Here is a 56262-nt window from a genome sequence, read left to right on the forward strand (position 1 = left end):
GCTGCGCGCACTTCGTGTCGTTTCGCCCATCCCCTCGCCGGGGGCAATGCCAGCGGCCCGGCAAAGCCGGTTCCGCGGCATTTCACGATCAGATGGAGACGAATTCATGCGTTCGGAGCGATGGAAAAACAGAAGGTGACCTGTAAGCAGGTATTGGGCCCCAAGGGGCGCGCCGCAGATTTTGGCACGGCTGTTGCTAGCGGGTTTTTACCAACATATTAATCCAATTTATCCGCTTAAATTCGCCGCGATCGCTGGCGTCCCTTTTCCTTACTTCCCACCACGACCGGAGAACTCATGCAACGCAGACAACTTCTTCAGCTGGCCGCCTTGTCGGCTGCCCCCGCCTCGCTGCTCGCGGGCCGCGCCGCCTTCGCACAATCGGCCGAGGCGATCCGCTTCGGCTGCCCGGTCCCGATGTCGGGCGCCTTCGCGGCCAACGGCAAGTTCGCCGACCTGGGCATGAAGCTGGCCATCGAGCAGTACGGCAGCGTGCTGAAGCGCCCGCTGGCCTACACGGTGCTCGACACCGAGGGCAAGCCGGCCACGGCCGTGCGCAAGGTGCAGGAAGCCTCGCAGCAGCAGGGCGCGAAGTTCTTCGCGGGCGGCATCCTGTCGTCGGAAGCGCTGGCCATGGGCAAGGAGGCCGAGAAGGCCGGCGGCCTCTTCATCACCACCGCCGGCGCGGACGAGATCACCGGCAAGGACTGCAACCCCGCCACCTTCCGCTGGTCGGTGCCCACCTTCGGCGCGATCGAACAGACGGTGCGCCCGCTGATCGCCTCCATGCCGAAGGCCAAGCGCTGGTACACCATCACGCCGCAGTACGTGTTCGGCGACGGCCTGCTGAGTGCCGCCAAGAACATCTTCCAGGAGAAGGGCATCGAGCACGTGGGCAACAGCTACCACTCGCTCACCGAGAAGGAGTTCAGCGGCTACCTCACCAACGCCATGGCCGCCAAGCCCGACGTGCTGCTGCTGCTGAACTTCGGCGCGCAGTCGTCGGCCGCGCTGCGCCAGGCCGTGAGCTTCGGCATGCACAAGAACATGACGATCCTGATGGCGTGGGCTTCGGGGCTCGAGCAGTTCGACGAACTGGGCGCCGACCTGTGCGACGGCGTCTACTTCGGCGCGCAGTACTGGCACACCGCCGACACGCCGCTCAACAAGGACCTGGTGAAGCGCACCGCCGACAAGCTCAAGATCGTGCCCAACTACAGCCTTGCCGGCTCGTACATCTGCACCAAGATCCTGATCGACGGCATCGTGAAGGCCGGCTCGGTCGACCAGAAGGCGGTCATCGCCGCGCTCGAGGGCATGAAGTTCGACGGGCTCACCGGCAGCGAGGAAATCCGCAAGGCCGACCATCAGGTGGTGAAGGACTACTACCTGCTCAAGGGCAAGGCCAAGTCGAAGATGAAGGACGCGGCGGACTACGTCGACGTGGTCAGTTCGGGCAAGTCCTTCCTCCCGGTAGACAAGACCGGCTGCAAGCTGGCCTGACGCCGCCCGGACCGATGCCTTCGCCCGCACCCGCTCGGTGTGCGGCGGGGCCCCGGTCCGCCCGCACGTACCTGCGCGTACCTCTCGACTCCCATGTCCGTCTACCTGCTACAGACCATCAACGGAATCGGCATCGGCATGCTGTATTTCCTGCTGGCGGTCGGCCTGTCCATCGTGTTCGGCCTGCTGCGCTTCGTGAACTTCGCGCACGGGGCCTTCTACCTGCTGGGCGCCTATCTCTGCTTCCAGGCCCTTCAATGGGGCATGAACTTCTGGCTCGCGCTGGTGCTGGTGCCGCTCTTCGTGGGCGCGCTGGGCTGGCTGGCCGAGAAGCTGCTGCTGCGCCGCGTGTACGCCAAGGCGCATGAGTTCCACATCCTCGTCACGGTGGGCCTCGCGCTCGCGGTGCAGGAGATCGTGATCGTGTTCTGGGGCCCGCTGGGCAACAGCGTCGCCACGCCCGACCTGCTGCAGGGCGTGGTCATGTGGGGCTCGTTCGTCTATCCCAAGTACCGGCTCTTCGTGATCGGCTTCACCGCCGTGCTCGCGGTGCTGCTGTGGTGGGTGCTCGAGGGCACGCGCCTGGGCAGCGCGGTGCGCGCGGGCAGCGAGTCGACCGAGATGGTGTCGCTGCTCGGCATCAACGTGTTCCGCGTGTTCAGCCTGGTGTTCGCGCTCGGCGCGGCCACGGCGGCGCTGGCCGGCGTGCTGGCCGCGCCCATCCGCGGCGCCGAGCCCTTCATGGGCGTGGAAGCGCTGGCCGTGGCCTTCGTGGTCGTGGTGATCGGCGGGCTCGGCAGCTTCGGCGGCGCGCTCGTGGGCGGACTGCTGATCGGCATCGTGCAAAGCCTCATGAGCACCATCTGGCCGCCGGGTGCGAGCCTGATGGTCTACATCGCGATGGCGGCAGTGCTGCTGTTGCGCCCGCATGGCCTGCTCGGCCGAAAAGCATGAACGGACAAGCCATGCCGAGAAAAATCACTTTCCTTCTGGCGCTCATCGCCGCGCTGGGCCTGCCGCTGGTGCTGAGCTCGGGCTCGCTCGCGAGCGAGGTGCTGATCTACGCGCTGGCCGCGCTGGGCTGCAACCTGCTGCTGGGCTACACCGGGCTGCTGTCTTTCGGGCAGGGCATCTTCTTCGGGCTGGGCAGCTACACCATCGCGATCCTGCTCACGCGCCTGCACCTGCCCATGCCGCTCGCACTGCTCGCGGCCATGGCCATGGGTGCGATTGGCGCGGCGGTGGTCGGCTGGGTCGCCATCCGCCAGCGCGGCACCTACTTCGTGATGCTCACGCTGGCCTTCGCGCAGATGTTCTATTTCATCGCCTACACCGCGACCGACCTCACGGGCGGCGACAACGGCCTGCTCGACGTGCCACGCCCCGGCTTCATGGACACGCCGTGGAAGTACTACGCCTTCGTCGCGGTGATCTTCCTGATCGCCTTCGGCCTGCTGCTGCGCGTGACCGACTCGATCTTCGGGCGCACGCTGCTCGCCATCCGCGACAACGAGGATCGGGCCGCCGCCGTGGGCTACGACCTCAAGCGCTTCAAGCTGCTGGCCTTCGTGATTTCGGGCGCCGTCACCGGCCTCGCGGGCGGGCTGCACGCCATGATGACCGGCATCGCGCCGCTGTCGAACGCCGAGTACCACACGAGCGAGATGATCCTGGTCATCACCGTGATCGGCGGCACCGGCAATCTGTTCGCCTCGGTGCTGGGCTCGGCCTTCTACGTACTGCTGGCCGACTGGCTCTCCACGCTGTGGCCGCGCTGGCTGCTGCTGCTGGGGCTGCTGCTGATCGGCGTGAGCATCGGCATGCAGCGCGGGCTCTGGGGGCTGGGCGAGGGCGCCTGGAAACGCATCTTCCGCAAGACGCCGGCGGCTCCGGCCGCGCCTGTTGCTCCTGTCTCGCCTGCCGCGCAAGGAGAAAAAGCATGAGCGACGTTCTCATCGAAGCCGTCGGCGTCACCAAGCACTACGGCAAGTTCGCCGCGCTCGGCGGGGTCGACCTGAAGATCCGGCGCAACACCGTGCACTCGGTGATCGGCCCCAACGGCGCAGGCAAGACCACGCTGTTCCACATGCTCACCGGCACCGGCATGACCACCGGCGGGCGCATTTTGTTCGACGGCCACGACGTCACGCGCGAGCCCGATCACAAGCGCGTGCAGCGTGGCATGGCGCGCTCGTTCCAGGTCACGGCGCTGTTCGCGAGCCTGCCGGTGCGCGAGAACCTGCGCGTGGCGGCGCAGGGCATTTCGCCGCGCCAGGCCATGAACTGCTGGCGGGCGCCGGTCGGCGAGCTGGCCCGCACGCAGGTCGTGGACGAGGTGCTGCAGCGCATCGGGCTGGAACGCCTGGCCAACACGCCGGCCGGCGAGCTCTCGCACGGCCAGCAGCGCCGCCTCGAAGTGGGCATGGCGCTGGCCGCAAGGCCGAAGGCGATCTTCCTCGACGAGCCGACCTCGGGCATGGGCATCGACGACCTCGACGACATGAAGCAGCTGATCCGCGGCCTGCGCGACGCGCACACCGTGGTTCTCATCGAGCACAACATGAACATCGTGATGGACATCTCCGACACCGTGACCGTGATGCAGCTGGGCCGCGTGCTCGCCGAGGGGCTTCCGGGCGACATCCGTGCCGATGCGCGCGTGCGCACCGCCTACCTGGGCAACATGATCACCGGAGGCAAGGCATGAACAACATCCTTGAAGTCGAGGGCCTGCACGCGCACTACGGCAAGAGCCACGTGCTGCAGGGCGTGTCGATGACCGTGGGCGAGGCCGAGCTGGTCACGCTGCTGGGGCGCAACGGCGCGGGCAAGTCGACCACGCTCAAGAGCATCGCTGGCGCGGTCGCGCCCACCAGCGGGCGCGTGCGCTTTCAGGGCGCCGACATCGCGGGCATGCCGGCGCACCGCATCGCCACGCGCGGCGTGTGCCTGGTGCCGGAGCATCGGGGCATCTTCAAGCTGCTGACGGTGGAAGAGAACCTGCTGCTCGGCCTGCGGCGCCAGTCGCCCTGGCAGCTGGCCGACATCTACCGCATCTTTCCGCGCCTGAAGGAGCGCCGGCGCAACGGCGGCGGGCAGCTCTCGGGCGGCGAGCAGCAGATGCTGGCCATCGGCCGCGCGCTCATGAACCACCCGCGCCTGCTGATCCTCGACGAGCCGGTCGAAGGCCTGGCGCCGGTGATCGTCGAGGAGATCGTGGTGCAGCTCAAGACCATCAAGGCCGCGGGCGTGGCGATCCTGCTGGTCGAGCAGAACCTCGAAGTCTGCGTGCAGCTGGCCGACCGCCACTACATCGTGGAGCAGGGCGTGATCGTGCACGAGGCCGGCAACGAAGCCTTCATGGCCGACCATGAAGTGAAAGACCGCTACCTGGGCGTGGGCCTTGCTTGAGGCTTCCCGCAGTCCCTTCCTTCTTCCTGGAAAAGCCATGAAAAACTCACACGACGAACTCCGCATCGACGGCCAGCGGCTCTGGAACTCGCTGATGGAACTGGCGCAGCTCGGCGCCACCGAGAAAGGCGGCGTCTGCCGCATCGCACTGACCGACCTCGACCGCCAGGGGCGCGACCTGTTCTCGCGCTGGGCCCGCGAGGCAGGCTGCGAGGTGCGCGTGGACGCCGTCGGCAACATCTTCGCGCGCCGCGCCGGCCGCAACAACGCGCTGCCGCCCATCACCACCGGCAGCCACATCGACACGCAGCCCACGGGAGGCAAGTTCGACGGCAACTACGGCGTGCTCGCCGGGCTCGAAGTGATCCGCACCTTGAACGACGCCAAGGTCGAGACCGAGGCGCCGCTCGAAGTGGCAGTGTGGACCAACGAGGAAGGCTCGCGCTTCGTGCCCGTGATGATGGGCTCCGGCGTGTTCGCCGGCGCCTTCACGCTCGAGCATGCGCTGTCGCAGCGCGACAACGACGGCGTGAGCGTGTCCGAGGCACTGGCCTCCATCGGCTACGCGGGAAGCACGCCGGCCTCGGCAACGGCGTCGCCCGTGGGCGCGTACTTCGAGGCGCACATCGAGCAGGGCCCCGTGCTCGAAGCCAACGAGCGCGTGATCGGCGTGGTCGAGGGCGCGCTGGGCCAGCGCTGGTACGACGTGGTGGTCCAAGGCATGGAAGCCCATGCCGGCCCCACGCCGATGGAGCTGCGCAAGGACGCGCTGCTCGCCGCCTCCGAGCTCGTGATCGAGGTCAACCGCATCGCGCTTGCCCATGCGCCGCATGGGCGCGGCACGGTCGGCTGGATCGACGCGTATCCGAACTCGCGCAACGTGATCCCGGGCCGCGTGAAGCTCAGCGTCGACCTGCGCGCGGCCGACGACGTGGTGCTCTCGGCCCTCGACGCCGCGCTGAAGGAAACCGTGCAGCGCATCGCGGCGAAGGCCAAGGTCGAGATCTCGGTGGAGCAGGTCGTGTACTTCCCGCCGCAGCCCTTCACGCCGAAGCTGGTGTCGGCCGTGCGCGATGCGGCGCAGGCGCAGGGCATGACATGGATGAACGTGATCAGCGGCGCGGGTCACGACGCTGTGTACCTCGCGCGCGTGTGCCCTGCGGCCATGATCTTCGTGCCCTGCCTCGACGGCATCAGCCACAACGAGATCGAGGACGCGCAGCCCGACCATCTCGAAGCCGGCTGCAACGTGCTGCTGCAGGCGATGCTGCAGACCGCGGGAGTCGCGTCGTGAAGGCCTGGCGTCTTGCCCTCGCGGCGCTGACCCTGGCGTGGGCCGCGGCGACGCCGGCCGCCGAGCCCATCCTCGTCGGCCAGTCCGCCGTGCTGACCGGACCGCTGGCGCCGAACAGCCTGGCGTTCATGGAAGGCCAGAAGCTGCTGTTCGACCAGCTGAACAAGGCCGGCGGCGTCGGCGGGAGGCCCGTCAAGCTGATCACCTACGACGATGTCTACGCGCCGGACAAGGCGGCGGCCAACGCCGAGAAGCTGCTCGGCACCGACCGCGTGGTCTGCCTCTTCGGCACCATGGGCACGGGCATCGGCGCGGCCATGGTGCCCGTCGCGGCGAAGTACGACAGCTTCATCTTCGGCGGGCTGACCGGCGCGGCCGTGCTGCGCGGGCCGAAGGTGCCGATCTACCACGTGCGCGAGTCGTACGCCGACGAGGTGCACCGCGTGATGAACCACCTGAAGACGGTGGGCGTGGTGCGCATCGCCGTCGTGTCGAGCGACGACGCCTACGGCAAGGGCATCGAGAAGGACGCGCTGGAGGCGCTGCAGAAGAACGGGCTGTCCCCGGTGCTGTCGCTGCGCTTCGATCCGCAGGAGAAGGAACCGGCGCGCACCGCGCAGCAGGTCATCGCCAGCGGCGCGCAGGCGGTGTACGTCATCGCGGCGGGCATGCCGGCCATCAACGTCATCCGCGCGCTGGTCGCGGCGCCGGTGCATCCGCAGATCTACACGAACTCGGTGGCCAGCTCCTTCCTGCTCTACAAGGAGTTGGGGGACAAGAGCCGCGGCATCGTGCTGTCGCAGGTGATGCCGCCGTTCTGGAAGACCCGCTTTCCCATCGTCGACGAATACCAGCGCGCGCGCAGGAGCGCGGGCAGCGAGGGCGAGGGCTCCTCCTGGGCCTGGAGGGCTACATCACGGCCAAGGCATTCGCGGAAGCGCTGCAGCGCGTGAAGGGGCCGGTGACCACCGAGTCGCTGCGGCGCAGCATCGAGACTTCGCCTCCCATGGACCTGGGCGGATACACGCTCGCCTTCAGGCCCGACAACCGCAACGGCTCCAGCTTCGGCGACATCACCATGCTGGCCAGCGGTGGAAAGTTTGCGCAATGAAAGTACTGATCGCACGTCTCAACCACGAAACCAACACCTTCTCGCCGGTGCCCACGCCGCTCGCGGCCTTCGGGCCCGACGGCCCGACCTTCGGCGAGCAGGCCTACAAGGACAACAAGGGCATGCGCACCGCGATGTCGGCCTTCATCGAACTGGCCGAGGCGGCAGGCGCTGAAGTGGTCACGCCGGTGTCGGCCTCGGCCAATCCGAGCGGGCCGGTCGATGCACGGGCCTACGACCTGTTGACGCAACGCATCGTCGACGCGGCCCCGGGCTGCGACGCCATCCTGCTCGACCTGCACGGCGCGATGGTGGCGCAGAACAGCGCCGACGGCGAAGGCGACCTGCTGCTGCGCCTGCGTGCGGCGGCGCCGGGCGTGCCCATCGGCGTGGCGCTCGACCTGCATGCCAACGTCACGCCGGCGATGGTGGAGAACGCCGATGTCATCGTCGGCTTCAAGACCTATCCGCACGTCGACATGTACGAGACCGGCGAGCACGCCGGCCGCCTGCTGCTCGACCTGCTGGCCGGCCGCAGCAAGCCTGCGATGCGCTGGCACCGGCTGCCGCTGATGGCACACACGCTGCGCAGCGCCTCCTTCACCGGCGCGATGAAGCGCGCGATCGAAGCGGCTTGCGAGGCCGAGAAGTCGGAATCGCTGGCGGTGTCGATCCTGGCCGGCTTCTCGCTGTCGGACATCGAGGCGCCGTGCATGAGCGTGATCGTCGTCGACGCGCATTCGCCCGAGCGCGCGCAGGCCACGGCCGACCGCATCGCCGCGCAGATGTGGGCGGAGCGCGAAGCCTTCGTCTACCGCAGCGAGCCGCTGGCGGAGTCGGTCGCACGCGCCAAGCTGATTGCCGAAGGCGCGACGCGCCCGGTGCTGCTGCTCGACCACGGCGACAACTGCATGTCGGGCGGCAGCTGCGACACCATGGACGTGCTGCAGGAAGCGCTCGCGCAGGGCCTGCACGGCATCGGCGTGGGGCCGCTGTGCGACCCCGAGGCCGTGGCGCAACTCATCGCGGCGGGCGAGGGCGCGCAGGCGACGGTGGCACTCGGCAACAAGGTCTCGCTCGCGGGCATCGGCCTCGAGAAGACGCCGGTGCGCCTGACGGGCACGGTGCGCGCCATCTCCGACGGCGAGTACGTGATCACCGGCCCCACCTACACCGGCCAGCGCAGCAGCATGGGGCGCACAGTGCTCTTCGACACGGGCGCGGCGCGAATCGTGGTGACCGAGCGCACGCAGGAGCCGTGGGACATCGGCGTTTTCGAGTGCGCGGGGCTCGATCCGCGGAATGAACGCTTTCTGCTGCTCAAGTCGCGCATGTACTGCCGGCCCGTGTTCGAGCCGCTGTCGGCCGCGCTGGTGGAGTGCGACAGCCCCGGTGTCACCAGTTCGGATTACAGCCTGTTCCCGTTCAGCAAGGTAAGGAGGCCGGTGTTCCCGCTCGACGCGGTCTGACGGGGTCTTGGCTTCAGGTTCGGCGCCGGAATGTCACTACCATCGCTCGCACAAGACACAGGAAACACCGTGAAGCGATCTCCGTTCATTCCCGCCGCCTTGCTGGCCGCACTGTCGTTCGTCGCGCCGGCGCAGGCACAGACACTCAACTGCAATCGCGACTTCGCGCAGAAGGGCGATTCCAAGTTCACCATCCTGCAGAAGTGCGGCGAGCCGGTGTTCAAGGACAACTTCTGCGCCAAGCCCGACCCGAACCCGCAGGTGATCGTGCCGCCGGCTTCCTCGACCGGCAGCAAGACCGTCATCGTCAACAACAACAGCAATTGCGACCAGAGCGAGGAGTGGACCTACCGGCCTGGCTCGGGGCAGTTCGAGACGATGCTGCTGTTCCAGAACGGCGTGCTCAAGAGCATCCGCTACGGCAGCCGGATCCCATGACCTGAGAGGTCATCGACGCGAATCGCGTGCGACGCGACCATTCCTTCACCCCGCGATGTTGCGGGTCTGAACACCGAAAGGAATGGTCATCATGAACACCGCCGCACACGACGCCACCGCCATTGCCCAACGCTACATCGCCGTCTGGAACGAAACCGACGCGGCGCGCCGCGCGGCGCTCATCGAAGCCGGATGGACCACCGACGCGCACTACGTCGACCCGATCGCGCAGGCCAGCGGGCACGAGCAGATCAGCGCGCTGGTCGGCGCGGTGCACCAGCGCTACCCGGGCTTCCGCTTCAACCTGCTCGGCAAGGCGGATGCGCACGGCGACCACCTGCGCTTCTCGTGGACGCTCGGGCCGAGCGGTGCGGAAGACCTGATCCAGGGCACCGACTTCGCGCAGGTCGACTCGGGCAAGCTGTGTTCGGTGACGGGCTTCCTGGACAAGGTGCCGGTCGGCGCCTGAGCGAAGAAAACTGAACGAGGGATGAACGGCCGGGCCTTCAGCCGCGAGCTCAGTCCGGCGCGCCGGCGGGCCGTCCGCGCCACAGCTTGCGGTAGACCGTCGCCCGGCTGATGCCCAGGGCCCGCGCGGCCTCGGCCACGTTGCCGCGCGCATCGGCCACCGCCTTGCGGATCAGCGCGGTTTCCACGTCGCGCAGCCGCGGCCGGTTGTCGGAAACGTTTGCGGGCGCCGTGCTGCCGTTGCCGCCGCGCTGGGGCCGTACCTGCACCCGCAGGCCCGACCAGAGCGGCACCTCGAGCACGGCGTCGCCGCGGCGGGCCGCGTCGAACATCATGTGAAGCGGCAGCGCGAAGAGGTCGTTGAAGTTCAGCGCATGCTCGCTGCGCGGCAACGGCTGGTGCAGCATCTGCCGCGCCGCCGCGTTGGCGCCCGTCACGTTGCCCACGGCGTCGATGCACAGCAGGCCTTCGGTGGCCTCGCTGCCGGAGTTGCCCGGCCAGGCCAGGCGCAGCAGCAGCTCGCAGGGCTCGCGCATCACCAGCATGTTCTCGATGCTGCGCGCGGAAAGGGTCGCCAGGTGGCGCAGTTCGGGCCGCTCGACCACCTGCACGCCGGTCAGGTCGAGCATGCCGATGCAGTCGCCCCGGGGACCGAAGAGCGGCGCGCCGGCGCAGCTGTAGACGCTGGTGTCGTCGAAGAAATGCTCGCCGCGGTGCAGCCAGACCGATTCCTGTTCGGCCAGCGCGGTACCGATGGCGCTGGTGCCGATGGCGCGCTCCGACAGGTCGACGCCAATGCGCGCGAGGTCGCGCGCATAGCGGGTGGCGGCGTCGGTACCGTCGGGTAGCCTGCCCACGTCGACCACGATGCCGTCGGCATCGGTCAGCACGGCGAAGTAGCGGGTGTCGGCGATGGCGCGGGAGAGCTGGTCGATCACCGGTCGGGCCGCCGAGACCAGCGCCCGGTTGCGCTCGGCGATGTCGATGCTGGCCGACCGGCTCACCGGATCGAAGCTGACGCGCTGCCGCGGGCTGTGCCCGGCCTCGATGCAGCGCTGCCAGGAGCGGGTGATCCACGAATCGATGCAGTCGGCCCCGCGAGCCCGTACGGGCGACTCGCCTTCGATCAGTTCGCGGCGGGCTTGGGCGATGGCCAGGGAACGCTCAGGAGGCGGCGAAACGATTGATACAGACATCGTGGTTTTTCGCGCATGTATGCAGGCTTTTCCTGGCCCGCCGGATGGCAAGCTGTTTCATTTTGAGAATTTCGCGCGGTCTGTGCAAGTGTCAAGGGTTTTGCCTAGGATAGTGCGAAAGGTCGGCATCCAAGATGCTTTCGCTGAAACAGCCATCACCTTTTACGGAGACAGCCAAATGCAGGTCGCTTTCAAGGTCAACGGCCGTCAGGTCACGGTCGACGCTCCTCCCAACACCTTCCTGGTCCACGCTCTCCGAGAGCACCTCCACCTCACCGGAACCCACGTCGGCTGCGACACCGCCCAGTGCGGCGCCTGCACCGTCCACGTGAACGGCCGTGCAGTCAAGTCGTGCAACGTGCTGGTGGCCCAGGCGGCCGGCGCAGAAATCACCACCATCGAGGGCATCGCCGAGGCCGACGGCACCATGCACCCCATGCAGGCGGCCTTCAAGGAATGCCACGGCCTGCAGTGCGGTTTCTGCACGCCCGGCATGGTCATGAGCGCCATCGACCTGTGCACCCACCACCCCAAGTCGAGCGAGTCGGAAATCCGCGAGTTGCTCGACGGCAACCTGTGCCGCTGCACGGGCTACCAGAACATCGTGAAGGCAGTGAAGATGGGCGGCGAGGCGATGGCCTCGGGCACCCCCGTCAAGACAACCGCAATGGCTTGAAGGGAGTGACATCATGGGCGCTTCCGACTTCTCGAACCTGCCGCACATCGGCGAGGCTCTGCGGCGCAAGGAGGACTACCGCTTCCTGACCGGTGCCGGCAACTACACCGACGACATCACGCTGGCCAACCAGAGCCATGCGGTCTTCGTGCGCTCGCCGCACGCCCACGCCGCCATCAAGTCGGTCGACACGGCCGAGGCGCTGAAGATGCCCGGCGTGATCGGCATCTTCAGCGGCAAGGACATCGAGGGAAAGATGGGCGGGCTGCCCTGCGGCTGGCTCATCAACAACCCCGACGGCACCCCCATGAAGGAGCCGATGCACCCGATCCTGGCGATCAACAAGGTGCGCTACGTGGGCGACCACGTGGCCATGGTGGTGGCCGAGACCGTCGAGCAGGCGAAGAACGCGGCCGAGGCGGTGGTGGTCGACTACGAGGTGCTGCCCGCGCTCGTGAGCGTGGCCGACGCGGCGAAGAAGGCCGGCGGCGTCACCCTGCACGACGAGGCGCCCGACAACCAGTGCTACAAGTGGGCGCTGGGCGACAAGGCCGCGGTCGACGCGGTGTTCGCCGGCGCGGCGCATGTGACCAAGCTCGACCTGATCAACAACCGGCTGGTGCCCAACCCCATCGAGCCGCGCGTGGCCATCGGCAGCTACAGCCGGGCGAGCGACGACTACACGCTGTACGTGTCCAACCAGAACCCGCACGTCGAGCGCCTGCTCATGACGGCCTTCGTGCTGGGCCTGCCCGAGCACAAGGTGCGCGTGATCGCCCCCGACGTGGGCGGCGGCTTCGGCTCCAAGATCTTCTTGTATGCAGAGGACGTGTGCCTGACCTGGGCCGCCAGGCAGCTCAACCGCAACATCAAGTGGACGGCCGAGCGCTCGGAATGCTTCCTGTCCGACGCGCACGGCCGCGACCACGTGAGCCACGCCGAGATGGCGATGGACAAGGACGGCAAGTTCCTCGCGCTGCGCGTGCATACCGACGCCAACCTGGGCGCCTACCTGTCGACCTTCTCGACCGCGGTGCCCACCATCCTCTACGCCACGCTGCTGGCGGGCCAGTACACCACGCCGCAGATCTACGTCGAGGTGGATGCCTGGTTCACCAACACCGCCCCGGTCGATGCCTATCGCGGGGCAGGGCGGCCCGAGGCCACCTACCTGCTGGAGCGCCTGGTGTCGCGCTGCGCCTGGGAAATGAACCTGGGGCAGGACGAGATCCGCAAGCGCAACTTCATCAGCAGCTTCCCGTACCAGACGCCGGTGGCGCTGCAGTACGACACCGGCGACTTCCACGCCTGCATGGACAAGGCCCGGGTGCTGGCCGAGGTCGACGGCTACGCCGCGCGCAAGACGGCGAGCGAGGGCAAGGGCAAGCTGCGCGGCATCGGGTATTCGAGCTACATCGAGGCCTGCGGCATCGCGCCGTCGAACATCGCGGGTGCGCTCGGTGCGCGGGCAGGCCTGTTCGAATGCGGCGAGATCCGCGTGCACCCGACCGGCAGCGTGACGGTGTTCACCGGCTCGCACAGCCACGGCCAGGGCCATGAAACAACCTTCGCGCAGGTCGTGGCGGCGCGGCTGGGCATTCCGGTCGAGAACGTCGACGTGGTGCACGGCGACACCGGCCGCGTGCCCTTCGGCATGGGCACCTACGGCTCGCGTTCCATCTCGGTGGGCGGCGCGGCCATCATGAAGGCGCTCGACAAGATCGAGACCAAGGCCAAGAAGATCGCCGCGCACCTGATGGAGGCGAGCGACGCCGACATCGAGTTCGCCAACGGCGAGTTCACGGTCAAGGGCACCGACAAGAAGATCCCGTTCGGCCAGGTGGCGCTCACGGCCTATGTGCCGCACAACTACCCGCTCGACAAGCTCGAGCCGGGCCTGAACGAAACCGCCTTCTACGACCCGACCAACTTCACCTTCCCGGGCGGCACCTACATCTGCGAGGTCGAGGTCGACAAGCAGACCGGCGAGGTCAGGGTCGACCGCTTCACCGCGGTGGACGACTTCGGCACCATCATCAATCCGATGATCGTCGAGGGCCAGGTGCACGGCGGGCTGGTGCAGGGCATCGGGCAGGCGCTGCTCGAGAACTGCGTCTACGACAAGGAAACCGGCCAGCTGCTCACCGGCAGCTTCATGGACTACGCCATGCCGCGCGCGGGAGACTTCCCGCAGTTCAAGCTCGACACCGTGTGCACCCCGTGCACCCACAACCCGCTGGGCACCAAGGGCTGCGGTGAGGCCGGGGCCATCGGCTCGCCGCCGGCCGTGATCAATGCCGTGCTCGACGCGCTGGCGCCGCTGGGCGTCAAGGATTTCGACATGCCTGCCTCGCCCAGCCGCGTCTGGGAAGCGATGCAGGCCGCAGCCGCCAACCCTTAAGTACAACAAAGAAGGAATCACGCCATGTACGCCTTCACACTCGAACGGCCCGCTTCCGTGGCCGACGCGGCCAAGCTCATCGGCGCCGGCGGAAAGCCGCTGGCCGGCGGACAGACCCTGCTGGCTTCGATGAAGCTGCGCCTCTCGGCCCCCGAACAGCTCGTGGACCTGAGCGGCATCAAGGAACTCACCGGCATCGCGAAGAACGGCAATGCCATCACCATCGGAGCCATGTCGCGCCACCTCGACGTGGCGAACAACGCCGACGTGAAGGCCGCCTACCCGGCGCTGGCCGACCTGGCCTCGCGCATCGGCGACCGCCAGGTGCGCGCGATGGGCACCATCGGCGGCTCGGTGGCCAACAACGACCCGGCCGCGTGCTACCCCAGCGCGGTGCTGGCCTCGGGCGCGACCATCGTCACCTCGAAGCGCGAGATCGCCGCCGACGACTTCTTCCTCGGCCTCTTCACCACGGCACTGGAAGACGACGAGCTGATCACCGCGATCCGCTTCCCCGTTCCGAAGCGCGCCGTCTACGAGAAGCTGCGCCAGAAGGCGTCGAATTTCCCGCTGGTCGGCGTGTTCCTCGCGCAGTACGACAGCGGCGTGCGCGTGGCGATCACCGGCGCGGGCAACGGCGTGTTTCGCCATGCCGGGCTGGAAGACGCGCTGAACAAGAGCTTCACCGCCGCGGCCGCCGCTGCCGTGAAGATCGACGCGAGCGACCTGAACAGCGACCTGCATGCGTCGGCCGCGTATCGGGCCAACCTGATCAGCGTGCTGACCCAACGCGCAGTCACCAAGGCCCTGGGCTGAAGAACCCCGGGGGCGCTCTGTTCGCTTGCTGGAAGACGCGACAGCCTCGCGTCTTCCGCTACGCTTCGCCATGATCTTCCCGAGCATCGACTCCCTTTCCGCCGGACTCATGCAGGCCGGCTACTTCGCCGACCGCCGGCTGGCCACGGCCGTGTTCCTCGCGCTGAAGCTGCAGCGCCCGCTGTTGCTCGAAGGCGAGCCCGGCGTCGGCAAGACCGAGCTGGCGAAGGCGCTGTCGACGGCGCTGGGCCGCGAGTTGCTGCGCCTGCAGTGCTACGACGGCCTGGAGCAGCGCGAGGCGCTTTACGAATGGAACTACGCAGCGCAGTTGCTGCACATGCGCGCAGCCGAGGCCACCGGCGCGGCGCGTGACGTGGAGGCCGAGGTCTACCAGCCGCACTACCTGATCCGCCGGCCGCTGCTGCAGGCGCTGCAGACACCGCTGCCCGGCGCCGTGCTGCTGATCGACGAGGTGGACCGCGCCGACGAGCCCTTCGAGGCCTTCCTGCTCGAGTACCTGGGCGAATACCAGGTGAGCATTCCCGAGCTGGGCACGGTGCGCGCGGTGGCGCCGCCCGTCACCATCCTCACGAGCAACCGCACGCGCGAGCTCAACGATGCGGTCAAGCGCCGCTGTCTCTATCACTGGCTCGACTACCCGGAGCGTGAGCGCGAGCTGGCCATCGTGCGCGCGCAGGTGCCCGAGGCCGGCGAGAAGCTGTCGGCCCAGGTGGCGGCCTTCGTCGCGCGGCTGCGCGAGGCGCCTTTCGCCAACGCCTTCCAGCGCGCGCCCGGCATTGCCGAGAGCGTCGAATGGGCGAGGGCGCTGATCGCGCTCGACACCGTCGAGCTTGACCCCGAAGTGGTGGTCGACACCGCAGGCATCCTGTTCAAGCAGCGCGACGACGTGGCCGCGCTGACGCAGGAGCTGGCGTCGGATCTGCTCAAGCCCGAGGCGTGAGCTGTCGATGGCCACCACCGGCGTGCAGCAACTCGGCGACGTCCGCAGCGGCAAGCTCGCGGGCAACATCGCCGCCTTCGGCCGGGCGCTGCGCCGCGCGGGCGTTCGCACCGATGCCATGCGCATCGCGCTGGCCGCCGAGGCCGCCACGCTGGTGGGCGTGGAAGACAAGCTCGACCTGAGCGCAGCCATGGAGGCGGTGATGGTCAGCCGCGAGCAGGACCGCATGGTGTTCCGCGAACTCTTCGATGCCTGGTTCCGCGACCCGGAACTGGCCAACAAGCTGCTCGCCCAGATGCTGCCGAGCGCAGAAGGCAAGGCCGAGCCCTCGAAGCGCCGCCCGCGCGTGCGCGAGGCTCTCAGCGCGCCGCGCACCCTCGCCAAGCCGGTCGAGCCGGCAAAGCCCGATCGCGAGATCGATTTCGATGCCGCCATGACGTCGAGCGACAGGCAGCGCCTGCAGCATGCCGATTTCAATGCGCTCGGCGCCGCCGAATACCGGCTGGTGGAGCGGCTCGCGCGCGACATCCGCCTGCCCATTCCCGAGCTGCCGTCGCGTCGTCTGCGCGTGGCCGGCGACGCGGGCCGGCAGCATGCGCGCATGCACTGGCCGGGCGTGCTGCACGAGGCGGCGCGCACCGGCGGCGAGATCATGCGGCTGCCCCGGCTCGCCCGGCGCGAGCAGCCGTTGCCGCTGCTGGTGCTGGTCGACGTCTCCGGCTCGATGGAGCGCTACGCACGCCTGCTGCTGGCCTTTCTTCATGCCTCGACCCGGCGGGCCGGCCGGCGCGACGTGTTCGCCTTCGGCACCCGGCTGACCGACCTGACGCCGGCCTTCCGGCTGGCCGACACCGACGCCATGCTGGGCGCCGCCAGCCTCGCCATCGACGACTTCGCGGGCGGCACCCGGCTCGGCGCCTCGCTGGCCGAGTTGCGCCGCGCGCATGCCCGCCGCCTGACCGGCCGCCGCACGCTGGTGCTGGTGATCAGCGACGGCCTCGACACCGGCGAACCCTCGCTGCTGGAGCAGGAGCTGCTGTGGCTCAAGCGCCATTCGCGCCGCCTGCTGTGGCTCAACCCGCTGCTGCGCTTCGAGGGCTACGCCCCTCTGGCGCGTGGGGCCGCCGTATTGCACCGGCAAGCGGACGCGATGCTGGCGGTTCACAATCTCAGCGCACTCGAACAGCTCGCAGCGAGCCTGGCCGCCCTGATGCGGTCGGGCCGCTAGCGGCGCACGGGAAGGAAGACAAAGGAAACCCACCATGGAAATGCTCGGAAACCGCCGCCTCGGCGTCACCCAACAACAGGCCTGGGAAGCGCTCAACGACCCGGAAACATTGAAGAAGTGCATTCCCGGCTGCGACAAGTTCGAGCTCACGGGCGACAACCAGTACAGCGTCGCGCTGGCGGTCAAGATCGGCCCGGTCTCGGCCAAGTTCAACGGCAAGGTGCTGCTGTCGGACATCGTGGCGCCCGACGGCTACAAGCTCACCTTCGAAGGGCAGGGCGGCGTGGCCGGGTTCGCTAAGGGCTCCTCGAGCGTCACGCTCAAGCCCGTGGCGGCTGAAGCGCCTGTTGCTGTTGCTGTTGCTGCACCGGCGGACGCTGGCATCGCGCACGAGGCGGATGCCGCCACACCGCCTGCTCCCGCCGCAGGCTGCGAGCTCGACTACACCGTGCAGGCCCAGGTCGGCGGCAAGATCGCCCAGCTCGGACAGCGCCTGATCGATGGCGCCGCCAAGTCCACCGCTGACGATTTCTTCAAGCGCTTCGAGGCCGAGATGCAGAGCCGCTACGGCCCGCCGCCCGCACCCGCGGCGGAAGCCGCCGAGGCGCCTGCCGAGAAGGCCGGGATGATGTCGGGCCTCATGAAGAAGATCGGCCTCGGCAAGAAGGACGACAAGGACGCGCCCGCCGCACCGGGCGGCGACGCTGCCTGAAACTGCGGGGCTTGCCGTCATGGAAAACCTCGACGTCATGGTGCTTCGCACGCTGCGCGACTGGCGGCGTGCCGGCAAGCGCGCGCTGCTGGCGACGGTGGTGCGAACCTGGGGCTCGTCGCCCCGGCCGGTGGGCTCGATCATGGCCCTGGCCGAAGAAGGCGCGGTGGTCGGTTCGGTCTCGGGCGGCTGCATCGAGGACGACCTGATCGCGCGCTACAGCCACGCCCACGGAAAGGCCGAGAACGTACCGCTGGGCTCGCCGCCCTCGCTCGTGAAGTACGGCATCACCGCCGACGAGGCGCACCGCTTCGGGCTGCCCTGTGGCGGCACGCTGGAGCTGCTGCTCGAGTACGCGCCCGATGCCGGCTCGCTCGAGCTGCTGGTGGCGCAGCTGGAGCAAGGCAGGCTCATGCAGCGCACGGTGACGCTCGCCACCGGCGCGGTGAGGCTTGCCGAGGCGACGGCGCCCGACGAGCTCACGGTGAACGACACCGAGCTGACCAACACCTTCGGCCCCGAGTACCGCATGCTGCTGATCGGCGCCGGCCAGCTCGCCGAGTACCTGGCCACCATGGCCAAGTTCAGCGGCTTCGCGGTCACGCTGTGCGACCCGCGCGCCGAGTACCGCACAGCCTGGTCGCTGCCCGGCGTGCAGATCACGACCGAGATGCCCGACGACGCGGTGACCGCCTTCAGGCCCGACCGCCGCAGCTGCGTGGTCGCTCTCACGCACGACCCGAAGCTCGACGACCTCGCGCTGCTCGAAGCGCTGCAGAGCGATGCCTTCTACGTCGGCGCCATCGGCTCGCGCCGCAATGCCGATGCGCGGCGCGACCGCATGATCGAGCACTTCGACCAGACCGAGGAATCGCTCGCGCGGCTGCGCGGGCCCATCGGCATCTACATCGGCAGCAAGACGCCGCCGGAGATCGCGGTGAGCGTGATGGCGGAGATTCTCGCGGTGAAGAACGCGGTGACGCTGCCGCGCGAGATGGAAGTGGCGCAGGCCAAGGAGCGGCTGCTGGCCGCGTGACCTCGCTGCAGCCTTTTTTCGATCAGCCTTCGTAGGGCGGGATCGGTCCCTGGTCCGAAGGCGAGGGCGGCGGCACGTCGCCGTTCTTCTGGCGTTCGCGGAACAAGGCGGCGCGCATCAGGAAGATGGTGGTGACCGGCGTGGTGAGCGCCACGAAGAGCACGATCAGCACGCCGTGCAGCGAGAGGCTGTGGCCCTGCACCGAGAAGTACACGATGGTGGCGACCGTCATCGACCACACGCCTCCGGTGGCGCCCAGCGTGGGTGCATGGATGCGGCGGAAGAAGGTCGGCAGCCGAACCAGGCCGAAGGAGCCGATGGCGGCGAAGGCCGCGCCCAGCACCGCGAAGACGGCGGTGACGATCTCGGCCCACAGCGGCAGCGGGCCCAAGATGAAATCGTTCATTCGATCACCTCCCCGCGCAGCAAGAACTTGGCCATCGCCGTCGAGCTCACGAAGCCGAACAGCGCGATCAGCATCGCGGCGGCGAAGTACACGTCGCTCGCGTAGACGATGCCCAGCACCAGCATCATCAGCATGCCGTTGATGTAGAGGCAGTCCAGCGCCATCACGCGGTCTTGCGCGGAAGGGCCGATCAGCAGGCGCGCGACGGCGCAGAGCATGGCCACCGCCAGCAGGAACAGCGCGAACTTGAGCGACCAGAAAAGGATGGGCGTCATGATTCGAAGATCTCCATCAGCGGACGTTCGTAGCGGCTCTTGATCTGCGCGATGAAGGCCGCCTCGTCCTCGAGGTCGAACACGTGGATCAGCAGGGTGCTGCGATCGAAGGCCACCTCGCCCCAGGCGGTGCCGGGCGTGAGGCACATGATCATCGAGAGCACCGCGAGCCCGTTGGGATCGCGCATGTCGAGCGGGATGCGCAGGAAGCTCGCCTGGATGTGCTCGCTGCGGCGCGTGAGCAGCGCGCGTGACACCGCGAACACCGACACCGACATGTCGTAGAGCACGATGCAGCACAGCCGCAGCGCCACGCCGGGGCGGCGCATGCGCACTGTGGCGGGCCGCAGGCCCTGGGTCAACAGCGGCACGGCAATGGCGAGCAGCACGCCCGACAGCAGCGTGCTCGCTTCGAGCGACTGGTTGAGCAGCAGCCAGATGACGAGCAGCGCCAGCGAAAGCGGCGGGGAGGGAATCAGGCGTTTCATGGCGTGGCGCCCTTTCCTTCGGCCTTGGCAGACGGCACCGGATTCGGAACCTGCCGCGCCTCCATCACTGCCGCGCGGTAGGCCATTGGCGTGCGCAGGCCCTCGGCGGTAGCCATCGCGTGGCGCAACACCGGCTCGGCCCAGACCGTGAGCGCGATGCAGGCGACGATGAGCCCGGCCACCGGCAGCACCTCGAGCGCCGGCAGCGAGGGAAGGTTGCCGTGCGGCTGGGTCCAGAAATGGCGGATGCCGGTGCGGCTCAGCGCGATCAATGCGAGGAAGCCGGAGGCGATCAGCAGCACCAGAAAAGTCCAGCCGGTCGCGCCGATCGCGCCGCTGCCACCCATGAGCCCCGAGAGCATCGCGAACTTGCCGACGAAGCCCGACAGCGGCGGCAGGCCGGTCAGAAGCAGCGTGCAGATCATGAAGCTCAGGCCGAGGAAGGCAACGCCGGCCGGGATCGCCCGCCCATAGAGCGCCTGCGCGTCGTCATCGAGGTTCACATCGCTCAGCGCGCTCAGGTCCTCGGTCAGGAAGGGCGCGGTGCCCGCGGCCTCGTGCGGCGCCACGCTCATGCCGGCATTGCGCCAGCGCTCGATCATGTCGATCAGCAGGAAGAAGGCACTCACCGCGAGGGTGGAGCTCAGCATGTAGAAGAGCGCGCCGGCCCACACGGCCGGCTGCCCCAGCCCCACCGCGGCGAGCAGCGTGCCGGCCGACATCAGCACGCTGAAGCCCGCGAGGTTCGACAGCCGTTGCGTGCCGAGGATGCCGAAGGCCGCCACGAACAGCGTGGCGATGCCCGCGCCCACCAGCACCGGCTGGCCGAAGGCGGCCGACGCGCCGGTGTCGGGCGCGAAGAGCACAGTCCACAGCCGCAGCACGGTGTAGACGCCCAATTTGGTGAGCAGCGCGAACACCGCGCCCACTGGCGAGACTGCGGAGCTGTAGGCCGGCACCAGCCAGAAATTGAGTGGCCACGCGCCGGCCTTGGCGAAGAATGCGGTGAAGAGGATCGCCGTGGCCGCGTGCACCAGGCCGCGGTCGCCCGGCGCGAGCTCGGCGATGCGCATGCCCAGGTCGGCCATGTTGAGCGTACCGGTCACGCCGTAGAGGATGGCTGCGCCGATCAGGAACAGCGAGGACGCCGCGAGATTGATCGCGATGTAGTGCAGCCCAGCCTGCACGCGCAGCCGGCCCGAGCCGTGCAGCAGCAGGCCGTAGGAGGCCGCGAGCATCACCTCGAAGAACACGAACAGGTTGAACAGGTCGCCCGTGAGGAAGGCGCCGTTCAGGCCCATGAGCTGCAGCTGCAGCAGCGGATGGAAATGCACGCCCGCGCGGTCCCAGCGCGAGGTGGAGTAGATAGACGCGGCGAAGGCGATCACGCCGGTGAGCGCCACCATCATGGTCGAGAGCCGGTCCGCCACCAGCACGATGCCGAAGGGCGCGCGCCAGTTGCCCGGCAGGTAGACGCCGATGGAGCCGGGGCCGCCGCCGGTGTCGGGTGCGTTCACCCAGCGCAGCAGCGCCAGCGCCGCCAGCAGGCCGACAAGGCCCGAGACCACGCTCAGGGCCGACTTGGTGCGACGGCGGTTCTCGCCCAGCAGCAGCATGAGCGCGGCCGTGAGCATGGGCACGAGGATCGGCACCGCCACCAGGTGCGGCATGCTGAACTCGAGCAGCCGGTCGAGCAGATGGAAGAGTTCCGTCACTCCGCCTCCTGCCGTTCTTCACCGTCCACGTGGTCGGTGCCGGTGATGCCGCGCGAGGCGAGCATCACGACGAGGAAGAGTGCCGTCATCGCGAAGCCGATCACGATGGCGGTGAGCACCAGCGCCTGCGGCATCGGGTCGGCCGTGTTGGCCAGCGTGGCGGTGAGGCCCTTGATGAGCACCGGCTCGCTGTCGACCTTGAGCCGCCCCATGCTGAAGATGAAGAGATTGACCGCGTACGAGATCAGCGTCAGGCCCATGATGACCTGGAAGGTGCGCGGGCGCAGCAGCATGTAGACGCCCGAGCCGGTGAGCACGCCGATGGCGAGTGCGAGCACGATTTCCATCAGCCGGCTCCTCCCTCGGAGGTGGCGGTGGCGGTCGCCTCCGCCTCTTTTTCTTTTTGCTCGTCGGCCCAGCGGTGGCTTCGTATCGACTGGTGGGCCAGCGCGGTCAGGATCAGCATGGTGGCGCCGAGCACCAGCGCGAACACGCCGATGTCGAAGAAGAGGGCGCTGGGCACGTGCACTTCGCCCAGCAATGGCAGGTGCAGGTGCGCGGTGTGCGTGGTGAGGAACGGGTAGCCGAAGATCACCGCCCCACCGCCGGTGGCCAGCGCCAGAAGCAGGCCGATGGCGATCCAGCGGCGCGGGTAGATGCGAAGGTGCTCTTCCACCCACTCGGTGCCCGACACGATGAACTGCAGCACCAGCGCGACCGACATCACCAGCCCCGCGACGAAGCCGCCGCCGGGCGCGTTGTGGCCGCGCATGAAGAAGTAGACCGACACCAGCACCGAGACCGGCAGCAGCAGGCGCACCAGCACGGCCGGCACCATCAGGTAGCCCACGGCGGTGTCCTTGGCGCGGCGCGGGTTCAGCAGGTCGCTGCTGCCGTCGTCGGCCTGCAGCCGCTGCTGGATCGGCAGCGCCATCGATTCGATGGCGGGGCGGAAGCGCCGCAGCAGCGCGTACACGGTGAGCGCCACGATGCCCAGCACGGTGATCTCGCCGAAGGTGTCGAAGCCGCGGAAGTCGACCAGCATCACATTGACCACGTTGGTGCCGCCGCCCTCGGTGAGCGCGCGCTCGAGGAAGAAGGGCGAGATGCTCTGCGGGAAGGTGCGCGTCATCATGGCCCAGGCCAGCGCAGCCATGCCGCTGCCCGCGATGGCGGCGATCAGCAGGTCGCGGCCGCGGCGGCCCCAGGGCTTGAGCCGTGCGCGCGCGGGCTGCACCACGTCCTTGCTGCGCATCGGCAGCCAGCGCAGGCCCAGCAGGATCAGCACGGTGGTGACGGCCTCGACCACCAGTTGCGTCAGCGCAAGGTCGGGGGCCGAGAACCAGATGTAGGTGACGCACGAGACCAGGCCCGCGCCCGCAGCCAGCATCAGCGCCGCCAGCCGGTGGAACTTGGCCTGCCACGCGGCAGCCACCGCGCAGGTGCCGCCGATGAGCCAGGTCATGGCGAACATCGGCGAGAAGGGCAGCAGCTCGCGCGTGCCGGGCGCGGCGGGCGTGAGCCACAGCGAAGCGCTTGCGCCCGCGACGGCCACCACCACCAGCAGCAGCAACTGCCACTGCATGCGCTTCGTGCCGAAGAGGCGGCGGCTGCGGCGGCCGGCTTCGCTCAGCAGCGCGATGAGGTGCTCGAAGATGACCTGGCCGTCGAAGCGGTGCAGCAGCGGCGTGTTCTCGAGGCCGCCGCGCGCGCGCTGGCGGCGCTGCAGCAGGTACAGCGCGGCGCCGCCCGCCAGCGCCACGAAGCTCATCAGCAGCGGCAGGTTGAAGCCGTGCCACACGGCCAGGCTGTATTCGGGCAGCGTGCCGCCGACGACAGGCGTGGCGGCCGCCGCGAGCATCGGCCCGACGGACCACGCCGGCGCCACCCCCACTACCAGGCACACCAGCACCAGAAGCTCGACCGGCACGCGCATCCAGTGCGGAGGCTCGTGCGGATGCTTGGGCACCTCGTCGCCGCAGGGCGGGCCGAAGAACACGTCGAACACGAAGCGCGCCGAGTAGGCCACGCTGAAGATGCCGGCGAGCGTGGCGATCAGCGGCAGGCTGGAGTCGACCCACGGCGTGGCCTGGATGAACACCGTCTCGGCGAAGAACATTTCCTTCGAGAGAAAGCCGTTGAGCAGCGGCACGCCGGCCATAGAGGCGCTGGCGATGATGGCCAGCGTGCCGGTGATGGGCATGAGCCGCATCAGGCCGCTGAGCTTGCGGATGTCGCGCGTGCCGGTCTCGTGGTCGATGATGCCGGCCGCCATGAAGAGCGACGCCTTGAAGGTGGCGTGGTTCATCACGTGGAAGACCGCCGCCACTGCCGCGAGCGGGCTGTTCAGGCCCAGCAGCAGCGTGATGAGCCCGAGGTGCGAGATGGTGGAGTAGGCCAGCAGCGCCTTCAGGTCGCGCTGGAACATCGCGATGAAGCCGCCGAGCAGCAGCGTGACGGCGCCGGCGCCGCCCACCATCCAGAACCACTGCTCGGTGCCCGAGAGCACGGGCCACAGCCGCGCCATCAGGAACACGCCCAGTTTCACCATGGTGGCCGAGTGCAGGTAGGCCGACACCGGCGTGGGCGCGGCCATGGCGCGCGGCAGCCAGAAATGGAACGGGAACTGCGCGCTCTTGGTGAAGGCGCCGAGCAATATCAGCGTGAGCGCGGCCGGGTAGAGCTCGTGCGCGCGGATGAGATCGCCCGAGGCCAGCACCTTGTCGAGCTCGTAGCTGCCGGTGATGCGGCCCAGCACCAGCACGCCGGCCAGCAGGCACAGCCCGCCCGCGCCGGTGACGGTGAGCGCCATGCGCGCGCCGCGCCGTGCGTCGCGGCGATGGTGCCAGTAGCCGATCAGCAGGAACGAGAACAGGCTGGTGAGCTCCCAGAACAGCACCATCTGGATGAGGTTGCCCGAGAGCACCACGCCCATCATCGCGCCCATGAACGCGAGGAAGAAGGAGAAGAAGCGCGGCACCGGGTCGGAGGCCGACATGTAGTAGCGCGCGTAGAGCACCACCAGCGCGCCGATGCCCAGCACCAGCATGCAGAACAGCCATGCGAAGCCGTCCATGCGGAACACGAGGTTGAGGCCCAGGGCCGGCAGCCATTCGATCTGCTGCCGCAGCACGCCGCCGTTGGCGATCTGCGGGAAGAACCATGCGGCCTGGATGGCGCAGCCCAGCGCGACCAGCCCCGCGAGGGTCGACTCCCTGTTGCGCGCGTTGGACGGCATCAACGCGGCCAGCACGCTGGCGATGAAGGGGAGTGCGACGAGAAAGACCAGGGGCATTGGGGTCGATTCTATCGGCCGACCCTATGGAAAGCCTTATCTATAACCGCAAGACATAAGGCAGTTTTTCACCTGGTTTTCATGCGATTCAGGAGGAGAACGCCTGAACCGTGCGCAGGCCGAGCCAGGTCATGCACAGCGAACCGCCCAGGTGCAGCGCGATGGTGCCCATTGCGAGTCCGACGCGGCCGCTGGTCAGCATGCCCACGACTTCCGCAGAGAAGCTCGAGAAGGTGGTGAGGGTACCGAGGAAGCCGGTGATGACCATCAGCCGCCATGCGGGGTTGATGTCGGGCAGGCCGCTGAACACGCCGATGGCCACGCCGATGAGATAGCCGCCGATCAGGTTCACGGCCAGCGTGCCCCAGGGCAGGATGCCGCCGGGGTTGAGCCAGAGGGCGAAGCCCCAGCGCATGAGGGCGCCGACGCATGCGGCGAGACAGATGACGATGACGTTCAGCAGCATGGCCGCGATTATCCGCAAGCCGCGCGGCGGCCCGGCCGGGCTACTTCTCGCGGCCCATCACGACGTCCGGCAGGATCGTCACGATGCTCGGGAACAGCGTGATCAGCACGATGCACAGCACCAGGCAGAAGAAGAACGGGATCGCCGCCTTCGCGATCACGTTGCTGTCCTTGCCGGTCATGTTCTGCAGCACGAAGAGGTTGAAGCCCACCGGCGGCGTGACCTCGGCGATCTCGACCAGCAGCACGATGAAGATGCCGAACCAGATCAGGTCGAAGCCCGCCTTCTGGATCATGGGCAGCACTACCGCGCTGGTGAGCACGATCATCGAGATGCCGTCGAGCGCGGTGCCCAGCACCAGGTACACCAGCACCAGCGCGCCGATCAGCGCGTAGGGCGACAGGTGCATGCTGTCGACCCATTCCGCCAGCTCGCGCGGGATGCCGGTGAAGGCCATGGTCTTGGTGAGGAAGGCGGCGCCGGCCAGGATGAACATGATCATGCAGCTGGTGCGCGTGGCGCCCATGATGCCGTCCTTGAAGTTCTTCCAGGTGAGGCTGCGGCCCCAGGCCGCGATGGCCAGCGAGCCCAGCACGCCGAAGGCCGCGCACTCGGTGGCGGTGGCCCAGCCGGCCACCAGCACCCAGACGATGAAGACGATCAGCAGCGCGCAGGGAATGAGGTTGCCCGACAGCCGGATCTTCTCCATGAAGGTCGTAGGCGGATCCGCGGGCGGCACCTGGCCCGGGTTGCGCAGGCTCCACCAGCCGATGTAGCCCGAGAACAGCACCATCAGCAGCAGGCCCGGCAGGAAGCCGGCCAGGAAGATGCGGATGATCGATGCATCGGCCGCCACCGCGTACACCACCATGGTGATCGACGGCGGGATCAGGATGCCCAGCGTGCCGGCGGTGGCCAGCGAGCCGATGGCGAGCTTCTCGTTGTAGCCGCGGCGCTTGAGCTCGGGCAGCGCCACCTTGGCGATGGTCGCGCAGGTGGCGGCCGACGAGCCCGAGACCGAGCCGAACACGCCGCAGCCGAGGATGGTGGTGTGCATCAGCCGGCCGGGCACGCGGTTGAGCCAGGGGCGCAGGCCCTCGAACATCTCCTCGCTGAGCTTGGTCCGGAACAGGATCTCGCCCATCCATATGAAGAGCGGCAGCGCCGCCAGCTCCCAGCTCGCGTTGCTCTCCCAGAAGGCCGAGAACAGGTTCTTGCCCGGCAGCGTGTTGGTGAAGAAGGCCTGGCCGACCCAGCCGACGATGGCCAGTGTCATCGCGATCCATACGCCGCCCGCCAGGAGCAGCAGCATGATCGCGAGCAGCAGCGCGCCCATCCAGAGGTTTTCGAACATCGGGTGTCTTTGCTGTTGTTGTCGTTGTGTCGTGTGCGCTCAGACGTCGGATGAGAAGTCGCCCGCCGCGTGGCGCTCCTCGATGGCGCGCTGGTAGCTGGGCTTCTCGCCGCGCACCACGCCGACCAGCTCGTCGATCATGGCGATCAGCAGCAGCCAGCAGCCGATCACGAAGGTCGATTGCGGAATCCAGATCGGAATGACGACCAGGCCTGTCGCCATCTCGGCGAACTCGTAGCTTTCATAAGTGAAGCTGGTGGCCCAGTAGGTGAGGTAAGCCACCGACACCGCGGCGATCAGCAGGCAGGTCACGTCCAGCGCGCGGCGCACCTTGGGCGACACCGCTTCCAGCAGCAGCGTCACGCGCACGAAGTCGCCGTGGCGGAACGCATGCGCCATCGCGAAGAACGCGGCGGCGGCGCACAGCCAGGCCACCACGTCGTTGAGGCCGCTCACATGCCAGTTCATCTGCCGGCCCACGCCGGCCAGGATCATCAGCACGAAGATCAGGAACACGCAGAGCGCGCCCAGCGCGCCTGCACCGTCGTACAGGCGGTCGAGGAATCGGCGCATCGCTCAGGTCTCCCGCCGGGCCGCCCCAAGGGAGGCCTGCGCCCCCTCGGGGGGCAGCGATACGCGAAGCGATGAGCGTGGGGGCGTCATCATTTCTTCTTGTAGGTGTCGACGATGGCGGCGCCGTCGGCGCCGGCAACCTTCAGCCAGTCGGCCTGCATGATGCCGCCGACCTGGCGCATGTCGGCGTCGAGCTTGGGCGAGGGCTTGTGGATCTTCATGCCGCGCTCGGCGAGCAGGCGCTTGTATTCCTCGTTCTTCTCCTGGGCCACCTTCCAGCCGCGTGCCTCGGCATCGGCGGCGGCCTTGGTGACGGCGGCCTTGGTGGTCGCGTCGAGCGCGTCGAAGGCCTTGGCATTCACGAGGATCGCGTTCTTGGGGATCCAGGCCTGCGTGTCGTAGAAGTTCTTGATGTGCTCGTAGGTCTTGGTGTCGTAGCCGGTGGAGCCGGAGCTCATGTAGCTCTCGATCACGCCAGTGGCCATGGCCGCGCTGAGTTCGGCCTGCTGGATCTGCACCGGCTGCGCGCCGATGAGTTCGGCGATCTTGGCTGTGGCCGGGCTGTAGGCACGCCACTTGATGCCGCGCAGATCGGCCACCGAGCCGATTTCCTTCTTGGTGTAGATGCCCTGCGGCGCCCACGGCACCACGAAGAGCACCTTGATGCCCTGGGCCGCGAGCAGCTTCTCCATGGCGGGCTTCGATGCGTCGTAGAGCTTCCTGGCGTCGGGGTAGGTGGTGGCGAGGAAGGGAACGCCGTCGAGCGCGTAGATCGGGTTCTCGTTGGCGAAGTTGGCCAGCAGGATCTCGCCGGCCTGCGCCTGGCCGCTCTGCACCGCGCGCTTGATCTCGGGCGCCTTGAACAGCGAAGCGTTGGCATGCACCGTGATCTTCACCTTGCCGCCCGTGGCCGCGTCGACGTCCTTCGCGAACTGCGTGATGTTTTCCGTGTGGTAGTTGGTTGCCGGGTAGGCGGTGGGGAGGTCCCACTTGGTCTGGGCGAAGGCAGCGGCGCCGAGGGTGAGGCCCGCGAGGGCAATGCCGAACTTGTGATTCATTGACTCGCTCCGGAATGTAGTGAAAGCAAAACGAAAGGAAGCTTACGTGCAAATTCCGGGCCACTTCCTGAGGCTTTTCCCTGCCATCGCGTGCATGCTCGCGCGCATGAAAAAGCCGCCCGAAGGCGGCTTTGCATATTTCTACCTAAGCGGAATCAGGGCTTGGCGGCCTTCGCTTCCTTCGTTCCCTTCTCTCCCTTCGATGGGGTGGGCGCCGCGTCGCCGAAGCTCTTGCCGTTGACGGTCAGGCCTTCTGCCGAGAGCTTGGCCGCCTTCTTCTCCTTCACGCCCTTCACGCGCTGCATGAAGTCGGGCCAGTCCTTGAACTCGCCCGTCTTGCGTGCATCGAGGATGCGCTTGGACATCGACGGGCCGACGCCCTTGATACCGTCGAGATCGGCTTCCGTGCCCTTGTTGACGTCGACGGCGGCGAACGATGCGACCGCGAACAGCATGGCCGTGGTAGCCAGGATCTTCTTGAACATGGTGATTAAAACTCCCTGAATCTTGTTGATGAGTGACAGCCGACGGAAATGTCGGCCCGCGCTCAACGAGACACGAAAGCAGGGCGTTGACGCATGAAGGCCGTGCCGGCCTCCACGTGACCATTGTTCAGAAACGTGATCAGAGTTCTTCGACGCGGCGCGGCGGATAGCTGTCCCAGGCCTGGCAGCCGGGGCAGTGCCAGAAGTACTGGTGTGCCTCGAAACCGCAGGCCGCGCAGCGGTAGCGCATGAGCGGACGCGTGGCCTGGTCGAGCGCGCGCTGCACCTGCGGATGGAACTGCTCGTGCTCGAACTTTTCGCCCGCGAGCCAGCGCGACGCAGCGACCAGCGAGGGCTGCTGCGCGAGATGCGCGATGTAGCCGTCGCGCGGCGTGGGGTCCGGTTCTTCCGTGGTCGCGGACGGCTTGCCGCCGAGCGCCATCAGCGCCTCGAGCACGTCGATGGAAGGCGACTCGACATAGCGCCGCTGCAGCAGTTCGAGCGCATCGGCCTCGCGATGCGCGGCCACGGCGGCCTGCTGCAGCGTGGCGGCATAGAGCGGCAGCGCCAGCGGCGCGGTGTCGCTCAGGGCCACGAGCGTGTCGAAGGCCGCGTTCGCGTCGCCCTTGCGCATCTGCAGGCTGGCGGTGTCGATGGCCGGGCGTGGAGCTTGGGGCGCCAGCTCGACGGCCTGCGCCAGCAGCTTTTCGGCGCCGGGCAGGTCGCCTGCGGCGACGCGTTCCGTCGCCTGCTCGCAGAGGTGGTGCGCGCGGCGCGTGCTGTAGCTGGCCTGGTCGGACTCGTCGAGCTTCTGCGCCACATCGGCGGCCTGCGCCCATTCGCGCGAGCGCTCGTAGATGGCGAGCAGCGCGAGCCGTGCCTCGTTCTCGTAGCGCGTGCCTTCGAGCTTTTGCAGCGCGGCCTCGGCGCGGTCGAGCAGGCCGGCGCGAAGGAAGTCCTGCGCCAGCGCGTGCTGCGCGCGCTCGCGGTCGCTGCGGCTCAGGTCGCCACGGCCCAGCAGGTGCTCGTGCACGCGCACGGCGCGCTGGTATTCGCCGCGGCGGCGGAAGAGGTTGCCGAGCGCGAAGTGCAGCTCCTGCGTGTCGGGGTCGTTCTGCACGGCCTCGATGAAGGCGTCGATGGCCTGGTCCTGTTGTTCGTTGAGCAGGAAGTTGAGGCCGCGGAAGTAGGCCTTGGGCGCCTGCCGGTTCTCCAGCTTGAGCTGGCGGATGTCGAAGCGCGATGCGAGCCAGCCCAGCACGAAGGCGACGGGCAGGCTGATCAGCAGCCAGCTGGGATCAAAGTCCATGTTGACGTACGGCGGGGAGATCGGTGGCGGAGATGGTCGGTGCTGCCGGGGTTGCGGCTGCCGCGGTGGCCGCCGGTGCGGGCGGCTGGGCTTCGGTGCTGGCCGGTGCCTGCGCTGCCGCGGCGCGATGCTTCCACCAGCCCGGCAGCATGCCCAGCGCTCCCACCACGAGCCCGCCCGCAAAGGCCGCGAGCACCACGAGCACCAGCGGCGCGCGCCAGTAGGTGCCGAAGAAGAAGTAGACGGTCGCGTCGTGCTGGTTGTTCAGCGCGAAGGCGAAGAGCGTAAAAAAAATGGCTGCCTTGAGCAGCCACAGGAGGTATTTCATGCACGTTCCCGTTGGCGGGACGATTCTACGTTTGTAACCATCGCGGCAGGCCGCTGGTCCGGTGCGGCTCAGGCCTTGCGGCCCTTGGCTTCCTTGCCGTTGCCGTCGCTCGAGTCGAGCGTCGCGGTGCGGGCATCGACGGCTTCGCGCAGTGCCTTGCCAGGCTTGAAGTGCGGCACCCGCTTCTCGGGGATCTGCACGCTCTCGCCCGAGCGCGGGTTGCGGCCGATGCGCGGCGGGCGCCGGTTGACCGAGAAGCTGCCAAAGCCGCGGATCTCGATGCGGTGCCCGCGTACCAGCGCGTCGCTCATCGCGTCGAGGATGGTCTTGACGGCGTATTCGGCATCGCGGTGCGTGAGCTGTGCAAAGCGGGCTGCGAGTTCTTCGACGAGGTCCGAGCGTGTCATAGGCCAAACATAAACGAAAAACGTGGACGAAAAAAAAGACAGAGCGGCCCCAGGGCCTGCTCTGTCTTCCGGCTCAGCTTACTTGCTGTCGTTGTTGTCCAGCTTGGCGCGCAGCAGGGCGCCCAGGCTGGTCGTGCCCGCGTTCTCGCGTGCCGACTGCTGGCTCAGGCTGGCCATGGCGCCTTGCTCGTCGACCATGTCCTTCTGCTTGATCGACAGCTGGATGTTGCGGGTCTTGCGATCCACGTTCACGACGATGGCCGTGACTTCGTCGCCTTCCTTCAGCACGTTGCGGGCATCTTCGACGCGGTCGCGCGAGATTTCCGAAGCACGCAGGTAGCCGACGATGTCTTCACCCAGGTCGATCTCGGCGCCGCGGGCGTCGACCGTCTTGACCTTGCCGGTCACGATCTGGCCCTTGTCGTTCACCGTGGTGAACGTGGTGAACGGGTCGCTGTCGAGCTGCTTGATGCCCAGCGAGATGCGCTCGCGGTCGACGTCGACTGCCAGCACGATCGCTTCGACTTCCTGGCCCTTCTTGTAGTTGCGAACGGCGGTTTCGCCAGCTTCGTTCCACGAGAGGTCGGACAGGTGAACCAGGCCGTCGATGCCGGCAGCCAGACCCACGAACACGCCGAAGTCGGTGATCGACTTGATCGGGCCCTTGACGCGGTCGCCGCGCTTGGTGTTCTGCGCGAACTCTTGCCACGGGTTGGCCTTGCACTGCTTCATGCCCAGGCTGATGCGGCGCTTGTCTTCGTCGATTTCCAGGACCATGACTTCGACTTCGTCGCCCAGCGAGACGATCTTGTTCGGAGCGATGTTCTTGTTGGTCCAGTCCATTTCGGAGACGTGCACCAGGCCTTCGATGCCGGGCTCGAGCTCGACGAACGCGCCGTAGTCGGCAATGTTCGTGACCTTGCCGAACAGGCGGGTGCCTTGCGGGTAGCGGCGCGAAACGCCCATCCACGGGTCGTCGCCCATCTGCTTCAGACCCAGCGACACGCGGTTCTTCTCGGTGTCGAACTTGAGGATCTTGGCGGTGATTTCCTGGCCGGCCTGAACGACTTCGCTCGGGTGGCGCACGCGACGCCATGCCATGTCGGTGATGTGCAGCAGGCCGTCGATGCCGCCGAGGTCCACGAACGCACCGTACTCGGTGATGTTCTTGACCACGCCGCGCACGACTGCGCCTTCCTTCAGCGTTTCCATCAACTTGGCGCGTTCTTCGCCCATGCTGGCTTCGACCACGGCGCGGCGCGACAGCACGACGTTGTTGCGCTTGCGGTCCAGCTTGATGACCTTGAATTCGAGGGTCTTGTTCTCGTAGGGGGTCAGGTCCTTGATCGGACGCGTGTCGATCAGCGAGCCCGGCAGGAACGCGCGGATGCCGTTGACCAGGACGGTCAGGCCGCCCTTGACCTTGCCGCTGGTGGTGCCGGTGACGAAGTCGCCCGATTCCAGCGCCTTCTCGAGGGCGAGCCACGAAGCCAGACGCTTGGCGGTGTCGCGCGAGAGGATGGTGTCGCCGTAGCCGTTTTCAACGCTGCCGATGGCAACGGAAACGAAGTCGCCGGCCTGCACTTCGAGTTCGCCCTTGTCGTTCTTGAACTCTTCGATCGGCACGTACGCTTCGGACTTCAGACCGGCGTTGACGACGACGTGGTTGTGTTCGACACGCACGACTTCGGCGGTGATGACCTCGCCCGTGCGCATTTCGGAACGCTTCAGGGACTCTTCGAACAGATCGGCAAAAGATTCAGACATTTATGTTTCCTTCCGTCAGGCAGGGTTGGCAGGCGCTCTTGCGAAATTGCGTGCGGCTGCTGTGGGTCTGTAGACGGCGGTTTTGTGGGCGTGAGCCCGGTTGGTTGAACAACCAGCAGGCCGGTGCGCTGTCGCGCGGAAGGAGCCTGCTGGAGCGGTATGCGCCTTATGAATATTTCGGGATATTCCGTCTGGCGCCAGCTTTTCAAGCGGACTTGAAAGGTTGTCACTTCAAACCGCTCAAGCGGGCTTGAACGGCTGAATTTCCTGCCACCAGTCCAACACCGTATCGATCGATTGCTCGATGGACAACTGGGAGTTGTCGAGATGGCGGGCGTCCTGCGCCGGCTTCAGGGGGGCGACGCTGCGGGAAGAATCCCTGGCGTCACGTGCCTCCAAGTCGGAGCGAAGATTGTCGAGTGTAGTCGAAATTCCCTTTGAAATCAACTGCTTATGCCGCCGTTCGGCACGCTGGGCGGCGCTGGCGGTGAGGAAGACCTTGAGCGTGGCGTCGGGGAAGATCACGGTGCCCATGTCGCGGCCGTCGGCAACCAGGCCCGGCAGCTGGCGAAAACGCTGCTGCAGGGTCAGCAGCGCCTCGCGCACGGCCGGCAGCGTGGATACGCGGGAGGCGTCCATGCCGGCTGCCTCGGTGCGAATCTCGTCGCTGACGTCTTCCCCGTCCAGAAGCACCTTGCCCTCGGTGAACTGCAGGGGCAGGGCGGCGGCGAGGGCGGCTATCTGAGCCTCGTGCTGCGAGTCGGCGCTCAGGCCGGCGCGGCGCATGGCCAGGCCGGTCACGCGGTAGAGCGAACCCGAATCGAGGTAGTGGTAGCCCAGCAGGCGCGCCACTTCGGCCGCCAGCGTGCCCTTGCCCGAGGCGGTCGGGCCGTCTATGCAGATCACCGGCACCTCGGCGGTCTCGGCCACCGAGAAGAGCGTCTCGAAATAGTCGGGGAAGGTCTTGGCGACGCAGTGCGGATCGAGGATGCGCACCGGTACGCCGGCCGGGTTGAACGCCGCCAGCGAGAAGCACATGGCCACGCGGTGGTCGTCATATGTGCGGATGCTCGCGGCGTGCCAGCTGGCCTGCGCCAACGGATGCACCCGGATGAAATCGGGCCCGGCCTCGACCGTGGCGCCGAGCTTCTGAAGCTCGTTGGCCATGGCGTCGATGCGGTCGGTTTCCTTCACGCGCCAGCTCGCGATGTTGCGCAGCGTGGTGGGGCCGTCGGCGTAGAGCGCCATCACGGCCAGCGTCATCGCGGCGTCCGGAATGTGGTTCGCGTCGAGGTCGATGGCCTTGAGCGGCCAGGCGCCGCGGCGGATCTCGAGCCAGTTCGGCCCGCTGTCGACCAGCGCGCCCATCTGGCGGGCGGCGTCGATGAAGCGGATGTCGCCCTGGATCGAGTCCGCGCCCACGCCCTCGATGCGGATGCCGTCCTTGCCGGAAACGCCTGTGGCGATGGCGCCGAGCGCGATGAAATAGCTGGCGGACGAGGCGTCGGCCTCGACGTGGATGTCGCCGGGCGAGCTGTAGCGGCTGCCGGCGGGGATGGTGAAGCGCTCCCAGCCTTCGCGCTGCACCTGGATGCCGAATCGCGCCAGCAGGTTCAGCGTGATCTCGATGTACGGCTTGGAGATCAGCTCGCCGACCACCTCGATCACGATGTCGCCGGCCGCCGCGATCGGCAGCGCCAGCAGCAGCGCGGTGAGGAACTGGCTCGACACGTCGCCGCGCACGCGGATCGGGGCGTCGAGCGCCAGCTCGCCATGCGGCACCGGGCGGATGCGCAGCGGCGGGTAGCCGGGGTTGCCGAGGTAGTCGATGCGGCAGCCGAGCTGCGTCAGCGCGTCGACGAGGTCGCCGATGGGGCGCTCGTGCATGCGCGGCACGCCACTGAGTTCGAATTCGCCGCCCAGCAGCGACAGCGCCGCGGTGAGCGGGCGCATGGCCGTGCCGGCATTGCCGAGGAAGAGGGGGAGCAGCGCCTTATTGGGCTTCAACTGCCCGCCGAGGCCGGTGATGCGCAGCGTGCTGCCGTCGGGATCGACGCCGCAGCCCAGGGCGCGCAGCGCGTCGAGCATCACGCGTGTGTCGTCGGAGTCGAGCAGGTCGTGGATGGTCGTGGTGCCGCTGGCGAGCGCCGCCAGCAGGAGCACGCGGTTCGAGATGCTCTTGGAACCCGGCAGCCGTACCGTGCCGGCCGCGCCCGTCAGGGGCGGGAGGTCGAGGAAGGTCGTCGAGAACATCTCAGTTGTCCTGCTGCTGCGACGCGGTGTCGGCGGCCGGCTTCCAGGCCGCCCGCGTCTTGCTGGCCGCGGCGATGGAGAGCTCCAGGCCCTGCAGGTCGCTTGCGGACATCATCGCCTCGAAGTCGTCCAGGGCCTTGCGGAAGGCGCGCGACTGCTCCAGCACGTGCTCGCGGTTGGCCAGCAGCACGTCGCGCCACATGACCGGATCGCTCGCGGCGATGCGCGAAAAGTCGCGGAAGCCCGGCCCGGCGAGGCTCAGGAAGCGCTCGCCCTGCGGCTGCGCGGCCAGGCCGTTGATGTACGCGAAGGCCAGCAGGTGCGGCAAATGGCTCACGGCGGCGAAGGCACCGTCGTGCTCCTCGTGCGTCATCGTGACGACGTTGGCGCCGATGCCGCTCCAGACCTGCGTGGCCCGCTGCACGTTCGAGCGCAGCGTGGTCTTCACGGGAGTCAGCACGACCTGGCGGCCGGTGAAGAGCGAGGCCTCGGCATGCTCGATGCCCGAGAGCTCCTTGCCGGCAATGGGGTGCGCTGGAACGAAGCTCGCGAACTGGCGCTGCAGGCCGTTGCGTGCGGCCTCGATCACGTCGCCCTTGGTCGAGCCCACGTCCATGACCAGCGTCTCGCTCGAGATGCCGTGGCGGATGGCCTTGAAAGTGGCCTCCGACGCGGCCACCGGCACCGCCAGCAGCACGATGTCGGCGCCCGACACCGCCAGCAGCGCAGAGGGCGCCGCCACGTCGATCACGCCGAGCTGGCGCGCCCGTTCGGTGGTGGAGGGCGACTTGCTGTAGCCCACCACGCGTTTCACCAGCTTCGCGCGCTTGAGTGCGAGCGCGAAGGAGCCGCCCATCAGGCCGCAGCCGATCAGTCCCAGTTGTTCGAACATGCTGTCTCTGTGTGTCTGCCTGCCGATCAGGCCTTGACGGGATAGGCGCCCAGTACCTTGTAGAAGGCGCAGAGTCCGCGCAGCTCGGCCAGCGCGGCAGCCACGTTGGGCTGCGAGGGGTGGCCGTCGAGGTCGATGTAGAAGTAGTACTCCCACTGGCCGGTGCGCGCGGGGCGCGACTCGAAGCGCGTCATCGAGACGTTGTTGACCTTCAGCGGCACCAGCAGGTCGTGCACCGCGCCGGGGCGGTTCGGTACCGAGACGATCAGGCTCGTGCAGTCGCGGCCCGATGCCGGCGGCATGGCCAGCGTCTGCGGCAGGCAGATCACCGAGAAGCGGGTGCGGTTGTAGGAGTCGTCCTGGATCGCATGCGCCACGATGTGCAGGCCGAAGCGCGTGGCGGCGCGTTCGCCGGCCAGCGCGGCCCAGTTCGGATTGGTGGCGGCGAGGCGGGCGCCCTCGGCGTTGCTCGACACGGCTCGCCGCTCGGCGTTGGGCAGGTGCTTGGACAGCCAGGTCTGGCATTGCGCCAGCGCCTGGGGATGAGCCAGCACGGCCTCGATGCCTTCGAGCGAGTTGCTGCTGCGCAGCAAGTGATGGCGAACCAGCAGGCTGACTTCGCCGACGACGTGCGTGGGCGAGTGCAGGAAGAGGTCGAGCGAACGCGTGACCACGCCTTCGGTCGAGTTCTCGACGCCGACAACGCCGTACTGGGCGCTGCCCGCGGCGGTGGCGTGGAACACCTCGTCGAAGCTGGCGCAGTAGATCAGGTCGGCGGCGCCGCCGAAGTACTCGATGGCGGCCTGTTCGCAGAAGGTGCCTTCGGGGCCGAGCACGGCCACGCGCTGCGGCGACTCGAGCGCCAGGCAGGCCGACATGATCTCGCGCCAGATGGCGGCCACGTGGATGTCCTTGAGCGGGCCGCCATTGCTCTTCTGCATCTTGTCGATGACCTGCGCCACGCGATCGGGGCGGAAGTACGGCGTGCCCTCGCGCTTCTTGACCTCGCCGACCAGTTCGGCCACGTGGGCCCGCTCGTTGAGCAGGCTGAGCAGTCGCTGGTCGAGCGAGTCGATCTGCACGCGCAGATCGGCCAGGCTTTCGGAATTGTCGGGAGAGGAGGAGGGCGGTGTGGGTGCGGAGGCGGTCATCGGTGCGAGCGGCTGGGCATGCGCCTAGGCATGCGATCGCTCGAATTCTCGCATGTAGGCCACGAGAGCCTGCACCCCTGCCAGCGGCATGGCGTTGTAAATGCTCGCGCGCATGCCTCCGACCGACTTGTGGCCCTTGAGCTGCAGCAGCCCGGCTTCGCGCGCGCCGGCCAGGAAGGCCTCGTTGCGGCCCTCGTCGGCCAGGAAGAACGGCACGTTCATCCGCGAGCGGCAGGTCGGGTCGATACGGTTGGCGTAGAAATCGGAGCCGTCGATGAAGTCGTACAGCAGCTTCGCCTTGGCGATGTTGCGCTGCTCCATGGCGGCGACGCCGGTATGCGAGTCCTCGGTCTGCTCCAGCAGCCACTTGAACGTGAGCCCCGCCATGTAGATGCCCCAGGTCGGCGGGGTGTTGTACATGGAGTGGTTGTCGGCCACGGTCTTGTAGTTGAACGCGCTCGGGCAGATCTCGAGCGCATGGCCGAGCAGGTCGTCGCGCACGACCACGATGGTCAGGCCGGCGGGGCCGAGGTTCTTCTGGGCGCCGCCGAACGCGAGGCCCACGCGGCTCCAGTCGACGCTGCGCGAGGCGACGTGCGACGAGAAGTCGATGACCAGCGGCGCACTGCTGCCGAGCGCGGCCAGGTCGGGCAATTGCTGGAATTCGATGCCGTTGATGGTCTCGTTCGAGCACACGTGCACGTACGAGGCATCCTTCGAGAGCTGCCAGGTCGCGGGATCGGGCAGTTTCGTGTGCTGGTCGTCGGCATTGCTGGCGGCCACGCGAGCGGCGCAGTAGCGCTGCGCTTCCTTGTGCGACTTGCTGCTCCAGCTGCCTGTGATGACGAAGTCGGCGGTCTTGCCGCGCGACAGGTTCAGCGGAACGATGGCGTTCTCGCCGAGCCCGCCGCCCTGCATGAACAGGATGTGGAAGTTCGAGGGAATCGCCAGCAGCGTGCGGAGGTCGGCTTCGGCCTGCGTGCAGATCGAACCGAACTCCTTGCCGCGATGGCTCATCTCCATCACGCTCATGCCGCTGCCTTGCCAGTCGAGCATTTCGGCGGCGGCGCGTTGCAGCACCGCCTCCGGCATGGCGGCCGGACCGGCCGAGAAGTTGTAGGGACGCTTGCCGGTCGGGGTCTGCTGCTGGGTCACGTTGCCCTTACTTCTTGGCTGGAGCCTTGGCAGGTGCCTTGGCGGGAGCGGCACCGTCGGTCGGAGCGCCGAGGGCCTTGGCGACGGCGGTGTCGAGCGCCTGCATCTTGGGCTCGACCGTTGCACGCGTTTCGGACACGAGCTTTTCCGTCAGGGCGGTCTGCATCTTGGGGTTCAGTTCCTGGTACTTCTTGCTCAGGGGCGAGTTGATCCAGGCCAGCAGCTGCTTGAGCTCGTCTTCGTTGAAGTTCTGCTCCATCAGCGGGGTGAGGGCGCCGGGCGCCAGCTGCACTGCCTTGTCGCGCACGATGGGGTAGGTCTCGTCGAAGTACTTCTTCAGCTCGGCGTCGGCTGCCTTGGCGGCGGCTTCGCGCTTGGCTTCGGGCACTTGGGTCTGCAGGTATTGCGAACCCGCCTGTGCGATCGGGGCGCTGGACTGCTCGACCAGGCCGCGTGCCAGCGATTCGATGCCGGGACGCTGGATGTCGATGAACTGCTTGATGAGCGTGGCCTTGTCCTGGGCCATCGCCGCCATCGAGCTGCTTGCCAGGGCGACCGTCAGAAGTGCGAGTTTGATTGTTTTCACTGAGGATTCTCCGTTGAAGATGAGGAAGTATCGTCCGCGTCCGGCTCGGTTTCGCCGTTCGCGTCGTTTTCGACGATACGTTGTAGCCCGCTGAGTTTGGCGCCTTCGTCGAGCCCGATCAGCGTAACGCCTTGCGTCGCGCGACCTAGTTCACGAATTTCGGCAACCCGGGTGCGCACCAGCACACCCTTGTCGGTGATGAGCATGATCTCATCATCGGCGTGCACGAGAGTCGCAGCAACGACCTTGCCGTTGCGTTCACTCTGTTGAATCGCGATCATGCCCTTGGTTCCCCGTCCGTGACGGGTGTATTCGGTAATGCTTGTTCGCTTTCCGTAACCATTTTCCGTGGCGGTGAGCACGCTCTGCTGCTCGTCCTCGGCCACCAGCATGGCGATCACGCCCTGTCCGGCTTCGAGCGACATGCCGCGCACGCCGCGCGCATTGCGGCCCAGCGGGCGGACGTCTTCCTCGTCGAAGCGCACGGCCTTGCCGCCGTCGCTGAAGAGCATCACGTCATGCTTGCCGTCGGTGAGGGCGGCGCCGATCAGGTAGTCGCCCTCGTCGAGGTTCACGGCGATGATGCCGCCCTTGCGCGGGTTGCTGAACTCGTCGAGCGCGGTCTTCTTGACCGTGCCCATCGAGGTCGCCATGAAGACGTACTGGTCAGCCGGGAAGTTGCGCTTTTCACCCGTCAGCGCGAGCGCGACGTTGATCTTCTCGCCTTCCTGCAGCGGGAACATGTTGACGATGGGGCGTCCGCGCGAGCCGCGCGAACCCGCCGGCACTTCCCACACCTTGAGCCAGTAGAGCCGGCCGCGGTTGGAGAAGCACAGGATGTAGTCGTGCGTGTTGGCGATGAAGAGCTGGTCGATCCAGTCGTCGTCCTTGGTGGTGGTGGCCTGCTTGCCGCGGCCGCCGCGCTTCTGCGCGCGGTACTCGCCCAGCGGCTGGCTCTTGATGTAGCCGCTGTGCGAGAGCGTGACCACCATGTCGGTCGGCGTGATCAGGTCTTCGGTCGATAGGTCGTAGGCGCTGTGCTCCACCTGGCTGCGGCGCGCGCCGATCTTCGACTGGCCGAACTCCTGCTTGAGGGTGCCGAGCTCCTCGCCGATGATGGTCGAGACGCGCTCGGGCCGGGCCAGGATGTCGAGCAGGTCGTCAATCTCGGCCATGACTTCCTTGTACTCGGCCACGATCTTGTCCTGCTCGAGGCCGGTCAGGCGTTGCAGGCGCATCTGCAGGATTTCCTGGGCCTGCGTTTCCGACAGGCGGTAGAGGCCGTCGTTGCCCATGCCGAATTCGCGCTCGAGGCCCTCGGGGCGATAGTCGTCGGCGTTGATCACGCCGCCGTCAGCGCGCGTGCGGGTGAGCATCTCGCGCACCAGCTTGCTGTCCCAGCTGCGCGTCATGAGCTCGGCCTTGGCCACCGGAGGCGTCGGCGATTCGCGGATGATGCGGATGAACTCGTCGATGTTCGCCAGCGCCACCGCCAGGCCTTCGAGTACATGGCCGCGCTCGCGGGCCTTGCGCAGGTTGAAGACCGTGCGGCGGGTGACCACCTCGCGGCGGTGCTGCAGGAAGACCTCGATCAGGTCCTTCAGGTTGCACAGCTTCGGCTGGCCGTCGACCAGCGCCACCATGTTGATGCCGAAGGTGTCCTGCAGCTGGGTCTGCTTGTAGAGGTTGTTGAGCACCACCTCGGGCACTTCGCCGCGCTTGAGCTCGATGACCAGGCGCATGCCCGACTTGTCGGACTCGTCCTGGATGTGGCTGATGCCCTCGATCTTCTTCTCGTGCACCAGCTCGGCCATGCGCTCCTGCAGCGTCTTCTTGTTGACCTGGTAGGGGAGCTCGTCGACGATGATCGCCTGGCGCTGGCCGCGGTCGATGTCCTCGAAGTGGCACTTGGCGCGCATCACGACCTTGCCGCGGCCGGTGCGGTAGCCGTCCTTCACGCCGTTGATGCCGTAGATGATGCCGGCCGTGGGGAAGTCGGGCGCGGGCACGATCTCCATCAGCTCGTCGATGCTGGCTTCGGGGTTGCGCAGCAGGTGCAGGCAGGCGTCGACAACCTCGTTCAGGTTGTGCGGCGGGATATTCGTGGCCATGCCGACCGCAATACCGCCCGAGCCATTGACCAGCAAATTCGGCAGCTGGCTCGGCAGCACCTTGGGCTCTTTTTCGGAGCCGTCGTAATTGTCCTGAAAGTCGACAGTTTCCTTGTCGATATCGGCCAGCATTTCGTGTGCAATTTTGGCCAGCCGGATTTCCGTATACCGCATTGCGGCCGCGTTGTCTCCATCGACCGACCCGAAGTTGCCCTGGCCGTCGACCAGCATGTGACGCATCGAGAAGTCCTGGGCCAGGCGGACGATGGTGTCGTAGACCGACTGGTCGCCGTGCGGGTGGTACTTGCCGATGACGTCGCCGACGATACGGGCCGACTTCTTGTACGGCCGGTTCCAGTCGTTGTTGAGCTCGTGCATCGCATAGAGCACGCGGCGGTGCACCGGCTTGAGGCCGTCGCGGGCATCGGGGAGCGCTCGGCCCACGATCACGCTCATGGCGTAATCGAGATAGCTGCTGCGCATTTCCTCTTCGAGACTGATGGGCAGGGTTTCTTTTGCGAAGGAGGTCATGAGCAAGGGGCTGGCGGCAGGAAGGCGAAATTTTACGCTGTGAGGGGTGTCGCACCGCCGCAACACAAGGCGCCTATTCCGCCTCCGTCCTACGCTTCCGGGCTGTCCAGCGGCCTGTTTGCCAAAGACCCTATGGCACAATCGCCTCAACGTTTTGGGTGGTGGTCACTTAAAGCGTCCTTGATTCGCAGCGCGGCTGCGGCTTTTTCCCCAAGAGGAGAACCATGAAGAAACTGAATAAAGTGGCGATGATGTTTGCAGTCGCTGCGCTCGCCACTGCCGCCGGCGCGCAGACCCGTGTCACCGCTGCGGACGGCGGTCCTACGATCGACAACTGGCAAAACGGCACCGGCGAACTGGTTTGGAAGAACGGCACGAACGAACTGTGCTGGCGCGATGCCAACTGGACGCCCGCAACGGCTGCTGCTGGTTGCGACGGCGCTCTGGTTCCTCCCGCTCCGGCTGCCGTGGCTCCGACCCCCGGTACCCCGACTCCCCCGCCCGCTGCTCAAGTCGCTGCTTCGAAGGTGACCTTCGCTGCTGACGCCTTCTTCGACTTCGACAAGTCGGTTCTGAAGCCCGAAGGCCGCGCCAAGCTGACCGATCTGGTCGAGAAGATCCGTGGCGTCAACCTGGAAGTCATCATTGCTGTGGGCCACACCGACTCGATCGGTACGGACGCCTACAACCAGCGTCTGTCGGTGCGCCGCGCCGAAGCCGTCAAGGCCTTCCTGGTCTCGAAGGGCATCGAACGCAACCGCGTCTACACCGAAGGCAAGGGCAAGAAGCAGCCTGTGGCTGACAACCGCACCAAGGAAGGCCGCGCCAAGAACCGTCGCGTGGAAATCGAAGTGGTCGGCACCCGCGCCAACTAATCGATCGATTCCATCGACAATGAAACCCCGCTTCGGCGGGGTTTTTTTATGGCCGCCGAATTCGCGATTGATCTTCGGTAAAGACTGCTCGGTGTTTATCGGACATCGCTCGTTTCATAATCGCTTCATGACAGAAAACCTGAATGCGGATCCGGCCGAACTGGCCAAGTTTTCAGAGCTCGCGCATCGATGGTGGGATTTGGAAAGCGAATTTCGCCCGCTGCATGAAATCAATCCATTGCGGCTGGAATGGATTGACGGTATTGCGCCAATTTCGCAACGTCGTGTGTTGGATATCGGCTGCGGTGGCGGCATCCTGGCCGATTCGATGGCCCGCAAGGGGGCCGAAGTCTTGGGGATCGACCTCGCGGGCAAGGCGCTCAAGGTTGCGCAACTGCATGCGCTCGAGGCCGGCACCAAGGGCGTGAAGTACCGCGAGATCAGTGCTGAAGCGCTTGCTGCGGAGCAACCGGGGAGCTTCGACGTCGTCACCTGCATGGAGATGCTCGAGCATGTGCCGCAGCCGGCCTCAGTGATCCAGGCCTGCGCCTCGCTTGTGAAGCCTGGCGGGTGGGTGTTCTTCTCGACGATCAACCGGAACCTGAAAGCCTTCATGCTGGCGATCGTGGGCGCGGAGTACGTGCTCGGCATGCTGCCGCGCGGCACTCACGAATATGCGAAGCTGATCCGGCCCAGCGAACTGGCCGGCTACTGCCGTGCGGCGGGCCTCGATCTGAGGCAAACCCGCGGGCTGGAGCACAACCCCTTGACCCGCCGCTACTGGCTGAGCAACGACACCAGCGTCAACTACATGTTCGCGACGCAGAAACCGGGATCGCAAGGATGATGGGCGTCGAGACAAAGGCCGTGCTGTTCGACCTCGACGGCACGCTGATCGACAGCGCCCCCGACCTGGGCGCTGCGGCAGACAAGATGCGTACAGACCGCGGCCTCGACTCGCTCCCGCTGGAGCGCTACCGCCCCATGGCCGGAGCGGGCGCACGCGGCATGCTCGGCGTTGCGTTCGGCATCACGCCGGAGTCGCCCGAGTTTCCCGAACTGCGCGAGGAATTCTTCGTGACCTACGAGCGCCGCATGCTGCTCAACACCCAGGTGTTCGACGGTATCCAGGCTCTGATCGAGGCGCTGCGCGAGCGTGGGCTCCTGTGGGGTGTCGTCACCAACAAGTCGATGCGCTTCACCGATCCGCTCACGCGGGCCATCCCGCTGTTCGGGAGTGCAGGTGCGGTGGTGAGCGGCGACACCACGCCGTTTGCCAAGCCGCATCCCGAACCTCTGCATGAGGCTGCGCGTCGGCTCGGCGTGCCGTCCGAAGCATGCATCTACGTGGGCGACGACGAGCGCGACATCATCGCGGGCCGCGCGGCAGGCATGCGCACCGTCGCGGCGACATACGGCTACATGGGAAATCAGGCCGATTCGACGCTCTGGGAAGCAGATGCTTCGATAACTTCACCCCTCGAGCTCTTGAAGTTGCTCGATAGCGCCTAAAATACTCTTCCCTTGGGGCTGCACTGGTTTCGACGTGGGTTCGGAGTCGCAGCGGGGCATGTCGAGCTGAATGCGCTCGTAAAACAGATTCAAACAAACTAACTGCAAACGACGAACGTTTCGCACTCGCTGCTTAATTGCCAGTGAGCCTTGCAACAGTTGGCCGATGGGCTGGGCAAGGGGGTCTGGAGCAATCCTGACCTCCCGGCTGCAAGGATAACTACATGGGCTGGCTCCGATCCGGGTACCTTGGGTCGGGGCGAGAAAATAGGGTGCTGGCGTCCGGTTTAGCGTGTGACTGCGCGACTCCGGAAGCGAGACTCAAAACAGATCACTAAACATGTAGAACTGCGCGATGAAGGCTTGCGGACGGGGGTTCAAATCCCCCCAGCTCCACCATATTCCTTCCTGATGAGGGCAACGCCCTTCATCAGGTGAAGGGCTCATTGAAGAACGTACTGCGGCTGTACGTTTCGAGTCTTCCTCCAGCTCCCTCGTGGCGGCGCCCAGCCGCCCGGCTTCAACTCAGTAGCACTGAAAGAGCACGCCCTGTTCCGCAGGGGCCCTGCCAAGCCAGCGCGGCGTCTTGTCGCGCGCATCGCAGTAGTCCGAGGCCTGGACATAAGTCATGGCGCGCAGCACGCCTTCACGGACTTGCATCACTTCGTTGGGAGGGGTCGAACAGCCGGCCAGGACCAGGAGAGCAAGCGGAAGCAGTGTGCGCCAATTCATCGGGGCATTCTAAGACCGCGGATCGTTCGAACTGCGCCCGCGCTCGGGGTAGAGATACTTGAAGTATTCGCCCGACCGCCCGAACAATTGCCGCGCCAACTGGACCGGATCTTCGCCCTTGTGCTTTTCGTAGAGCACGGGGCCCCAGATGATGAAGCCGTCGATGCTGAGGCTCTTCGGGGAGGGCTCGATCGCCTTCCACGCATGTGCGAACTTCGAGATCCAGGCCAGCGCTTCCTTGAGCGCATGATTGGGTGGGGCGGGTGTTTCTTCGGTTGGGGACATGGCGGGCATCCTTGCTAAAATGCTGTACAAATATACAGTAGACTATGCCCATGGAAAACAAGCTGTTCACAAACCGGTCCTACGGTTCGCTGCCTGCTTGTCCTGTTCATCCGATTTCTCCTTGACGGGTAAACCGTCCCCCGCTGGTCAACCTGTGCGGGGGCCTTGATGCATTGCCAAGCAGATAGGCGTTTCAAGCCCAGCCTCGTGCTGGGCTTTTTTTATGCGTGCGGCGTTCGCGATGCAGCCCCGTGCAGCTGCGCTTCTTTTTGCCTGGGCGCGAGGCTATAGTCGGCAAGCACTGTCACATTGCAGTCACTGCAATCTCCCGCTCTTGCTGCCTGCCCAGATCCCGAAAAGGACGCCCGTGTCGGATTCCCTGACCTCCGAGTTGACGAATTACTACGACGCGGTGCCCTACGACTCGCATCCGTTCCCTCAGTCGGCGATGGAGCATCTGGAAGCGCTGGCTTTTCTCTTCGGTCTCGACGTTCCTCCGCCCGCGCGAGCCCGCGTGCTTGAGCTCGGCTGCGCGGCCGGCGGCAACCTGATCCCCTTCGCGGCACGCCATCCCGAGGCGCGCGCGATCGGCGTCGACCTGTCGACGGTGCAGGTGGCTCAGGGCATGGCGGTCATCGGGCGTGCAGGACTGTCGAACATCGAGCTCAAGGCCTTCAATCTCGCGGACATCGATGCCTCGTTCGGCGAGTTCGACTACATCGTCTGTCATGGCGTCTACAGCTGGGTGCCGGGGCCGGTGCAGGATGCGATCCTGCGCATCTGCCAGGAGAACCTCGCACCCAACGGCGTGGCCTACGTCAGCTACAACGTGTACCCCGGCTGGAAGGCGCGCGAGATCGTGCGCGACGCGATGATCCTGCGCGGCGGCCCGCGCGACACGCCGGAAGAAAAGCTCTCCTACGCGCGCGGCATGCTCGACTTCCTCGAGCAGTCGGCCCGCCCCGACAGCGTGCTCAAGAAGACGCTCGAAGAGGCGATGCCCATCGTGCGCAGCGCCAACAGTTCGTACCTGCTGCACGAGTTCCTCGAGCCCTGCAACGCGCCTTGCTACTTCAAGGAATTCGTCGCACGCGCTGAAGCCCGCGGCCTGGCCTACCTGTGCGATGCCGAGCCGTCGACGATGTTCGTGCAGAACTACGGCGACAAGGTGCGCGACCCGCTGCTGCGCGAATGCGGCGGCAGCCAGGTGATGATGGAGCAGTACCTCGATTTCCTGATCAACCGCACCTTTCGCCAGACCCTGCTCGTCAGGCAGCAGCAGGCCGGAGGCATCCGCTACAAGCTGGACCCAGCACGCATCCGCCGGCTCGAATTCGCCGGCATGTTCAAGACCGACGATGGCGGCGCGTTCACGCTCGATGCCCGCGAGCAGCCTTGCACCGCGATCCGGAATCTGAAGGTCACGATGCGACAGCCCGTGCAGAAGGCCGTGGCGCATCTGCTCGACACGCGCTATCCCGCCTCGATGTCCGTGTCGGCCCTCGTCGAGGCCGCGGCCGGGTTGGCTGGGCAGCCCCCGGCAGCCGCCGAACCGGTCGTGATGGCGATGGTCGAGGAACTGCTGATCCTCGGCGCCTTGCGCATCAGGCGCTCGCCGGTGCCCGCGGCCGATGCGGTCTCCAACCTGCCTCAGGCGTTGCCCGCGGTGCGCAACACGGTGGGCCTCGTGCAGGGCTCCGGTGTCACGATCAACACCTGCAACCAATGGCACGAACACGTGACGGTGTCGCTGCTCGAGCGAAGCCTGCTGCCGCTGCTCGACGGACGGCATTCGCACGAGGCGCTGGCCGAGCATCTCGAGGCTGAAGTGCGCAGCGACCGCCTGCGTTTCGTCAGGGACGACAAGCCGCTGACCGAGCCGTCGGTAATCAGGGAATTCGCTCGCGGACAGGTGGCCGTGGCGCTCGATGCCCTGCGCCGCAAGGCGCTGCTCACGGCCTGAACCGCGCTCGTCCATCCATCCTTCTTTCATTCATCCGCTCACCTTTCCTTCATCACGCTCTAGAGGAGACTCTTACATGCAACAAATCCACTGGACTCCCAAGCTGCGCACCGCCGTCGCGGCCGTGCTCGCGCTGACGGCCGCCGGCGCGTCGACCGCCGCGTCGGTGGCGCCCGTCGCCGCCGAGAACGGCATGGTCGTGAGTGCGCAGCACCTGGCCACCAAGGTCGGCGTCGACGTGCTCAAGCGCGGCGGCAATGCCGTCGACGCGGCGGTGGCCGTGGGCTATGCACTCGCTGTGGTGTACCCCGCGGCGGGCAACCTCGGCGGCGGCGGCTTCATGACCGTGCAGCTGGCCGACGGCCGCAAGACCTTCCTCGATTTCCGCGAGAAGGCGCCGCTGGCCGCCACGGCCAACATGTACCTCGACAAGGACGGCAACGTCATCAAGGGCCTGAGCACCAAGGGCCATCTCGCCGTGGGCGTGCCGGGCAGCGTCTCGGGCATGGAATACGCGCGCGAGAAGTACGGCACCATGAAGCGTGGCGAGCTGCTCGCCCCGTCGATCCAGCTGGCGGACAAGGGCTTCGCGCTGCAGCAGGGCGACATCGACCTGCTCGCTACCGCCACGGCCGACTTCAAGGACGACGCGGCCACTGCCGCCATCTTCCTGAACAAGGGCGAGCCCTACAAGGTCGGCGACAAGCTGGTCCAGAAGGACCTGGCCAAGACCCTGCGCGAGATCAGCTCCAAGGGCACCGACGGCTTCTACAAGGGCTGGGTCGGCAGCGCCATCGTGGCGTCGAGCCAGGCCGGCAAGGGCCTGATCACGCAGGCCGACCTCGACCAGTACAAGACGCGCGAACTCGCGCCGGTGGAATGCGACTACCGCGGCTACCGCGTCGTGTCGGCGCCTCCGCCGAGCTCGGGCGGCGTGATCATCTGCGAGATGCTCAACATCCTCGAGGGCTATCCGCTCAAGGACCTGGGCTACCACTCGGCGCAGGCCGTGCACTACCAGATCGAGGCCATGCGCCACGCCTACGTGGACCGCAACAGCTACCTGGGCGACCCCGACTTCGTGAAGAACCCGCTCGATCGCCTGCTCGACAAGGGCTATGCCGAGAAGATCCGCGCCGTCATCGACCCGAAGAAGGCCGGCGTCTCGAAGGACATCAAGCCCGGCGTCGCGCCGCATGAAGGCAGCAACACCACCCACTACTCGATCGCCGACAAGTGGGGCAACGCGGTCTCGGTGACCTACACGCTGAACGACTGGTTCGGCGCCAAGGTCACGGCCGCCAAGACCGGCGTGCTGCTGAACGACGAGATGGACGACTTCACCTCGAAGGTGGGCGTGCCCAATCTCTACGGCCTGGTGCAGGGCGAGGCCAACAAGATCGAGCCGGGCAAGCGCCCGCTGAGCTCGATGAGCCCGACCATCGTGTCCAAGGACGGCAAGCCGGTGATGGTGGTCGGCACGCCGGGCGGCAGCCGCATCATCACCGCGGTGATGCTGACCATGATCAACGCCATCGACTACGGCATGAACGTGCAGGAAGCCGTCGATGCGCCGCGCTTCCACCAGCAGTGGCTGCCCGACGTCACCAACGTCGAGACCTACGCGCTGAGCCCCGACACCCGCAAGATCCTGACCGACATGGGCCACAACCTGGGCGTGCCGCAGCCGGCCAACCACCTGGCGGCGATCATCGTCGGTGCGCCGTCGCTGGGCGGCAAGCCGGTCGGCAACAACCGCTTCTACGGCGCCAACGACCCGCGCCGCAACACGGGCCTGGCTGCAGGGTACTGATCCTGCGGCAAACTCGAAGGCGGTCGTGCCCCTTGCGGCGCGGCCGCTTTTTCATTTCTCCATGCATCTGCAAGACATCCTCTATACCCAGGGCTTCGGCACGCGGCGCGTGTGCGCGGGGCTGGTCCAGCAGGGCCACGTGATCATCGGCGGCAAGGTGGTGGACGATCCGTTCGCCGACATCGACCCCGAAGGCCTCCAATACACGGTGCAGGGCACCCCGTGGGAGTACCACGAGAAGGCCTACCTGATGCTGCACAAGCCCGCCGGCACCGAGTGCTCGCAGAAGCCCTCGACCTACCCGAGCATCTACACGCTGCTGCCGTCGCCGCTGCGCCTGCGTCCCAACAAGGGCGCGGTGCAGGGCGTGCAGGCCATCGGCCGGCTCGACCAGGACACCACCGGCCTGCTGTTGCTGACCGACGACGGCCAGTTCATCCACAAGATGGGCTCGCCCAAGCACCACGTGCCCAAGGTCTACGAGGTGACGGCCAAGCATCCGGTGGACGAGGCCCAGATCGCGAAGCTGCTGGCCGGCGTGGTGCTCGATGACGACCCGAAGCCGGTGCGCGCCGCCGCCTGCGAGTCCGACAGCCCGCTGCACCTGCGGCTCACGCTCACCGAGGGCAAGTACCACCAGGTCAAGCGGATGCTGGCGGCGGTCGGTAACAGGGTCGAGGGGTTGCACCGTTCGCGCATCGGCGACCTGGCGCTGCCGGCCGACCTTGCGCCGGGGCAGTGGCGCTGGCTGGCCGCCGACGAGGTCGCGGCCCTGCGCGCACCGGCCAAACCCGCCAAATCCGGGAAAGCGCCGAAATAGACGGGAAAAGCGGGGGAAAGGGCACAGTCCCGGTCAGCCAGTCTTAAGGGCGGGCCGTTAACATTTCGAACTCTCTCCCGGAACCTTCCCTTGCGACTTCCTGCCCGATCGAACGGCCGCCGCGTCACGGCCTTCCTGTTCTCCTGCCTGACGGCTCTCGCGATGTATCCGGCCGCCGCCACGGCGGCCGAGCCTCCCCCGATCTTCGTGCTCAACTCGCTGGACGCCAATGTGAGCGTCATCAATCCGGTCGACTGGACGGAAAAGCTGCGCATTCCCACCGGCAAGGAGCCGCACCACATCTACATGACGCCCGACGAGAAGTCGGTCATCGTGGCCAATTCGGCGGGCGATTCGCTGACCTTCCTCAACCCGCGCACGGCGGAAGTGCAGCGCGTGGTCTACGGCATCATCGATCCGTACCAGCTGCAGTTCTCGCGCGACATGAAGTGGTTCGTCACGGCCGGCAACCGCCTGAACCACGTCGACGTCTACCGCTGGGACGGCAAGGACCTGAAGCTGGCCAAGCGCATCGCCAGCGGCAAGACGCCCAGCCACATCTGGATCGACAACACCAGCACCATCGCCTACGTGACGATGCAGGACAGCGACGAGATGATCGCCGTCGACCTGCCCACGCAGACCATCAAGTGGCGCACCACCACCGGCGCCATGCCGGCCGACATCTTCGGCGTGCACAACGACAAGACGCTGCTCGTGGGCCTGACCGGCAGCGACGGCGTGCAGGTGTTCGACGTGGCCGGCACCGAGCCGAAGCTGGTCGGCAAGATCCCCACCGGCAAGGGCGCCCATGCCTTCCGCTCGGCCGGCGACGGCAAGAGCGTGTTCGTGAGCAACCGGGTTGCCAACTCCATCAGCCGCATCGACCTGACGACGCTGAAGGTGGTCGCGACCTACCCGGTGCCCGGCGGCCCCGACTGCATGGACGTCTCGGCCGACGGCAAGACGCTCTACGTGACCTCGCGCTGGGCCAAGAAGCTCAGCGTTGTGGACCTGGCCAGCAACAAGGTCGTGCGCCAGGTCAACGTCGGCCGTTCGCCGCACGGCGTGTGGACGCTGGATCATGCGAAGCGCATCTAGGCACGTCGGAGTCGCCGCCGCGGCCTCCATGGTCGTCCTGGCGGCGGCGCTGTCACCCGGCGCATGGGCTGCCACGGAGCCGGCCGCCTGCGAGAAGCCCGTCTACCTGACCTTCGACACCGGCCACATGGGCATAGCGCCCCTGGTGGCCGACGTGCTCAAGCGGCAGGACGTGCGCGTCACCTTCTTCGCCGCCGCCGAGCGAACCCAGACCGACGGCGACAGCCTCGACGACCACTGGGCGCCCTGGTGGAAGGCGAGGGCGGCCGAGGGCAACGAGTTCGGCTCGCACACCTACGACCACTCCTACTGGCGCGCCGACGTGAAGGGCTCGCCGCCCAGCTTCCGCATCAAACCCTCGGCCGGCCCGCAGAACGGCAAGGAATCGACCTGGAGCGCGGCCGAGTACTGTGCCAACATCAAGAAGGCCTCCGACCGGCTGGCGGCAGTCACCGGCAAGAAGCCGTTGCCGCTGTACCGCGCGCCGGGCGGCAAGACCTCGCCCGCGCTGCTGGCCGCCGCCGAGGGCTGCGGCTACAAGTACGTGGGCTGGGCACCCGCCGGTTTCCTCGGCGACGAGCTGCCGAGCGAGAAATTCAGCAACGCGAAGCTGCTGACGCAGGCGCTCGACACCATCCGCCCTGGCGACATCCTGCTCGCGCACCTGGGCATCTGGTCGCGCAAGGATCCGTGGGCGCCGGCCAACCTCGAGCCGCTGATCGTCGGCCTGAAGGCAAAGGGCTTCTGCTTCCGCACGCTGCGCCAGCACCCTGACTTCAAGGCCTGGATCGCCTCCCACCCCTGAACGACGAGCTTCCTGATCGTGATCGACTGGCTGACAGACGCCTTTTCCGCCATGCAGGGCTGGTTCTTCGAGACCGCCGTGCAGCCGCTGGTCTACGCCGTGGGCCTGGGTGGCTGGACCGAGGACGCCTTCGACGCCACCGGCTGGCTGCTGGTGGGCGTCATCCAGATCCTGGTGCTGATCGCGGTGATCGGCCCGCTGCAGCGCTGGCGCTCGGTGGAGCCCGTGGTCGACCGCCACGCGATCCGCATCGACGTGCTCTACACGCTGATCCACCGGCTGGGGCTGTTCCGGCTGGCGCTCTTCTTCACGCTGCAGCCCTTCTTCGATGACGCCCTGGGCGCGCTGCGCACGGCGGGGTGGGGCACCTTCCACCTCGACGAGGTGTGGCCCGGCGTGACCGACATCGCGTGGGTGGCCTTCGCCATCTACCTCGTGGTGCTCGATTTCGTGGGCTACTGGATCCATCGCGGCCAGCACCAGTTCAACTGGTGGTGGGGCCTGCATTCGCTGCACCACTCGCAGCGCCAGATGACCATGTGGAGCGACGACCGCAACCACCTGCTCGACGACATCGTCCACGACACGCTGATCGTCATCGTGGCGCAGCTCATCGGCGTGGCGCCGGGGCAGTTCATCGCCTTCGTTGCCTTCACCCAGCTCAGCGAGAGCCTGCAGCATGCCAACCTGCGGCTGAGCTTCGGCGCCATCGGCGAGCGGCTGTGGATCAGCCCGCGCTTCCACCGGCTGCATCACAGCATCGGGCTGGGGCATGAATCGAACGGCCGCAGCACGCTCGGTGGCCACAACTTCGGCGTGCTGCTGCCCTGGTGGGACATGCTGTTCCGCACCGCCAACTTCGAGGACCGCTACGACCCGACCGGCATCCGCGACCAGGTCGAGCCCGGCGCCGACGGCCGCGTGCGCGAGTACGGCCGGGGCTTCTGGGCCCAGCAGTGGCTCGGGCTGAAGCGAATGGTCGGTCGCGGCTGAGGGGCTCCGGGCCCTGAGCGGCCCGCCCGAGGCGTTATCCTCGCTGCTTCATGCGCCTGCTCCTCGACTCCTTCTGGCGCGCGGTCGCCTACTGCATGCTGCCGCGCGTGATTGTGCTGTCGCTGCTTCCGCTGGGGCTGATGATCGTGCTGGCCTCGCTGCTCGGCTACTTCTACTGGGACGCCGCGGTGAACTGGACGCGCGGCGCGCTCGACGCCTGGCCGCTGCTGTCGAGCTTCTGGGCCTGGATCGGCCGTCTCTTCTCGGGCGACGTCACCTCGGCGCTGGCTGCGCTGGTCGTGGTGTTCGCCGCCACGCCGGTGATCGTGGTGGTCTGCCTGCTGATCGTGGCCGGCTTGATGGCTCCCGCCCTGACCAAGCTGGTGGGCGTGCGGCGCTTTCCGGCGCTCGAGCAAAAGAAGGGCGCCTCGTTCTTCGGCAGCGTCGCGCGCTCGCTGGGCGCCACCGTCCTGGCGCTGATCGCCCTCGTCGTTTCGATGCCGCTGTGGCTCATTCCGCCGCTGGTGCTGATATTGCCGCCGCTGATCTGGGGCTGGCTCACCTACCGCGTGATGAGCTTCGACGCGCTGGCCGAGCACGCCAGCCCCGAGGAGCGCGCCGCGCTGCTGCGCGCGCACCGGCTTCCGCTGCTGTGCATCGGCGTGCTGTGCGGCTACCTGGGCGCCGCGCCCAGCATCGTCTGGGCCTCGGGCCTGCTGTTCGCCGCCGCATTCTTCGTGCTGGTGCCGATCGCCATCTGGATCTACACGCTGGTTTTCGCCTTCTCGGCCCTGTGGTTCGCTCACTACTGCCTCGATGCGCTCGCGCAGCTTCGCGCCCAGCGCGCGGCGGCCGAAGCACCGGCTGCCGGCGGCGGCACGCCGGCCATCGAGGCCGACGAAGCCAGCAAGGCCGCTCTTTCCCAATGGGGTTCTCCATGACACGCGCATTCGGTCTCATCGTCGTCGGCGACGAGATCCTTTCCGGCAAGCGTGCCGACAAGCACATGGCCAAGGTCATCGAACTGCTTGCCGCGCGCGGCCTTCAACTGAGCTGGGCCGAGTACGTGGGCGACGAGCCCGAACGCATCACCGCCGCGCTCGAGCGGGCCTTCGCCTCTGGCGACATCGTCTTCTCGACCGGCGGCATCGGCGCCACGCCCGACGACCACACCCGCCAATGCGCCGCGAAGGCGCTGGGCGTGCAACTGGCGCTGCACCCCGAGGCCGAGCTGCTGATCCGCGAGCGCATGCAGGACACCGCGCGCGAGCAGGGCCTGCCCTACGAGCCCGACCGGGCCGACAACGTGCATCGGCTCAACATGGGCGTGTTTCCGCAGGGCGCCACGCTCATCTACAACCCGTACAACAAGATCCCGGGCTTCAGCGTCGGCGACGTGCACTTCGTGCCGGGCTTCCCCGTCATGGCCTGGCCGATGATCGAATCCGTGCTCGACGGCCGCTATGCCGGTCTGTTCGCCAGCAAGACCGTCGCCGAGAAATCCGTGATCGTTTTCGGTGCCATGGAGGCCACGCTGACGCCGCTCATGCAGGCCATCGAGGCCACCCACGCCGGAATCAAGGTGTTCAGCCTGCCCAGTGTCGACCATCCGACTTACGGCCGGCACATCGAACTGGGCGTCAAGGGCAATGCCGAGCGGCTCGATGCCGCATATGCTCAGCTGATCGAAGGCCTGCACACTTTTGACGCCAAGCTCGGCCCCGAATTGGTGCGATAAAAATCAATGCACCAAAATAGTGAATTTCCGCCTTCATTTGGGTTCTGCGGCGGCCATCGAAGCCTCATCCGGTGAGGCGACAATGGCACAGAAACTGCATCCCACGTCCCTGTATTCCTAACCACCATCCAACTCAGGAGAAACTGATGGCAAAGACCGTCGCCGATGTACTCAAGCTCGTCAAGGAAAACGAGGTCAAGTTCGTCGACTTCCGCTTCACCGATACCCGCGGCAAAGAGCAGCACGTGACCGTGCCGGTCTCGGCTTTCGATGAAGACAAATTCACCTCGGGCCACGCATTCGACGGCTCGTCCATCGCCGGCTGGAAGGGGATCGAAGCTTCGGACATGCAGCTCATGCCCGACCCGAACACCGCCAACATCGATCCCTTCTTCGAAGAAACGACGCTGATCCTGACCTGCGACGTGATCGACCCCGCCGACGGCAAGGCCTACGAGCGCGATCCGCGTTCGCTCGCCAAGCGCGCCGAGGCCTACATGAAGGCATCGGGCCTGGGCGACACCGCCTACTTCGGTCCGGAACCCGAATTCTTCGTGTTCGACGGCGTGCGCTGGAAGAACGACATGTCGGGCTGCTTCGTGAAGATCGAATCCGAAGAAGCCTCGTGGAACACCGACAAGGAGTTCGAACACGGCAATACCGGCCACCGTCCCGCGGTCAAGGGCGGCTACTTCCCGGTTCCCCCGGTCGACAGCTTCCAGGACATGCGCTCGGAAATGTGCCTGGTGCTCGAATCGCTGGGCATCCCGGTCGAAGTTCACCACCATGAAGTGGCCAACGCCGGCCAGATGGAACTGGGCACCAAGTTCAGCACGCTGGTCCAGCGCGCCGACTGGGTCCAGTTGCAGAAGTACGTGATCCACAACGTGGCCCACGCCTACGGCAAGACCGCCACCTTCATGCCCAAGCCCATCGTCGGCGACAACGGCTCCGGCATGCACGTGCACCAGTCGGTCTGGAAGGACGGCAAGAACCTGTTCGCCGGCGACGGCTATGCAGGCCTCTCGGACTTCGCCCTGCACTACATCGGCGGCATCATCAAGCACGCCCGTGCCCTGAACGCCATCACGAACCCCGGCACCAACAGCTACAAGCGCCTGGTCCCCGGCTTCGAAGCTCCGGTGAAGCTGGCCTACTCGGCCAAGAACCGCTCGGCATCGATCCGCATCCCGTTCGTGGCCAACCCGAAGGGCCGCCGCGTCGAAGCGCGCTTCCCCGATCCGCTGATGAACCCGTACCTGGGCTTCGCCGCGCTGCTGATGGCCGGTCTCGACGGCGTGGAAAACAAGATCCACCCGGGCGAAGCCGCCAGCAAGGACCTGTACCACCTGCCGCCGGAAGAAGACGCGCTGATCCCGACCGTCTGCCACAGCCTCGACCAGGCCCTGGAATACCTGGACAAGGACCGTGCGTTCCTGACCAAGGGCGGCGTGTTCACCGATGCCTACATCGACGCGTACATCGAACTGAAGATGCAGGAAGTCACGCGCTTCCGCATGGCGACGCACCCCGTCGAGTTCGACATGTATTACTCCCTGTAATTGGCTCGCCCCCAGGCGCGCACTTCGTGTCGCTACGCCAACCCCCTTCCGGGGGCGATACCTGCGGCCCGGCAGAGCCGGTTCCGCGGTATCTCCCGAAGGGGCAGTGATTGGGGATGTAAGCCTGATGGGTTATGGAAGGACGGCCTGGCCGTCCTTTTTCTTTGGGGTGGAACATCTGGTCACTTTTACCGTCGAATTGCACGAAAATGCCCCTTTGTCGCCGCTCTCCACCGATACACATGAAGACAGCTTCCCTCATCTTTCTGGCCGGTTCACTGATCGCGCTGCCGGCGCTCGCGCAGGAGCGTGTCTGGCGTTGCGGCAACGAGTACACCAACAACGCCACCATCGCGCAGCAGAAGGGCTGCAAGATCATGGAAGGCGGCAACGTCACGGTCGTGCAGGGCACGCGGGCGTCTGGCGGCGGTTCCGCTTCTTCCTCGTCGTCGGGCGGTTCGTCCGCGGCGCGTTCGCCGGCAGGCAGCCCGCGCGTGGAAGGCGTCGACCAGCGTGCCCGTGACGGCGAGGCGCGTTCGGTGCTCGAGGCCGAGCTCAAGAAGGCCGAGGCGCGTCAGGCCGAGCTGCAGAAGGAATACAACAACGGCGAGCCCGAGAAGCAGGGCAGCGAAGGCCGCAACTACCAGAAGTACCTGGACCGCGTCGCCGAAATGAAGGCCGAGCTGGCGCGCAACGAGAGCGACATCGCCGGCATCCGCCGCGAGATCGCCCGGCTGC

At 66.9% G+C, this 56262-nt stretch carries 55 protein-coding genes and 1 other RNA gene (1 of these 56 running past the window's edge); 32 read left to right on the plus strand and 24 right to left on the minus strand.

Features of this window, described 5'->3' with window-relative positions:
- Nucleotides 1–297 precede the first annotated feature (297 nt).
- The 11 genes from BMY35_RS12625 (at nucleotide 298) to BMY35_RS12670 (ending at nucleotide 9695) form a co-directional block, all read left to right on the plus strand.
- Complete coding sequence (locus BMY35_RS12625) at nucleotides 298–1503, plus strand: ABC transporter substrate-binding protein (protein WP_093198981.1); 1206 nt, start codon at nucleotides 298–300, stop codon at nucleotides 1501–1503.
- A 93-nt stretch (nucleotides 1504–1596) separates the two neighbouring features.
- Entirely contained in the window at nucleotides 1597–2457 is an 861-nt protein-coding gene (locus BMY35_RS12630; RefSeq protein ID WP_093198984.1) for a branched-chain amino acid ABC transporter permease, read from the plus strand.
- A gap of 11 nt (nucleotides 2458–2468) precedes the next feature.
- Nucleotides 2469–3446, plus strand: coding sequence for a branched-chain amino acid ABC transporter permease (locus tag BMY35_RS12635; protein WP_093198987.1), 978 nt, complete (start codon nucleotides 2469–2471; stop codon nucleotides 3444–3446).
- Nucleotides 3443–4210: an ABC transporter ATP-binding protein gene (locus BMY35_RS12640; protein WP_093198990.1), complete on the plus strand. Its 768-nt coding sequence runs from the start codon at nucleotides 3443–3445 to the stop codon at nucleotides 4208–4210. The genes BMY35_RS12635 and BMY35_RS12640 overlap by 4 nt, the downstream gene beginning before the upstream one ends.
- Entirely contained in the window at nucleotides 4207–4914 is a 708-nt protein-coding gene (locus BMY35_RS12645; protein WP_093198994.1) for an ABC transporter ATP-binding protein, read from the plus strand. The genes BMY35_RS12640 and BMY35_RS12645 overlap by 4 nt, the downstream gene beginning before the upstream one ends.
- 37 nt (nucleotides 4915–4951) lie before the next feature.
- Complete coding sequence (locus BMY35_RS12650; RefSeq protein ID WP_093198997.1) at nucleotides 4952–6208, plus strand: Zn-dependent hydrolase; 1257 nt, start codon at nucleotides 4952–4954, stop codon at nucleotides 6206–6208.
- On the plus strand, nucleotides 6205–7161 hold the full coding sequence (locus tag BMY35_RS12655) for an ABC transporter substrate-binding protein (RefSeq protein WP_177213626.1): 957 nt from the start codon (nucleotides 6205–6207) through the stop codon (nucleotides 7159–7161). Before BMY35_RS12650 ends, BMY35_RS12655 begins: the two co-directional genes overlap by 4 nt.
- 8 nt (nucleotides 7162–7169) lie before the next feature.
- Nucleotides 7170–7319 (plus strand): hypothetical protein, encoded by a 150-nt coding sequence (locus BMY35_RS38290; RefSeq protein WP_177213627.1) that lies wholly within the window; start codon nucleotides 7170–7172, stop codon nucleotides 7317–7319.
- Nucleotides 7316–8788, plus strand: coding sequence for a M81 family metallopeptidase (locus tag BMY35_RS12660; RefSeq protein WP_093199003.1), 1473 nt, complete (start codon nucleotides 7316–7318; stop codon nucleotides 8786–8788). Before BMY35_RS38290 ends, BMY35_RS12660 begins: the two co-directional genes overlap by 4 nt.
- Nucleotides 8789–8857: 69 nt before the next feature.
- Entirely contained in the window at nucleotides 8858–9226 is a 369-nt protein-coding gene (locus tag BMY35_RS12665) for a DUF2845 domain-containing protein (RefSeq protein ID WP_176947443.1), read from the plus strand.
- A gap of 91 nt (nucleotides 9227–9317) precedes the next feature.
- Nucleotides 9318–9695, plus strand: coding sequence for a nuclear transport factor 2 family protein (locus tag BMY35_RS12670; RefSeq protein WP_093199010.1), 378 nt, complete (start codon nucleotides 9318–9320; stop codon nucleotides 9693–9695).
- 49 nt (nucleotides 9696–9744) lie between these two features.
- Here BMY35_RS12670 and BMY35_RS12675 read toward each other — a convergent pair whose 3' ends face one another.
- Nucleotides 9745–10890: a helix-turn-helix domain-containing protein gene (locus BMY35_RS12675; protein WP_093199013.1), complete on the minus strand. Its 1146-nt coding sequence runs from the start codon at nucleotides 10888–10890 to the stop codon at nucleotides 9745–9747.
- A 178-nt stretch (nucleotides 10891–11068) separates the two neighbouring features.
- Here BMY35_RS12675 and BMY35_RS12680 point away from each other — a divergent pair, with 178 nt between their 5' ends.
- The 7 genes from BMY35_RS12680 (at nucleotide 11069) to BMY35_RS12710 (ending at nucleotide 18720) form a co-directional block, all read left to right on the plus strand.
- Complete coding sequence (locus BMY35_RS12680) at nucleotides 11069–11566, plus strand: (2Fe-2S)-binding protein (RefSeq protein WP_093199016.1); 498 nt, start codon at nucleotides 11069–11071, stop codon at nucleotides 11564–11566.
- Between the two features lie 13 nt (nucleotides 11567–11579).
- The gene (locus BMY35_RS12685; RefSeq protein WP_093199018.1) at nucleotides 11580–13967 is read left to right on the plus strand and encodes a xanthine dehydrogenase family protein molybdopterin-binding subunit; all 2388 of its coding nucleotides are present in this window, start codon (nucleotides 11580–11582) and stop codon (nucleotides 13965–13967) included.
- A gap of 24 nt (nucleotides 13968–13991) precedes the next feature.
- Complete coding sequence (locus BMY35_RS12690) at nucleotides 13992–14783, plus strand: FAD binding domain-containing protein (protein ID WP_093199021.1); 792 nt, start codon at nucleotides 13992–13994, stop codon at nucleotides 14781–14783.
- Between the two features lie 70 nt (nucleotides 14784–14853).
- Entirely contained in the window at nucleotides 14854–15744 is an 891-nt protein-coding gene (locus tag BMY35_RS12695) for an AAA family ATPase (RefSeq protein WP_093199024.1), read from the plus strand.
- 7 nt (nucleotides 15745–15751) lie between these two features.
- Nucleotides 15752–16972 carry a vWA domain-containing protein gene (locus tag BMY35_RS12700; RefSeq protein ID WP_093199027.1) on the plus strand — a complete coding sequence of 407 codons (1221 nt, stop codon included), beginning with the start codon at nucleotides 15752–15754 and terminating at the stop codon, nucleotides 16970–16972.
- Between the two features lie 34 nt (nucleotides 16973–17006).
- The gene (locus tag BMY35_RS12705; protein WP_093199030.1) at nucleotides 17007–17684 is read left to right on the plus strand and encodes an SRPBCC family protein; all 678 of its coding nucleotides are present in this window, start codon (nucleotides 17007–17009) and stop codon (nucleotides 17682–17684) included.
- Nucleotides 17685–17703: 19 nt separating this feature from the next.
- A complete protein-coding gene (locus BMY35_RS12710; protein ID WP_093199033.1) occupies nucleotides 17704–18720 on the plus strand; it encodes an XdhC family protein in 1017 nt (338 codons plus the stop codon).
- A 22-nt stretch (nucleotides 18721–18742) separates the two neighbouring features.
- Here BMY35_RS12710 and mnhG read toward each other — a convergent pair whose 3' ends face one another.
- The 21 genes from mnhG to gyrA all read right to left on the minus strand — a co-directional run bounded on the left by mnhG (nucleotide 18743) and on the right by gyrA (nucleotide 41325).
- Nucleotides 18743–19126: a monovalent cation/H(+) antiporter subunit G gene (gene mnhG / locus BMY35_RS12715; RefSeq protein WP_093199037.1), complete on the minus strand. Its 384-nt coding sequence runs from the start codon at nucleotides 19124–19126 to the stop codon at nucleotides 18743–18745.
- A complete protein-coding gene (locus BMY35_RS12720; RefSeq protein WP_019654754.1) occupies nucleotides 19123–19401 on the minus strand; it encodes a K+/H+ antiporter subunit F in 279 nt (92 codons plus the stop codon). The genes mnhG and BMY35_RS12720 overlap by 4 nt, the downstream gene beginning before the upstream one ends.
- Complete coding sequence (locus tag BMY35_RS12725) at nucleotides 19398–19889, minus strand: Na+/H+ antiporter subunit E (RefSeq protein WP_093199040.1); 492 nt, start codon at nucleotides 19887–19889, stop codon at nucleotides 19398–19400. Before BMY35_RS12725 ends, BMY35_RS12720 begins: the two co-directional genes overlap by 4 nt.
- Entirely contained in the window at nucleotides 19886–21559 is a 1674-nt protein-coding gene (locus tag BMY35_RS12730; protein WP_093199638.1) for a monovalent cation/H+ antiporter subunit D, read from the minus strand. Before BMY35_RS12730 ends, BMY35_RS12725 begins: the two co-directional genes overlap by 4 nt.
- A gap of 41 nt (nucleotides 21560–21600) precedes the next feature.
- The gene (locus tag BMY35_RS12735) at nucleotides 21601–21951 is read right to left on the minus strand and encodes a Na+/H+ antiporter subunit C (RefSeq protein WP_093199043.1); all 351 of its coding nucleotides are present in this window, start codon (nucleotides 21949–21951) and stop codon (nucleotides 21601–21603) included.
- Nucleotides 21951–24899, minus strand: coding sequence for a monovalent cation/H+ antiporter subunit A (locus tag BMY35_RS12740; RefSeq protein ID WP_093199045.1), 2949 nt, complete (start codon nucleotides 24897–24899; stop codon nucleotides 21951–21953). The genes BMY35_RS12735 and BMY35_RS12740 overlap by 1 nt, the downstream gene beginning before the upstream one ends.
- 88 nt (nucleotides 24900–24987) lie before the next feature.
- Nucleotides 24988–25365 (minus strand): fluoride efflux transporter CrcB, encoded by a 378-nt coding sequence (gene crcB, locus BMY35_RS12745; protein ID WP_093199048.1) that lies wholly within the window; start codon nucleotides 25363–25365, stop codon nucleotides 24988–24990.
- A 40-nt stretch (nucleotides 25366–25405) separates the two neighbouring features.
- A complete protein-coding gene (locus BMY35_RS12750) occupies nucleotides 25406–26719 on the minus strand; it encodes a TRAP transporter large permease (protein WP_176947441.1) in 1314 nt (437 codons plus the stop codon).
- A gap of 39 nt (nucleotides 26720–26758) precedes the next feature.
- Nucleotides 26759–27292, minus strand: coding sequence for a TRAP transporter small permease (locus BMY35_RS12755; RefSeq protein ID WP_093199050.1), 534 nt, complete (start codon nucleotides 27290–27292; stop codon nucleotides 26759–26761).
- Nucleotides 27293–27381: 89 nt separating this feature from the next.
- Nucleotides 27382–28350 carry a TRAP transporter substrate-binding protein gene (locus BMY35_RS12760; protein WP_093199053.1) on the minus strand — a complete coding sequence of 323 codons (969 nt, stop codon included), beginning with the start codon at nucleotides 28348–28350 and terminating at the stop codon, nucleotides 27382–27384.
- A gap of 155 nt (nucleotides 28351–28505) precedes the next feature.
- Complete coding sequence (locus tag BMY35_RS12765) at nucleotides 28506–28835, minus strand: ComEA family DNA-binding protein (RefSeq protein ID WP_093199056.1); 330 nt, start codon at nucleotides 28833–28835, stop codon at nucleotides 28506–28508.
- Between the two features lie 139 nt (nucleotides 28836–28974).
- Entirely contained in the window at nucleotides 28975–30144 is a 1170-nt protein-coding gene (gene lapB, locus BMY35_RS12770; protein ID WP_093199058.1) for a lipopolysaccharide assembly protein LapB, read from the minus strand.
- Nucleotides 30134–30472 carry a LapA family protein gene (locus BMY35_RS12775; RefSeq protein WP_093199060.1) on the minus strand — a complete coding sequence of 113 codons (339 nt, stop codon included), beginning with the start codon at nucleotides 30470–30472 and terminating at the stop codon, nucleotides 30134–30136. Before BMY35_RS12775 ends, lapB begins: the two co-directional genes overlap by 11 nt.
- A 68-nt stretch (nucleotides 30473–30540) precedes the next feature.
- On the minus strand, nucleotides 30541–30879 hold the full coding sequence (locus tag BMY35_RS12780) for an integration host factor subunit beta (protein ID WP_093199062.1): 339 nt from the start codon (nucleotides 30877–30879) through the stop codon (nucleotides 30541–30543).
- 78 nt (nucleotides 30880–30957) lie between these two features.
- On the minus strand, nucleotides 30958–32646 hold the full coding sequence (rpsA, locus tag BMY35_RS12785; protein ID WP_019654767.1) for a 30S ribosomal protein S1: 1689 nt from the start codon (nucleotides 32644–32646) through the stop codon (nucleotides 30958–30960).
- 240 nt (nucleotides 32647–32886) lie between these two features.
- The gene (locus BMY35_RS12790) at nucleotides 32887–34899 is read right to left on the minus strand and encodes a bifunctional 3-phosphoshikimate 1-carboxyvinyltransferase/cytidylate kinase (RefSeq protein WP_093199065.1); all 2013 of its coding nucleotides are present in this window, start codon (nucleotides 34897–34899) and stop codon (nucleotides 32887–32889) included.
- 1 nt (nucleotide 34900) lies between these two features.
- Nucleotides 34901–35791 (minus strand): prephenate dehydrogenase, encoded by an 891-nt coding sequence (locus BMY35_RS12795; RefSeq protein WP_093199067.1) that lies wholly within the window; start codon nucleotides 35789–35791, stop codon nucleotides 34901–34903.
- A 26-nt stretch (nucleotides 35792–35817) separates the two neighbouring features.
- Nucleotides 35818–36942 (minus strand): prephenate dehydratase, encoded by a 1125-nt coding sequence (pheA, locus tag BMY35_RS12800; RefSeq protein ID WP_093199070.1) that lies wholly within the window; start codon nucleotides 36940–36942, stop codon nucleotides 35818–35820.
- 24 nt (nucleotides 36943–36966) lie between these two features.
- Entirely contained in the window at nucleotides 36967–38034 is a 1068-nt protein-coding gene (gene serC, locus BMY35_RS12805; protein WP_256228366.1) for a 3-phosphoserine/phosphohydroxythreonine transaminase, read from the minus strand.
- 70 nt (nucleotides 38035–38104) lie between these two features.
- On the minus strand, nucleotides 38105–38683 hold the full coding sequence (locus BMY35_RS12810; RefSeq protein WP_093199075.1) for a DUF2059 domain-containing protein: 579 nt from the start codon (nucleotides 38681–38683) through the stop codon (nucleotides 38105–38107).
- Nucleotides 38680–41325: a DNA gyrase subunit A gene (gene gyrA / locus BMY35_RS12815; RefSeq protein ID WP_093199077.1), complete on the minus strand. Its 2646-nt coding sequence runs from the start codon at nucleotides 41323–41325 to the stop codon at nucleotides 38680–38682. The genes BMY35_RS12810 and gyrA overlap by 4 nt, the downstream gene beginning before the upstream one ends.
- Nucleotides 41326–41549: 224 nt before the next feature.
- Here gyrA and ompA point away from each other — a divergent pair, with 224 nt between their 5' ends.
- From ompA to ssrA, 4 genes are all read left to right on the plus strand, one after another.
- Nucleotides 41550–42200 (plus strand): outer membrane protein OmpA, encoded by a 651-nt coding sequence (gene ompA / locus BMY35_RS12820; RefSeq protein WP_093199080.1) that lies wholly within the window; start codon nucleotides 41550–41552, stop codon nucleotides 42198–42200.
- 127 nt (nucleotides 42201–42327) lie between these two features.
- Nucleotides 42328–43047: a bifunctional 2-polyprenyl-6-hydroxyphenol methylase/3-demethylubiquinol 3-O-methyltransferase UbiG gene (gene ubiG / locus BMY35_RS12825; RefSeq protein ID WP_093199083.1), complete on the plus strand. Its 720-nt coding sequence runs from the start codon at nucleotides 42328–42330 to the stop codon at nucleotides 43045–43047.
- Nucleotides 43044–43712: an HAD family hydrolase gene (locus tag BMY35_RS12830; protein ID WP_177213629.1), complete on the plus strand. Its 669-nt coding sequence runs from the start codon at nucleotides 43044–43046 to the stop codon at nucleotides 43710–43712. Before ubiG ends, BMY35_RS12830 begins: the two co-directional genes overlap by 4 nt.
- Nucleotides 43713–43726: 14 nt before the next feature.
- Nucleotides 43727–44111: a transfer-messenger RNA gene (gene ssrA / locus BMY35_RS12835) on the plus strand.
- A 126-nt stretch (nucleotides 44112–44237) separates the two neighbouring features.
- On the opposite strand, the gene BMY35_RS12840 is transcribed toward ssrA, so the two are convergent.
- A complete protein-coding gene (locus BMY35_RS12840) occupies nucleotides 44238–44372 on the minus strand; it encodes a hypothetical protein (RefSeq protein ID WP_256228313.1) in 135 nt (44 codons plus the stop codon).
- Nucleotides 44373–44453: 81 nt separating this feature from the next.
- Nucleotides 44454–44729: a hypothetical protein gene (locus BMY35_RS12845; RefSeq protein WP_093199090.1), complete on the minus strand. Its 276-nt coding sequence runs from the start codon at nucleotides 44727–44729 to the stop codon at nucleotides 44454–44456.
- A 367-nt stretch (nucleotides 44730–45096) separates the two neighbouring features.
- Here BMY35_RS12845 and BMY35_RS12850 point away from each other — a divergent pair, with 367 nt between their 5' ends.
- The 10 genes from BMY35_RS12850 to BMY35_RS12895 form a co-directional block, all read left to right on the plus strand.
- Nucleotides 45097–46692: a class I SAM-dependent methyltransferase gene (locus BMY35_RS12850; RefSeq protein WP_177213630.1), complete on the plus strand. Its 1596-nt coding sequence runs from the start codon at nucleotides 45097–45099 to the stop codon at nucleotides 46690–46692.
- Between the two features lie 76 nt (nucleotides 46693–46768).
- On the plus strand, nucleotides 46769–48505 hold the full coding sequence (ggt, locus tag BMY35_RS12855; RefSeq protein WP_093199093.1) for a gamma-glutamyltransferase: 1737 nt from the start codon (nucleotides 46769–46771) through the stop codon (nucleotides 48503–48505).
- A gap of 61 nt (nucleotides 48506–48566) precedes the next feature.
- The gene (locus BMY35_RS12860; RefSeq protein ID WP_093199094.1) at nucleotides 48567–49325 is read left to right on the plus strand and encodes a pseudouridine synthase; all 759 of its coding nucleotides are present in this window, start codon (nucleotides 48567–48569) and stop codon (nucleotides 49323–49325) included.
- A gap of 90 nt (nucleotides 49326–49415) precedes the next feature.
- Complete coding sequence (locus BMY35_RS12865) at nucleotides 49416–50426, plus strand: YncE family protein (RefSeq protein ID WP_093199096.1); 1011 nt, start codon at nucleotides 49416–49418, stop codon at nucleotides 50424–50426.
- Entirely contained in the window at nucleotides 50410–51231 is an 822-nt protein-coding gene (locus BMY35_RS12870) for a polysaccharide deacetylase family protein (RefSeq protein ID WP_093199099.1), read from the plus strand. Before BMY35_RS12865 ends, BMY35_RS12870 begins: the two co-directional genes overlap by 17 nt.
- Before the next feature lie 18 nt (nucleotides 51232–51249).
- On the plus strand, nucleotides 51250–52224 hold the full coding sequence (locus BMY35_RS12875) for a sterol desaturase family protein (RefSeq protein ID WP_093199104.1): 975 nt from the start codon (nucleotides 51250–51252) through the stop codon (nucleotides 52222–52224).
- A 50-nt stretch (nucleotides 52225–52274) separates the two neighbouring features.
- Nucleotides 52275–53165, plus strand: coding sequence for an EI24 domain-containing protein (locus tag BMY35_RS12880; RefSeq protein ID WP_093199107.1), 891 nt, complete (start codon nucleotides 52275–52277; stop codon nucleotides 53163–53165).
- Nucleotides 53162–53962: a competence/damage-inducible protein A gene (locus tag BMY35_RS12885; protein ID WP_177213631.1), complete on the plus strand. Its 801-nt coding sequence runs from the start codon at nucleotides 53162–53164 to the stop codon at nucleotides 53960–53962. The genes BMY35_RS12880 and BMY35_RS12885 overlap by 4 nt, the downstream gene beginning before the upstream one ends.
- Before the next feature lie 146 nt (nucleotides 53963–54108).
- The gene (gene glnA / locus BMY35_RS12890; protein ID WP_093199113.1) at nucleotides 54109–55524 is read left to right on the plus strand and encodes a type I glutamate--ammonia ligase; all 1416 of its coding nucleotides are present in this window, start codon (nucleotides 54109–54111) and stop codon (nucleotides 55522–55524) included.
- A 242-nt stretch (nucleotides 55525–55766) separates the two neighbouring features.
- Nucleotides 55767–56262: the 5' portion of a hypothetical protein gene (locus BMY35_RS12895; RefSeq protein ID WP_093199115.1), read on the plus strand. Its footprint extends 23 nt past the window's final position; 496 of the gene's 519 nt are visible here — the first part of the coding sequence; the start codon lies at nucleotides 55767–55769; the stop codon falls past the right edge of the window.

Source organism: Variovorax sp. YR750, from assembly GCF_900109805.1.
Classification (GTDB): Bacteria; Pseudomonadota; Gammaproteobacteria; order Burkholderiales; family Burkholderiaceae_C; genus Variovorax; species Variovorax gossypii.

Excerpts from the sequence above, each read along its gene's own strand:
- BMY35_RS12625 (WP_093198981.1), top strand. The coding sequence starts at position 298 with ATGCAACGCAGACAACTTCTTCAGCTGGCCGCCTTGTCGGCTGCCCCC.
- BMY35_RS12630 (WP_093198984.1), top strand. The coding sequence starts at position 1,597 with ATGTCCGTCTACCTGCTACAGACCATCAACGGAATCGGCATCGGCATG.
- BMY35_RS12635 (WP_093198987.1), top strand. The coding sequence starts at position 2,469 with ATGCCGAGAAAAATCACTTTCCTTCTGGCGCTCATCGCCGCGCTGGGC.
- BMY35_RS12640 (WP_093198990.1), top strand. The coding sequence starts at position 3,443 with ATGAGCGACGTTCTCATCGAAGCCGTCGGCGTCACCAAGCACTACGGC.
- BMY35_RS12645 (WP_093198994.1), top strand. The coding sequence starts at position 4,207 with ATGAACAACATCCTTGAAGTCGAGGGCCTGCACGCGCACTACGGCAAG.
- BMY35_RS12650 (WP_093198997.1), top strand. The coding sequence starts at position 4,952 with ATGAAAAACTCACACGACGAACTCCGCATCGACGGCCAGCGGCTCTGG.
- BMY35_RS12660 (WP_093199003.1), top strand. The coding sequence starts at position 7,316 with ATGAAAGTACTGATCGCACGTCTCAACCACGAAACCAACACCTTCTCG.
- BMY35_RS12670 (WP_093199010.1), top strand. The coding sequence starts at position 9,318 with ATGAACACCGCCGCACACGACGCCACCGCCATTGCCCAACGCTACATC.
- BMY35_RS12675 (WP_093199013.1), bottom strand. The coding sequence starts at position 10,890 with ATGTCTGTATCAATCGTTTCGCCGCCTCCTGAGCGTTCCCTGGCCATC.
- BMY35_RS12680 (WP_093199016.1), top strand. The coding sequence starts at position 11,069 with ATGCAGGTCGCTTTCAAGGTCAACGGCCGTCAGGTCACGGTCGACGCT.
- BMY35_RS12685 (WP_093199018.1), top strand. The coding sequence starts at position 11,580 with ATGGGCGCTTCCGACTTCTCGAACCTGCCGCACATCGGCGAGGCTCTG.
- BMY35_RS12690 (WP_093199021.1), top strand. The coding sequence starts at position 13,992 with ATGTACGCCTTCACACTCGAACGGCCCGCTTCCGTGGCCGACGCGGCC.
- BMY35_RS12695 (WP_093199024.1), top strand. The coding sequence starts at position 14,854 with ATGATCTTCCCGAGCATCGACTCCCTTTCCGCCGGACTCATGCAGGCC.
- BMY35_RS12700 (WP_093199027.1), top strand. The coding sequence starts at position 15,752 with ATGGCCACCACCGGCGTGCAGCAACTCGGCGACGTCCGCAGCGGCAAG.
- BMY35_RS12705 (WP_093199030.1), top strand. The coding sequence starts at position 17,007 with ATGGAAATGCTCGGAAACCGCCGCCTCGGCGTCACCCAACAACAGGCC.
- BMY35_RS12710 (WP_093199033.1), top strand. The coding sequence starts at position 17,704 with ATGGAAAACCTCGACGTCATGGTGCTTCGCACGCTGCGCGACTGGCGG.
- mnhG (WP_093199037.1), bottom strand. The coding sequence starts at position 19,126 with ATGAACGATTTCATCTTGGGCCCGCTGCCGCTGTGGGCCGAGATCGTC.
- BMY35_RS12720 (WP_019654754.1), bottom strand. The coding sequence starts at position 19,401 with ATGACGCCCATCCTTTTCTGGTCGCTCAAGTTCGCGCTGTTCCTGCTG.
- BMY35_RS12725 (WP_093199040.1), bottom strand. The coding sequence starts at position 19,889 with ATGAAACGCCTGATTCCCTCCCCGCCGCTTTCGCTGGCGCTGCTCGTC.
- BMY35_RS12730 (WP_093199638.1), bottom strand. The coding sequence starts at position 21,559 with ATGCCGCACCTGGTGGCGGTGCCGATCCTCGTGCCCATGCTCACGGCC.
- BMY35_RS12735 (WP_093199043.1), bottom strand. The coding sequence starts at position 21,951 with ATGGAAATCGTGCTCGCACTCGCCATCGGCGTGCTCACCGGCTCGGGC.
- BMY35_RS12740 (WP_093199045.1), bottom strand. The coding sequence starts at position 24,899 with ATGCCCCTGGTCTTTCTCGTCGCACTCCCCTTCATCGCCAGCGTGCTG.
- crcB (WP_093199048.1), bottom strand. The coding sequence starts at position 25,365 with ATGCTGCTGAACGTCATCGTCATCTGTCTCGCCGCATGCGTCGGCGCC.
- BMY35_RS12750 (WP_176947441.1), bottom strand. The coding sequence starts at position 26,719 with ATGTTCGAAAACCTCTGGATGGGCGCGCTGCTGCTCGCGATCATGCTG.
- BMY35_RS12755 (WP_093199050.1), bottom strand. The coding sequence starts at position 27,292 with ATGCGCCGATTCCTCGACCGCCTGTACGACGGTGCAGGCGCGCTGGGC.
- BMY35_RS12760 (WP_093199053.1), bottom strand. The coding sequence starts at position 28,350 with ATGAATCACAAGTTCGGCATTGCCCTCGCGGGCCTCACCCTCGGCGCC.
- BMY35_RS12765 (WP_093199056.1), bottom strand. The coding sequence starts at position 28,835 with ATGTTCAAGAAGATCCTGGCTACCACGGCCATGCTGTTCGCGGTCGCA.
- lapB (WP_093199058.1), bottom strand. The coding sequence starts at position 30,144 with ATGGACTTTGATCCCAGCTGGCTGCTGATCAGCCTGCCCGTCGCCTTC.
- BMY35_RS12775 (WP_093199060.1), bottom strand. The coding sequence starts at position 30,472 with ATGAAATACCTCCTGTGGCTGCTCAAGGCAGCCATTTTTTTTACGCTC.
- BMY35_RS12780 (WP_093199062.1), bottom strand. The coding sequence starts at position 30,879 with ATGACACGCTCGGACCTCGTCGAAGAACTCGCAGCCCGCTTTGCACAG.
- rpsA (WP_019654767.1), bottom strand. The coding sequence starts at position 32,646 with ATGTCTGAATCTTTTGCCGATCTGTTCGAAGAGTCCCTGAAGCGTTCC.
- BMY35_RS12790 (WP_093199065.1), bottom strand. The coding sequence starts at position 34,899 with ATGTTCTCGACGACCTTCCTCGACCTCCCGCCCCTGACGGGCGCGGCC.
- BMY35_RS12795 (WP_093199067.1), bottom strand. The coding sequence starts at position 35,791 with ATGTTCGAACAACTGGGACTGATCGGCTGCGGCCTGATGGGCGGCTCC.
- pheA (WP_093199070.1), bottom strand. The coding sequence starts at position 36,942 with ATGACCGCCTCCGCACCCACACCGCCCTCCTCCTCTCCCGACAATTCC.
- serC (WP_256228366.1), bottom strand. The coding sequence starts at position 38,034 with ATGCCGGAGGCGGTGCTGCAACGCGCCGCCGCCGAAATGCTCGACTGG.
- gyrA (WP_093199077.1), bottom strand. The coding sequence starts at position 41,325 with ATGACCTCCTTCGCAAAAGAAACCCTGCCCATCAGTCTCGAAGAGGAA.
- ompA (WP_093199080.1), top strand. The coding sequence starts at position 41,550 with ATGAAGAAACTGAATAAAGTGGCGATGATGTTTGCAGTCGCTGCGCTC.
- ubiG (WP_093199083.1), top strand. The coding sequence starts at position 42,328 with ATGACAGAAAACCTGAATGCGGATCCGGCCGAACTGGCCAAGTTTTCA.
- BMY35_RS12830 (WP_177213629.1), top strand. The coding sequence starts at position 43,044 with ATGATGGGCGTCGAGACAAAGGCCGTGCTGTTCGACCTCGACGGCACG.
- BMY35_RS12840 (WP_256228313.1), bottom strand. The coding sequence starts at position 44,372 with ATGCAAGTCCGTGAAGGCGTGCTGCGCGCCATGACTTATGTCCAGGCC.
- BMY35_RS12845 (WP_093199090.1), bottom strand. The coding sequence starts at position 44,729 with ATGTCCCCAACCGAAGAAACACCCGCCCCACCCAATCATGCGCTCAAG.
- ggt (WP_093199093.1), top strand. The coding sequence starts at position 46,769 with ATGCAACAAATCCACTGGACTCCCAAGCTGCGCACCGCCGTCGCGGCC.
- BMY35_RS12860 (WP_093199094.1), top strand. The coding sequence starts at position 48,567 with ATGCATCTGCAAGACATCCTCTATACCCAGGGCTTCGGCACGCGGCGC.
- BMY35_RS12870 (WP_093199099.1), top strand. The coding sequence starts at position 50,410 with ATGCGAAGCGCATCTAGGCACGTCGGAGTCGCCGCCGCGGCCTCCATG.
- BMY35_RS12880 (WP_093199107.1), top strand. The coding sequence starts at position 52,275 with ATGCGCCTGCTCCTCGACTCCTTCTGGCGCGCGGTCGCCTACTGCATG.
- BMY35_RS12885 (WP_177213631.1), top strand. The coding sequence starts at position 53,162 with ATGACACGCGCATTCGGTCTCATCGTCGTCGGCGACGAGATCCTTTCC.
- glnA (WP_093199113.1), top strand. The coding sequence starts at position 54,109 with ATGGCAAAGACCGTCGCCGATGTACTCAAGCTCGTCAAGGAAAACGAG.